This is a genomic window from Priestia sp. MDV22-iso46, from assembly GCF_058629175.1.
Window position 1 is genome coordinate 574,960 of the sequence record NZ_JBZVWT010000001.1, and the last position, 57,671, is coordinate 632,630.

The 57,671-nt window shown below is 38.6% G+C and carries 61 protein-coding genes, 2 pseudogenes and 1 riboswitch (2 of these 64 only partly in view); of the genes and pseudogenes, 9 read left to right on the top strand and 54 right to left on the bottom strand.

Going from position 1 to position 57,671, the window contains the following annotated elements; translation table 11 throughout:
• The 31 genes from AC4NPH_RS03005 to AC4NPH_RS03155 form a co-directional block, all read right to left on the bottom strand.
• On the bottom strand, positions 1–248 hold the 5' end (the start) of the coding sequence (locus AC4NPH_RS03005; protein WP_029321808.1) for an amino acid permease. Its footprint begins 1,234 nt before the window's first position; only the first 248 of its 1,482 coding nucleotides appear in the window; the start codon lies at positions 246–248; its stop codon lies off the left edge, out of view.
• Between the two features lie 101 nt (positions 249–349).
• Entirely contained in the window at positions 350–628 is a 279-nt protein-coding gene (locus AC4NPH_RS03010; protein WP_013057076.1) for a YokU family protein, read from the bottom strand.
• Between the two features lie 2 nt (positions 629–630).
• The gene (kamA, locus tag AC4NPH_RS03015; RefSeq protein WP_013057075.1) at positions 631–2,040 is read right to left on the bottom strand and encodes a lysine 2,3-aminomutase; all 1,410 of its coding nucleotides are present in this window, start codon (positions 2,038–2,040) and stop codon (positions 631–633) included.
• A 42-nt stretch (positions 2,041–2,082) separates the two neighbouring features.
• Positions 2,083–2,562: a GNAT family N-acetyltransferase gene (locus tag AC4NPH_RS03020; protein WP_013057074.1), complete on the bottom strand. Its 480-nt coding sequence runs from the start codon at positions 2,560–2,562 to the stop codon at positions 2,083–2,085.
• Positions 2,550–4,070, bottom strand: coding sequence for a M81 family metallopeptidase (locus AC4NPH_RS03025; protein ID WP_097812476.1), 1,521 nt, complete (start codon positions 4,068–4,070; stop codon positions 2,550–2,552). Before AC4NPH_RS03025 ends, AC4NPH_RS03020 begins: the two co-directional genes overlap by 13 nt.
• Before the next feature lie 29 nt (positions 4,071–4,099).
• Positions 4,100–5,557, bottom strand: coding sequence for an aldehyde dehydrogenase family protein (locus tag AC4NPH_RS03030; RefSeq protein ID WP_098196492.1), 1,458 nt, complete (start codon positions 5,555–5,557; stop codon positions 4,100–4,102).
• A 28-nt stretch (positions 5,558–5,585) separates the two neighbouring features.
• Positions 5,586–6,881 (bottom strand): aminotransferase class III-fold pyridoxal phosphate-dependent enzyme, encoded by a 1,296-nt coding sequence (locus AC4NPH_RS03035; RefSeq protein ID WP_013057071.1) that lies wholly within the window; start codon positions 6,879–6,881, stop codon positions 5,586–5,588.
• Positions 6,865–8,250 carry an aminotransferase family protein gene (locus tag AC4NPH_RS03040; RefSeq protein WP_013057070.1) on the bottom strand — a complete coding sequence of 462 codons (1,386 nt, stop codon included), beginning with the start codon at positions 8,248–8,250 and terminating at the stop codon, positions 6,865–6,867. Before AC4NPH_RS03040 ends, AC4NPH_RS03035 begins: the two co-directional genes overlap by 17 nt.
• Positions 8,238–9,428, bottom strand: a complete 1,191-nt coding sequence (locus tag AC4NPH_RS03045; protein ID WP_057273186.1) for a thiolase family protein — start codon at positions 9,426–9,428, stop codon at positions 8,238–8,240. Before AC4NPH_RS03045 ends, AC4NPH_RS03040 begins: the two co-directional genes overlap by 13 nt.
• Entirely contained in the window at positions 9,428–10,090 is a 663-nt protein-coding gene (locus AC4NPH_RS03050) for a 3-oxoacid CoA-transferase subunit B (RefSeq protein WP_098196489.1), read from the bottom strand. The genes AC4NPH_RS03045 and AC4NPH_RS03050 overlap by 1 nt, the downstream gene beginning before the upstream one ends.
• 1 nt (position 10,091) lies before the next feature.
• A complete protein-coding gene (locus AC4NPH_RS03055) occupies positions 10,092–10,748 on the bottom strand; it encodes a CoA transferase subunit A (protein WP_013057067.1) in 657 nt (218 codons plus the stop codon).
• A 181-nt stretch (positions 10,749–10,929) separates the two neighbouring features.
• Positions 10,930–11,259 carry a DUF3870 domain-containing protein gene (locus AC4NPH_RS03060; protein ID WP_013057066.1) on the bottom strand — a complete coding sequence of 110 codons (330 nt, stop codon included), beginning with the start codon at positions 11,257–11,259 and terminating at the stop codon, positions 10,930–10,932.
• A 214-nt stretch (positions 11,260–11,473) separates the two neighbouring features.
• Positions 11,474–11,722 carry a ferredoxin gene (locus AC4NPH_RS03065; protein WP_013057065.1) on the bottom strand — a complete coding sequence of 83 codons (249 nt, stop codon included), beginning with the start codon at positions 11,720–11,722 and terminating at the stop codon, positions 11,474–11,476.
• A 37-nt stretch (positions 11,723–11,759) separates the two neighbouring features.
• Positions 11,760–12,644 (bottom strand): pyridoxal 5'-phosphate synthase lyase subunit PdxS, encoded by an 885-nt coding sequence (pdxS, locus tag AC4NPH_RS03070; protein WP_029321789.1) that lies wholly within the window; start codon positions 12,642–12,644, stop codon positions 11,760–11,762.
• A gap of 193 nt (positions 12,645–12,837) precedes the next feature.
• Positions 12,838–13,821, bottom strand: a complete 984-nt coding sequence (locus AC4NPH_RS03075; RefSeq protein ID WP_029321787.1) for a quinone oxidoreductase family protein — start codon at positions 13,819–13,821, stop codon at positions 12,838–12,840.
• 14 nt (positions 13,822–13,835) lie between these two features.
• Complete coding sequence (locus AC4NPH_RS03080; protein ID WP_302180618.1) at positions 13,836–14,609, bottom strand: enoyl-CoA hydratase/isomerase family protein; 774 nt, start codon at positions 14,607–14,609, stop codon at positions 13,836–13,838.
• 29 nt (positions 14,610–14,638) lie between these two features.
• The gene (locus AC4NPH_RS03085; protein ID WP_029321783.1) at positions 14,639–15,400 is read right to left on the bottom strand and encodes an SDR family NAD(P)-dependent oxidoreductase; all 762 of its coding nucleotides are present in this window, start codon (positions 15,398–15,400) and stop codon (positions 14,639–14,641) included.
• 11 nt (positions 15,401–15,411) lie between these two features.
• On the bottom strand, positions 15,412–17,190 hold the full coding sequence (locus AC4NPH_RS03090; RefSeq protein ID WP_097812473.1) for an acyl-CoA dehydrogenase FadE: 1,779 nt from the start codon (positions 17,188–17,190) through the stop codon (positions 15,412–15,414).
• Positions 17,178–17,921, bottom strand: a complete 744-nt coding sequence (locus AC4NPH_RS03095; protein ID WP_098196485.1) for a 2-phosphosulfolactate phosphatase — start codon at positions 17,919–17,921, stop codon at positions 17,178–17,180. The genes AC4NPH_RS03090 and AC4NPH_RS03095 overlap by 13 nt, the downstream gene beginning before the upstream one ends.
• On the bottom strand, positions 17,918–18,976 hold the full coding sequence (locus AC4NPH_RS03100; RefSeq protein WP_057273183.1) for a phosphotransferase family protein: 1,059 nt from the start codon (positions 18,974–18,976) through the stop codon (positions 17,918–17,920). Before AC4NPH_RS03100 ends, AC4NPH_RS03095 begins: the two co-directional genes overlap by 4 nt.
• Positions 18,977–19,001: 25 nt before the next feature.
• Entirely contained in the window at positions 19,002–19,403 is a 402-nt protein-coding gene (locus AC4NPH_RS03105) for an acyl-CoA thioesterase (protein ID WP_013057057.1), read from the bottom strand.
• 14 nt (positions 19,404–19,417) lie between these two features.
• Positions 19,418–20,200 carry an enoyl-CoA hydratase gene (locus tag AC4NPH_RS03110; RefSeq protein ID WP_098196484.1) on the bottom strand — a complete coding sequence of 261 codons (783 nt, stop codon included), beginning with the start codon at positions 20,198–20,200 and terminating at the stop codon, positions 19,418–19,420.
• On the bottom strand, positions 20,200–21,081 hold the full coding sequence (locus AC4NPH_RS03115) for a 3-hydroxyacyl-CoA dehydrogenase family protein (protein WP_335481976.1): 882 nt from the start codon (positions 21,079–21,081) through the stop codon (positions 20,200–20,202). Before AC4NPH_RS03115 ends, AC4NPH_RS03110 begins: the two co-directional genes overlap by 1 nt.
• Positions 21,082–21,161: 80 nt before the next feature.
• The gene (locus tag AC4NPH_RS03120) at positions 21,162–21,728 is read right to left on the bottom strand and encodes a TetR/AcrR family transcriptional regulator (RefSeq protein ID WP_013057054.1); all 567 of its coding nucleotides are present in this window, start codon (positions 21,726–21,728) and stop codon (positions 21,162–21,164) included.
• 90 nt (positions 21,729–21,818) lie between these two features.
• Positions 21,819–23,435 carry a long-chain-fatty-acid--CoA ligase gene (locus AC4NPH_RS03125; RefSeq protein WP_098196482.1) on the bottom strand — a complete coding sequence of 539 codons (1,617 nt, stop codon included), beginning with the start codon at positions 23,433–23,435 and terminating at the stop codon, positions 21,819–21,821.
• A gap of 19 nt (positions 23,436–23,454) precedes the next feature.
• Positions 23,455–24,228: an SDR family oxidoreductase gene (locus AC4NPH_RS03130; RefSeq protein ID WP_098196481.1), complete on the bottom strand. Its 774-nt coding sequence runs from the start codon at positions 24,226–24,228 to the stop codon at positions 23,455–23,457.
• The gene (locus tag AC4NPH_RS03135) at positions 24,206–25,450 is read right to left on the bottom strand and encodes an acyl-CoA dehydrogenase (protein WP_491938559.1); all 1,245 of its coding nucleotides are present in this window, start codon (positions 25,448–25,450) and stop codon (positions 24,206–24,208) included. The genes AC4NPH_RS03130 and AC4NPH_RS03135 overlap by 23 nt, the downstream gene beginning before the upstream one ends.
• 151 nt (positions 25,451–25,601) lie before the next feature.
• Complete coding sequence (locus tag AC4NPH_RS03140; RefSeq protein WP_013057050.1) at positions 25,602–25,865, bottom strand: DUF1292 domain-containing protein; 264 nt, start codon at positions 25,863–25,865, stop codon at positions 25,602–25,604.
• An 86-nt stretch (positions 25,866–25,951) separates the two neighbouring features.
• Positions 25,952–27,676, bottom strand: a complete 1,725-nt coding sequence (locus tag AC4NPH_RS03145; RefSeq protein WP_098196479.1) for a PAS domain-containing sensor histidine kinase — start codon at positions 27,674–27,676, stop codon at positions 25,952–25,954.
• A gap of 160 nt (positions 27,677–27,836) precedes the next feature.
• Positions 27,837–28,151: a YckD family protein gene (locus AC4NPH_RS03150; protein ID WP_098196478.1), complete on the bottom strand. Its 315-nt coding sequence runs from the start codon at positions 28,149–28,151 to the stop codon at positions 27,837–27,839.
• A gap of 73 nt (positions 28,152–28,224) precedes the next feature.
• Entirely contained in the window at positions 28,225–29,343 is a 1,119-nt protein-coding gene (locus tag AC4NPH_RS03155; RefSeq protein ID WP_491938560.1) for an NAD(P)/FAD-dependent oxidoreductase, read from the bottom strand.
• Between the two features lie 336 nt (positions 29,344–29,679).
• On the opposite strand from AC4NPH_RS03155, the gene AC4NPH_RS03160 reads away from it, so the two are divergent.
• The 5 genes from AC4NPH_RS03160 to AC4NPH_RS03180 all read left to right on the top strand — a co-directional run bounded on the left by AC4NPH_RS03160 (position 29,680) and on the right by AC4NPH_RS03180 (position 34,872).
• Positions 29,680–30,192, top strand: a complete 513-nt coding sequence (locus AC4NPH_RS03160) for a CBO0543 family protein (protein ID WP_029321764.1) — start codon at positions 29,680–29,682, stop codon at positions 30,190–30,192.
• Positions 30,193–30,258: 66 nt separating this feature from the next.
• Positions 30,259–30,441: riboswitch (Lysine riboswitch) on the top strand.
• Positions 30,442–30,579: 138 nt separating this feature from the next.
• Positions 30,580–31,908, top strand: coding sequence for a diaminopimelate decarboxylase (gene lysA, locus AC4NPH_RS03165; RefSeq protein ID WP_491938561.1), 1,329 nt, complete (start codon positions 30,580–30,582; stop codon positions 31,906–31,908).
• A gap of 52 nt (positions 31,909–31,960) precedes the next feature.
• Entirely contained in the window at positions 31,961–33,223 is a 1,263-nt protein-coding gene (locus AC4NPH_RS03170) for a dicarboxylate/amino acid:cation symporter (RefSeq protein ID WP_013057044.1), read from the top strand.
• Between the two features lie 138 nt (positions 33,224–33,361).
• The gene (locus AC4NPH_RS03175) at positions 33,362–33,496 is read left to right on the top strand and encodes a hypothetical protein (protein ID WP_013057043.1); all 135 of its coding nucleotides are present in this window, start codon (positions 33,362–33,364) and stop codon (positions 33,494–33,496) included.
• Positions 33,497–33,960: 464 nt separating this feature from the next.
• The gene (locus AC4NPH_RS03180) at positions 33,961–34,872 is read left to right on the top strand and encodes a LysR family transcriptional regulator (protein WP_041816562.1); all 912 of its coding nucleotides are present in this window, start codon (positions 33,961–33,963) and stop codon (positions 34,870–34,872) included.
• 186 nt (positions 34,873–35,058) lie between these two features.
• Here the strand turns inward: AC4NPH_RS03180 and AC4NPH_RS03185 are convergent, their stop codons facing one another.
• The 8 genes from AC4NPH_RS03185 to AC4NPH_RS03220 form a co-directional block, all read right to left on the bottom strand.
• On the bottom strand, positions 35,059–35,745 hold the full coding sequence (locus AC4NPH_RS03185; RefSeq protein ID WP_035438961.1) for an O-methyltransferase: 687 nt from the start codon (positions 35,743–35,745) through the stop codon (positions 35,059–35,061).
• A gap of 179 nt (positions 35,746–35,924) precedes the next feature.
• On the bottom strand, positions 35,925–36,644 hold the full coding sequence (locus tag AC4NPH_RS03190) for a pentapeptide repeat-containing protein (protein ID WP_491938562.1): 720 nt from the start codon (positions 36,642–36,644) through the stop codon (positions 35,925–35,927).
• 18 nt (positions 36,645–36,662) lie between these two features.
• The gene (locus AC4NPH_RS03195) at positions 36,663–36,992 is read right to left on the bottom strand and encodes a PadR family transcriptional regulator (RefSeq protein ID WP_013057038.1); all 330 of its coding nucleotides are present in this window, start codon (positions 36,990–36,992) and stop codon (positions 36,663–36,665) included.
• Positions 36,993–37,149: 157 nt separating this feature from the next.
• Positions 37,150–37,728, bottom strand: a complete 579-nt coding sequence (locus tag AC4NPH_RS03200; protein ID WP_491938563.1) for a GNAT family N-acetyltransferase — start codon at positions 37,726–37,728, stop codon at positions 37,150–37,152.
• A 189-nt stretch (positions 37,729–37,917) separates the two neighbouring features.
• The gene (locus tag AC4NPH_RS03205; RefSeq protein ID WP_013057036.1) at positions 37,918–38,391 is read right to left on the bottom strand and encodes a hypothetical protein; all 474 of its coding nucleotides are present in this window, start codon (positions 38,389–38,391) and stop codon (positions 37,918–37,920) included.
• A 244-nt stretch (positions 38,392–38,635) separates the two neighbouring features.
• Positions 38,636–40,096, bottom strand: a complete 1,461-nt coding sequence (locus tag AC4NPH_RS03210; protein WP_013057035.1) for an aminoacyl-histidine dipeptidase — start codon at positions 40,094–40,096, stop codon at positions 38,636–38,638.
• Positions 40,097–40,290: 194 nt separating this feature from the next.
• Positions 40,291–41,067: a 3-hydroxybutyrate dehydrogenase gene (locus AC4NPH_RS03215; protein WP_013057034.1), complete on the bottom strand. Its 777-nt coding sequence runs from the start codon at positions 41,065–41,067 to the stop codon at positions 40,291–40,293.
• A gap of 19 nt (positions 41,068–41,086) precedes the next feature.
• A complete protein-coding gene (locus AC4NPH_RS03220; RefSeq protein WP_013057033.1) occupies positions 41,087–42,367 on the bottom strand; it encodes a GntP family permease in 1,281 nt (426 codons plus the stop codon).
• Between the two features lie 338 nt (positions 42,368–42,705).
• Here AC4NPH_RS03220 and AC4NPH_RS03225 point away from each other — a divergent pair, with 338 nt between their 5' ends.
• Positions 42,706–43,305 (top strand): DedA family protein, encoded by a 600-nt coding sequence (locus AC4NPH_RS03225; protein WP_013057032.1) that lies wholly within the window; start codon positions 42,706–42,708, stop codon positions 43,303–43,305.
• 35 nt (positions 43,306–43,340) lie between these two features.
• Here the strand turns inward: AC4NPH_RS03225 and AC4NPH_RS03230 are convergent.
• Positions 43,341–43,442: pseudogene (locus tag AC4NPH_RS03230) on the bottom strand (hypothetical protein); the annotation flags it as partial.
• Positions 43,443–43,566: 124 nt separating this feature from the next.
• Here AC4NPH_RS03230 and AC4NPH_RS03235 point away from each other — a divergent pair.
• The 3 genes from AC4NPH_RS03235 to AC4NPH_RS03245 all read left to right on the top strand — a co-directional run bounded on the left by AC4NPH_RS03235 (position 43,567) and on the right by AC4NPH_RS03245 (position 45,579).
• Positions 43,567–44,337, top strand: a complete 771-nt coding sequence (locus tag AC4NPH_RS03235) for an SDR family NAD(P)-dependent oxidoreductase (RefSeq protein ID WP_013057031.1) — start codon at positions 43,567–43,569, stop codon at positions 44,335–44,337.
• Between the two features lie 172 nt (positions 44,338–44,509).
• Positions 44,510–44,650, top strand: coding sequence for a small, acid-soluble spore protein L (sspL, locus tag AC4NPH_RS03240; RefSeq protein ID WP_013057030.1), 141 nt, complete (start codon positions 44,510–44,512; stop codon positions 44,648–44,650).
• Between the two features lie 257 nt (positions 44,651–44,907).
• Positions 44,908–45,579: an NAD(P)H-dependent oxidoreductase gene (locus tag AC4NPH_RS03245; RefSeq protein ID WP_013057029.1), complete on the top strand. Its 672-nt coding sequence runs from the start codon at positions 44,908–44,910 to the stop codon at positions 45,577–45,579.
• A 31-nt stretch (positions 45,580–45,610) separates the two neighbouring features.
• Here AC4NPH_RS03245 and AC4NPH_RS03250 read toward each other — a convergent pair whose 3' ends face one another.
• From AC4NPH_RS03250 to AC4NPH_RS03315, 14 genes and pseudogenes are all read right to left on the bottom strand, one after another.
• Entirely contained in the window at positions 45,611–45,898 is a 288-nt protein-coding gene (locus AC4NPH_RS03250) for a hypothetical protein (RefSeq protein WP_029321736.1), read from the bottom strand.
• Between the two features lie 128 nt (positions 45,899–46,026).
• A complete protein-coding gene (locus AC4NPH_RS03255) occupies positions 46,027–46,236 on the bottom strand; it encodes a spore germination protein (RefSeq protein WP_013057027.1) in 210 nt (69 codons plus the stop codon).
• 164 nt (positions 46,237–46,400) lie between these two features.
• Positions 46,401–47,069, bottom strand: a complete 669-nt coding sequence (fsa, locus tag AC4NPH_RS03260) for a fructose-6-phosphate aldolase (protein WP_013057026.1) — start codon at positions 47,067–47,069, stop codon at positions 46,401–46,403.
• A gap of 276 nt (positions 47,070–47,345) precedes the next feature.
• Entirely contained in the window at positions 47,346–48,086 is a 741-nt protein-coding gene (locus tag AC4NPH_RS03265) for a metallophosphoesterase family protein (protein ID WP_013057025.1), read from the bottom strand.
• Positions 48,087–48,393: 307 nt separating this feature from the next.
• A pseudogene (locus AC4NPH_RS03270) lies at positions 48,394–49,992 on the bottom strand (M4 family metallopeptidase); the annotation flags it as partial.
• Positions 49,993–50,591: 599 nt separating this feature from the next.
• Positions 50,592–50,732 (bottom strand): YjcZ family sporulation protein, encoded by a 141-nt coding sequence (locus AC4NPH_RS03275; protein ID WP_013057023.1) that lies wholly within the window; start codon positions 50,730–50,732, stop codon positions 50,592–50,594.
• A 273-nt stretch (positions 50,733–51,005) separates the two neighbouring features.
• Positions 51,006–51,218, bottom strand: a complete 213-nt coding sequence (locus tag AC4NPH_RS03280; protein ID WP_013057022.1) for a hypothetical protein — start codon at positions 51,216–51,218, stop codon at positions 51,006–51,008.
• Positions 51,219–51,307: 89 nt separating this feature from the next.
• Positions 51,308–51,976 carry an ATP-binding protein gene (locus tag AC4NPH_RS03285; RefSeq protein WP_475843505.1) on the bottom strand — a complete coding sequence of 223 codons (669 nt, stop codon included), beginning with the start codon at positions 51,974–51,976 and terminating at the stop codon, positions 51,308–51,310.
• Positions 51,960–53,393, bottom strand: coding sequence for a PAS domain S-box protein (locus tag AC4NPH_RS03290; RefSeq protein ID WP_257141711.1), 1,434 nt, complete (start codon positions 53,391–53,393; stop codon positions 51,960–51,962). The genes AC4NPH_RS03285 and AC4NPH_RS03290 overlap by 17 nt, the downstream gene beginning before the upstream one ends.
• Before the next feature lie 134 nt (positions 53,394–53,527).
• The gene (locus tag AC4NPH_RS03295; protein ID WP_013057021.1) at positions 53,528–53,794 is read right to left on the bottom strand and encodes a YbyB family protein; all 267 of its coding nucleotides are present in this window, start codon (positions 53,792–53,794) and stop codon (positions 53,528–53,530) included.
• A 61-nt stretch (positions 53,795–53,855) separates the two neighbouring features.
• The gene (locus AC4NPH_RS03300; RefSeq protein ID WP_013057020.1) at positions 53,856–54,752 is read right to left on the bottom strand and encodes a GH25 family lysozyme; all 897 of its coding nucleotides are present in this window, start codon (positions 54,750–54,752) and stop codon (positions 53,856–53,858) included.
• 26 nt (positions 54,753–54,778) lie between these two features.
• A complete protein-coding gene (locus AC4NPH_RS03305; protein ID WP_013057019.1) occupies positions 54,779–55,018 on the bottom strand; it encodes a hypothetical protein in 240 nt (79 codons plus the stop codon).
• Positions 55,019–55,191: 173 nt separating this feature from the next.
• Complete coding sequence (gene fumC, locus AC4NPH_RS03310) at positions 55,192–56,571, bottom strand: class II fumarate hydratase (RefSeq protein WP_029321725.1); 1,380 nt, start codon at positions 56,569–56,571, stop codon at positions 55,192–55,194.
• 223 nt (positions 56,572–56,794) lie between these two features.
• Positions 56,795–57,671, bottom strand: partial view of an immune inhibitor A domain-containing protein gene (locus AC4NPH_RS03315; protein WP_279824606.1) — the end only. Its footprint extends 1,475 nt past the window's final position; the window shows 877 of its 2,352 coding nt (coding positions 1,476–2,352); the start codon falls outside the window, past its right edge; it ends in the stop codon at positions 56,795–56,797.

The following is a 57,671-nucleotide window of genomic DNA, read 5'->3' on the forward strand; positions in this document are numbered from 1 at the left end:
ATAAACGTGGCCATTTCTCCAAGACTAGTCATGAGAAAGTAAACCATAATTCCAATGGCCCCGTAAGCAATCAGCGCTCCTCCAGGTCCAGCAGTTTGGATGGATGATCCGGTAGCTAGAAATAAGCCAGTTCCTATTGACCCTCCAATGGCAATCATGGTCATATGGCGTGCTTTTAAATGGCGTTTTATATGCTTATCGTCCTGCTTTTTTTCTTCTTCATTACGATTTATATCGACCGCTTCCATACTTATCCCACCTTTATAAATGAACTATGCGCACATGTTTAACGTAAAGCGTATAAGAATATCCATCTCCTATAAAAAGTAGGAGATGGACTCTTCATTGCTTACTTTGAAAAATCAAAGTAGTTTCGTTTTAATAGACGAGGCAGGCTCATAAGCTGTTCGTACGTTACACTTTTTTCTAAGGCAGAGGTGTTGATTAAAAACAGTTGATCTTCAATGTGTCCTACCGTTTCATCTGTTTGATACGTAATTCCGCATTCTGAACATGTAATGGAAGGCGTCTCTTTAATTTCTATGGCTTTTGTGCCGTCAGGAAGCTCCCAATAAACCGTTGCATCCGTCTCTTTCGCTTCATAGGATTCGCACCATTGACATTTCAATATTATTCCTCCTTCGCTCCCGCCGTTTCGTATTTTTTCATTTGCGTTTCAAATTTTTTCTCTTTTAATTGATCGCGCTTTTCACGCTTGTCTTTCAAAGAGCTATGCTCTGGATTTTGGTCATACGTTTTCCGGCGGTCAAGACGGTTTAGACCTTCCGGCGTTAAGTTGAACTTTGTATCATCAATAATCGAAAGAACACCGTTGCTTTCAAATTTTTCAAACACTTCAGGATATACTTTTTTATAAAATTCTTCTGCGCTACCACTTTGGTAATTTTGCGGCTCCGGATAAGATGTAATAACACCTTCAAAGTTTCGAAGCACTACTTTATTGGAGCTTTGAGAAATAATGTAGTTTGGCTGCAGCGGAATTTTACCGCCTCCTCCAGGAGCATCCACGATAAACGTAGGAACCGCATAGCCGGACGTATGGCCGCGAAGTCCTTCCATAATTTCTAGCCCTTTACTGATCGGCGCACGGAAATGGCCGATTCCTTCTGATAAATCACATTGATAAATGTAATAAGGACGCACGCGAATTTTTACTAAATCATGCATAAGCTGCTTCATGATTGGCACGCTGTCGTTAATTCCGGCTAAAATAACCGCTTGGTTTCCAACTGGAACCCCTGCGTTCGCAAGCATTTCACAAGCACGCTTTGATTCTTCTGTAATTTCAATTGATGTGTTAAAGTGCGTATTTAGCCAAACCGGATGATATTTTTTTAAGATATTGCACAGGTTTTCTGTAATGCGCTGCGGGAACACCACCGGTGCTCTTGTACCGATACGAATAATTTCTACGTGCGGAATATCGCGCAAATTTTTCAAAATATATTCTAAAATATTGTCATTGATTAATAGGCCGTCTCCTCCGGAAATTAACACATCACGGATTTGAGGGTTGGCTGCAATGTAATTAATAGCTGTATCCAGCTGTTTTTTTGGAACCCCCATGCCAATTTGCCCTGAAAAACGTCTTCTTGTACAGTAGCGGCAGTACATAGAGCATTGATTTGTAACTAAAAACAGCACGCGGTCGGGATAACGGTGTGTTAACCCAGGAACCGGTGAATCTTCATCTTCATGAAGCGGATCTTCTAAATCATACCTTGTTTTATGCAGTTCTTCTGAAATAGGAACGGACTGCATTCTGATTGGACATTTCGGATCATTCTCATCCATTAACCATGCGTAGTAAGGAGTGATATTTAACGGAATCGTTTTGGTTGCAATTTTAACACCTTCTTCTTCTTGAGGTGTTAAATTTATCACTTTCTTTAAATCTTCCAATGTTTTAATCGTGTTTGTCAGCTGCCATACCCAGTCGTTCCACTGCTCGTCCGTTACATCTTTCCAAAGCTCGATTTCTTTCCAGTGTCTGCTTGCTTTATATAACGTATTGTTCATTTTATATTCCCTCCAAAGTTTATTTTTTGAATAGATGTTCTACTAAGAAATTGACCGCACCATATAATAGCGATCTTCTCCTTCGCCAAACTCTCCTGCTCGCGTTTCTTTAATGGTAAAGTCCATTTTTTTATACAGCTTCACAGCCCCTTCATTTTTTACATTCACAGTCAAACAAACGCTTTCGAAATTATCTTTTTTTAGAATCGAAAATATTTCTTCTAAAAACAGCTGTCCAATTCCGCTTCCTTGTTTATCAGATCGGACGTAGAAACCAAAGATATAAGCTTTTGTGATATCTTTGTAATCTCGAAGCAGCTCACAAATGGCAATCGGCCTTGCGTCATTTTCCTGGAAATATTGAATAAGCTTGCCGTAGCGGGCTAAAGGTACAAGCGTCTGTTCATCAACGGCTCCCATGCCCGGAAACGCATCTTTTTCAAGTTCAATCATCATCTTTTGCTGCTCCGGATTTAACGATTCCGGCACTTCGATATAGTACTGCTCTTTTAATGCATCCATTTTTCTTTCCTCCTTTTTTCACTTTCATATTTGACATCTTGCAGCGGCCAGATTGGATTTGGAATGTGCTGATAATTAAAGGTCGTTAAGCGATTTGATGCTACGCCTGGTGCATCCACATAGATGATAGCTCCTACAAGCGGCTCAAAAGCGGCTCTGAAATGATTTTTAGCTTTTAAACCGATGATTTTTTTCGTCGCTGGCTCAATGCCGATATGGCGAAAAAGTTCAGGATCGTTTGCTGATACCGGCCTTCCAATCAGCAAAATATCCAATTCTCCTACTCGAATATGAGCTGCACCTTTTACATTTACTTTCAAATGCTGATTAAACGGTCCCGAATTGTAAAACTCACCTTCTGATAAACCAATGACCTTTGCTTCAACTTCAACGGGCTTTCCAAACTCAGGAGAAACTTTTCCTCCTAAGGAAAGAGAGACGTAATTCCCAACTCCTGCTTGCACGCATTGTTCAATAGGTTCAGGGTCATAAAGACCTCCAAACAGTGTCCCCGGCATATTTAGCTTCAGCATGTATTCCAAAAGTTCTGTTGTATCGCCGCTTCCGCAGCTTAAAGGATTGTCCGCTATATCAGCGAGCACAATTGGCTGTTCGCTTGATAGTTTTAACGCTGTTTGCAGACCTTCTTCAACGGTAGGCAAATCCACGATAAACTCTTCTTTTATACTCCAAAACTGAGAAGCTAGTTTCTTTGCTACTTTTTCTGCTGTTTCAGGATTCAAAGCTGTTACGAGCACGCTTGCTCCGGCAATTGGAATATCAGAATACGGAAAGCCCCCAAAAATGGAAACATTGTATACGTCTGCTTCTTGCTCGGCTTGCTTAGCAAGATCAATCATTTTTTTCATCGGCCCTTCTGCGGTTCGCATATTAATCGACGGCAAAAGCATAGGCAATTTTTTTAAAGATGCATAATAGATAGCGCTTTCTTTTACTTGTGTTAAAAGCGCTCGCGCAGCGTTCACTCCTTGTTCGTACATATCAACATGAGGATATGTTTTAAAACCAAAATGAAGCGGCGTGTACGTAAGCATATCTTCACTGATATTTGCGTGCATATCGAGCGTAGTAGCAATGGGAACGTTGCTTCCTATACAGCTTCTTATCTGACTTAACAAATGAGCTTCAGGATCGAAAAGATGCTCTACTACCATTGCGCCGTGCAAAGCGATTAACAAACCATCTAGCGGCCCCGCATGAGTAAGTGAGTGCAACATTTGCTTTTCAATTATGTGATAAGCTTCAGAAGATACGATCCCAGACGGAACTGCAGCTGCACAAACAAGGGGAACGATTTCTACCTGCTTCTCTTGCTTTAATACATCTAAAAATCCCCCTACTTCTGTTTTGGTTCCTGAGTATGCTTTATATATTTCCGTTCCAACAAAATAGCCTTCTTGTACAAACTGTTCTATTTCTGTTTTTAATGGACTAAAGCTGTGAGATTCATGATAAAAAAAGGCAATTCCAATGCGATGTGAAGACATGTGCTCCTCCTTTTCGCTAAGGTGCGAGATTAATAGTTGGTGTAGACAGACTTCCATTCTGTCATCACATCAAACGCATGATGAGAAACTTCTCTGTGGCCGTTGCCAGACATTTTCATTCCTCCGAATGCTACCCCCATTTCAGCATTAGATGTTCCGTTATTGATATAGACTAATCCGCTAACAGCGTCTTTTGCCGCTCGGCTGGCATAGTGCAAGCTGCTTGTATAAATAGAAGTGGAGAGCCCATACATCGTTCCATTATTGACGCTCATTGCTTCTTCATAGCCATTTACTTCAATAAAAGCAAGCACGGGGCCAAAAATCTCTTCTTGAGCAATTGTGTGGTTAGAATGAACGTTATCAATGATAGTAGGCATATAATAACAAGTTCCTAACTCTGATAAAGCACGACCTCCAAACGCAATATTCCCGCCTTCTTCTACCGCTTTTTGTACGTAATCTTCTACTAAACGGCATTGCTGTTCATTAACAAGCGGTCCTATCACAACTCCTTGTTCAAGGCCATTCCCAACCTTCATTTCTTTTGTAAGAGCTATTACTTTTTTCAAAAGCTCTTCTTTTACTGAACGCTCCACGATGACTCTGCTAGCTGCTGTACAGCGCTGCCCCGTTGTCGTAAACGCTGATTTAATAATTCCTTCTGCTGCTTTATCCAAATCGGCATCCTTTAATACAATAACAGCGTTTTTTCCTCCTAGCTCTAAAGAAATTCGTTTTAAGGTTTTGCTGCTCATTTCTGCTAACTGCTGACCAACTTCCGTAGAACCTGTAAATGAGATAATTTTCACTTCAGAGTGCGTAGCAAGCTTTTGTCCAACGATTCTGCCCGATCCTGTAAGCAAGTTAATTGTTCCCTTTGGAAGCCCCGCAGCGTGCAATACTTCCATAAAAACCTTCGCTGAGAGCGCCACTTCTGAAGCCGGCTTCCAGACAACGGTATTGCCAGCGATTAAAGCGGCAAACATTTTATAAGAAGCGAGAGAAACAGGAAAGTTCCACGGTGTAATACATGCCACAACTCCAAGCGGTTCGCGAACCATTTTTATATCTCGGTCAGGAAAGCCAGCGGGCACTATTTCGCCAAACAAACGTCTTCCTTCTCCCGCCATATATTGAGCTGTTGCAATGACGACACCAACTTCGCCTATGGATTCTGTCAGCGGTTTTCCCATCTCTTTTGTCATCACTTGAGCTAGCTCTTCTTTTCTGTCTTCAAAAAGCTCAGCTGCTTTTGTTAAAAATGCTGCACGTTCAGGAATAGATGTATTTTTCCAGTGGCTGTAGGCTGTACTAGCCGCTTTTACCGCATCATCGACTTGACTAGCCGTAGCGGCTGCGCACGTTCCGACGAGCTCTTGTGTTGCAGGGTTTATACTTTCAAAATAGGTTTGCTCCTCTTCACTTATCCACTCGCCGTTAATATATAAATTTCCTTGTAACAGTTCGGTTTTAGTCTGACTCATATTGTTACCCTCCTTTTCATTTAAAAAGCTAGTTAATTGAAACTGCTTCTGTGATGACTTCTTCTAGTAAAGACAGCCCTTGATCCAGCACGTCTTTATCAATATTTAGCGGCAGCATTAAACGAATGGTTTGCCCTTTAACTCCGCAGTTCATAATAAGCAGTCTTTTTTCCAGCGCTTTTGATTTAATAACAGGGACATAAGCAGCTGCTGTTTCAACATGAAATTCAATACCAATCATCATACCAATTCCTCTAACCTCTTTAATAGCCGGTAAATGTCCGATAGAATGCTGAAGGCGTTTAACAATATCAGCGCCTACTTTTTCACTGCGTTCTACAAGCTTTTCTTCTTCAATGATTGAAATATTAGCTAAAGCAGCTGCACACGATACTGGATTTCCTCCAAAAGTAGAACCATGTCCAGCTGTTGGCCATTTCTCATGCAGTTCTCGGCTTGCTACAATGGCTCCTAGTGGCATGCCACCCGAAAGAGCTTTTGCTAAAACTAAAATATCTGGTGTGACTCCAGCATGTTCTGCCGCAAACATTTTCCCAGTGCGCCCAAATCCCGTTTGCACTTCATCAAAAACAAGCAGAATGCCATAATCATTGGCTATGTCTCTCAGTGCGCGTAAAAAGCTAGAAGGAGCAGGGTAATAGCCTCCTTCGCCCATGACTGGCTCAATCACAATCGCTGCTACGCGTGAAGGATCCACTCGCAGTTCAAACAGCTTTTGCAGTTGATTTAAGCAATATGCTTCCGCATCTTCCTCGTCAATATTAGGAAGCTGACTTGGATAGGGATAAGGAGCATGATACACTTCTCCTAAAATCGGTTCATAGTAGCTGCGGTATTTTGAGCTTGAAGCCGTAATAGCTGTAGCTCCTAGTGTACGGCCGTGAAAAGAACCTTCAAAAGCAATGATCGCTGGTCTGCCAGTGGCCGCTTTTGCTAATTTGAGCGCACCATCAATGGCTTCTGCGCCTGAGTTTGAAAAAAAAACCGTGTCTAAGTTTCCAGGCGTAATTTGCGCAAGTTTTTCTGCCAAATTCACTGCTGTTTCGTAATAGCCGTAGTTTAAGCCTAGGTGAAGCAGCTGATCTGCTTGTTTTTTAATCGCTTCTACCATCTTTTCATGCGTATGACCCACTGCATTGACAGCTACTCCTGATACAAAATCAATATATTCCTTACCATCAGCTGTCCAAAATTTCGCACCGTGCGCTTTTTCAATAACAAGCTCTGTTACTCTTGTCATCACCGGTGATAAATGTTTTTTTCCTTTGATTTGAAGCTCTTCTGTTTTATTTTGCACTTTCATATGACTCATCCTTTCTTATGTGCTGATGAAAAATAGAAAACGCATGATCTAGCAATCTCACTATTTCATCAACTTCTGATTTCGCTATATTTAAAGGAGGACTGATAATGATATGCTCTCCTTTATGTCCATCTATAGATCCGGATCCTGGATAAAAGACGCCTCCAAGCTCCATACAAATTTCATTGAGCTTTTCGCTGGCTGCTTCACGTGGCTCGAAAAATATCTGTTGATTGGCGTCTTTCATTAGTTCTAATCCAATTAAAAGTCCGCGGCCGCGAATATCTGAAATATAAGGATGCTTGCGCTGCAGCGCTACTAAACATTCCATTAAATACGCGCCTTGAGTTTCAACGTTTTGAAGGATATTCATTTCTTCATACATATCCAAAGCAGCAAGACCTGCCGCTATTGAAACAGGATGTCCACTGTACGTATAGCCATGAAGAAATTTCCCGCTGCTATTTTCTAACAGGCCTTGAATCAGACGGTCATGGACAATCATTCCTCCTAAAGGAGCGTACCCAGCTGAAACTCCTTTACCAAATGTTAGGATATCTGGTTCGATTCCGAATTGTTCCACTGCAAAATTAGTTCCGGTTCTCCCAAAGCCTGTCATCACTTCATCAACAATCAAAAGAATGTCATAGCGGCTGCAGAGTTCACGCACTTTTTTAAAATAGTCAAGCGGAGGTACAACAGCTCCTTGCTGACTTCCTACGATGGGCTCTGCGATTAAAGCTGAAATATTTTCTGGACCAAGCTCTAAAATAGTGCGTTCAATATCGGTGATGCAGCTCCAGTTTTGATTTGCCACGCAGTCTTCTTGATTTCGATTATACGGACAGCGATGACAATACGGAGAATAGACGTGCGCAAAATGTAAAAGATTAGGTGTATAAGGATATCGTCTTTTTACATCTCCTCCAGCTGATAGTGCACCTATCGTATTTCCGTGATAGGACTGCCACCTTCCGATTACGATGTGTTTTTGCATCTTTCCGGCATCTCTGTGATATTGCCTTGCTAATTTTAATGCACTTTCATTTGCTTCTGATCCTCCTGATGTAAAATAGACTTTATTTAAATGAAGTGGTGCCATGTTACCAATTTTTTCTGCAAGTTTATGCAAAACATTCGTTTCAAAACGTAATGTATGAACAAAAGCCGCTTTTTTTGCCTGCTCAGCCATCGCCTCGGCTATTTGTGTAATGCCGTGCCCTAAATTTGCCGCCACGGCCCCAGAGCATCCGTCTAAATACTTTTTTCCTTGTTCATCTATTAAGTAGCTTCCTTCACCGTGTGTAATCATTGGATACTTTTTTGTTAAATCTCTATGAAACACATAGTCTCTTTTTATTTCGTCCATCTTTCCACCACCATCGCCATTCCTAATCCTCCTGCAACGCAAATAGTTGCGAGACCGTATCGTCTTTTTTGCTTTTGGAGTTCATGGCACAGAGTTGTTATGATTCTTGCCCCGGAGCAGCCTAAAGGATGGCCAAGCGCAATTGCTCCTCCGTTTACATTCACTTGTTCTGATGTGATATTCCATTCTCTTAAGCAAGCAATACTTTGGGCGGCAAATGCTTCGTTTAATTCAATCAAGTCCATATCACCTAAGCGTAAACCGACTTTATTTAAAGCAATTTGCGAAGCAGAAACGGGGCCAATTCCCATTTCCTTTGGAGAAACGCCCGCTGCGGCAAACGACACAATCTTAGCCATAGGTGTTAATCCGAGGTGCTCAGCTTTTTCTTCCGACATCATCAGCAGCATCGAAGCGCCATCGTTTCTACCGGATGAATTGCCAGCTGTCACCGTTCCATTCCTTTGAAAAACGGGCTTAAGCGTACCAAGCTTTTCTTTGCTAGTAAGACGAGGAAATTCATCTGTTGCAAAATGCCCCATTCCTTTTTTTCCTTCTTTTACAGGCACGGGGATAATTTCTTCTTCGAACAAATCAAGTTCTATAGCCCGCCTAGCTTTTTCCTGACTATAAAGAGCAAACTCATCTTGTTCCGCGCGACTAATACTATACTTTTCAGCGAGCCACTCGGCCGTCTGTCCCATCGTAAAAGTTCCGTATAACGTTTCAGGCTGTGATTTTGGCTGACTTTCTGTATTAGAGTCATAGAGTGTTAAATCACCAACGTGAAAACCGAAACGAGTGCCTACCGTATAGTGCGGTGCTTGAGACATGCTTTCCACTCCTCCGGCTAATACCACTTCGGCTTGACCTGATAAAATGGACATAGCTCCATTCATTACAGCCTGCATGCCTGAGCCGCACTGGCGGTGCACCGTATAAGCTGGAATACGTTCAGAGAATTGAGCTTTCAGCCCGGCTACTCTTGCTATATTAGGAGCATGAGCGCTTTGTTTCGTTTGTCCGACAATAATTTCATCAACAATCTCTGACGTATATCCGGCTGAAGACAAATTGTTTTTCATCACGAGAGAGACTAGTTCTTCCGGAAGCGTATCTGCAAGCGAACCGCCAAACTTTCCAATAGGCGTTCGAAATGCATTTACAATCACTGCCATTATGCCGTCACCTCATTGTTTTTATTAAATAATTTAGAAACGCGAAAAGGAGCCTGTGTTTTTTGTTGTACTGTCTCTAAAGAAACACCGGGAGCTGTTTCAAGAAGTTCAAGACCAAGGTCCGTTACGGAAAAGACAGCTAATTCCGTAATAATCATATCGACTCGTCGCTCTGAAGTAAGTGGATAAGTTAACTCCTCAACTAGCTTTGACTCTCCTTGGCTATTCGTATGAAGAGTCGTCACGATCACTTTTTTTGAGCCTTCTAATAAATCCATTGCTCCTCCTACGCCAAGAACACTTTTCCCAGGAACAGCCCAGTTCGCAATTCGGCCTGCTTCATCTACTTGAAGCACTCCAAGAATGGATACATTCACATGGCCTCCGCGTATCATAGCAAAAGAATCAGCGCTGTTAAAAAATGAGGCACCTCCCAAAACTGTGACGGGCAGCTTTCCAGCATTCACAAGTTCTGGATCTACATAGGCTTCTTCAGGAGTAGGTCCAACGCCGAGAATCCCGTTTTCTGAATGTAAAAACACGTGAACATCGGGTGAGATATAATTAGCAACTAAAGTAGGAATGCCGATTCCTAAGTTCACTACATCTCCGTGACAAAGCTCTTTTGCAGCACGCGCAGCAATATATTGTTTGACGTTCATCTTAATTTTCTCCTTTCACTACGATATAAGTAACGTATAAATGAGGCGTTACAATTTCTTCAGGAGAAATCTGTCCAACTTCAACAACTTCTTCTACTTCTGCAATCACGATATCAGCGGCTGTTGCCATCATTGGATTAAAGTTTCTTGCTGATTTGCTGTAAATAAGATTTCCCAGTCGATCTGCTTTTTTAGCTTTTATAAGAGCTACATCTGCGTGCAGCGATTCTTGCAAAACATATTTCTTTCCTTTTAATACTCGTTCTTCTTTTCCTTCCGCCAGCTGGGTCCCTACGCTCACAGGCGTATAAAATCCTCCGATGCCTGCTCCTCCTGCTCTAATTGCCTCGGACATTGTTCCTTGCGGGATGAGCTCCACTTGAAGTTCTTGTTGTTGATAAGCGTGTACAACTTCAGGGTTGGAAGTAAAATAAGACCCTATGGCTTTTTTTACTTGTTTTTTTTGAACCAATACACCTAATCCTTTTCCAGGTTCACCGAGGTTATTACTAATAATCTCTAAATCTTTAAGGTTTGATTTGGCAATCGCTTCAATCAGACTAAGCGGGCTTCCAACAAGACCAAATCCACCTACCATAATGCGTGCGCCATCTGTTATTTTTTCTATTGCTTCTTCGCGCGTGATGATTTTGTTCATTTTGTTTCCTCCTTTTCTTTTTATATTTCACAGCGCTTTACACGAAAAAAACCAAGCAGGACACAATGACTCCCCAAAGAAAAAGGGATGTCCCCCACTCTTTGTAAAGTGTGTGTGTGTCTGCTTGGTTTTAATAAGACCATGAAAAGAGGTTGTCTTCTCACTTTATTCTAACCAAACGCTATGTAATTTTTTGATTCACATTATCCCAGTAACGTTGGATTGCAGCCTGAAGCGCTACGATAATCGCCTGTTGAGATGGAGCAAAATAATAATTTTGAATACGTTCAATAAGAGGTTCAATTCCATCTGCAAGGCAGTAACCAATAAGCAGCTTCCGGAAAAAATTTTGCGTCAGCTCCGTAATAAACGTAAACTCAGCATTTACAATTTTATGCTCTGTCAGATCCACTTCTAGTACAATTCCCGCATGCTTATACATTTCATACATGGAAGTTCCCTGTGGAGCTTTTGCATATCCTGTCACAATGACTGTATTCAGTATTTGCATGCCCCTTAATCTCCTTTTAAAAACTATTTGATTACTCTGCACTTTTACAATAATAATTCTGAAAGGTCAAATGAGACTAACTCATATGCTTTTAGTTATGTAAGTGCTTTCATTTTTAAAAAGATATGTTCTTACACAACTAACATTTCGCCTTTTCTAGACAAAATCCTTCTTTTCTTTTAAAAAAACTTTCTATTTTTTTATTTATTTCGGTTTATTGAAATTTATTCGAGTCTCCATCAAACTTTTCATCCGCTATACGGATGGACTCTGTTGGACATCCTTCAAACGCATCTATTAAATCGTCTTCCAGCTCTTGGGGCACTTCAACCGTGCCTTGATTATCATCAAGTATAACGAACGCAATTCCTTCATCATCATAATCATAAATATCAGGTGCCGCAGCTCCGCATGCACCGCACGCAATACACGTTTCTTTATCGACTATCGTATATTTCCCCATGGTCATTCTCCTAACTAAGTTTAAAAGTTATTACTCATTACCAGCCGCGTTCTTGCATACGATTTTCTGGTAATAATGATGAAATTTCAATTCCTTTCATTGCACTTCCTAATCCTTTTGACAAGTTTGCAATAAGTTCATAGTCTTGATAATGCGTTGTTGCTTCCACGATTGCTCGCGCAAATTTTTCAGGGTTGTCTGATTTGAAGATTCCTGATCCAACGAACACACCGTCTGCTCCTAGCTGCATCATTAACGCTGCGTCTGCGGGTGTTGCTACGCCGCCTGCTGCAAAGTTTACAACTGGTAAACGGCCTTCACGTTTAATTTGCAGTAATAGCTCATAAGGCGCACCTAATAGTTTAGCTTCTGTCATTAACTCGTCTTCATCCATGCCTACAACTTTACGTACTTGAGCGTTTACTTGGCGCATATGACGCACTGCTTCGACGATGTTTCCTGTTCCTGGTTCGCCTTTTGTACGCAGCATCGAAGCACCTTCACCAATTCGTCTTGCTGCTTCCCCTAAATCACGGCATCCGCATACAAATGGAACCGTAAATGTACTTTTGTTAAGGTGATATTCCTCATCAGCTGGAGTGAGTACTTCACTTTCGTCAATGTAGTCTACACCCATTGCTTCTAGCACGCGTGCTTCAACAATATGGCCAATACGAGCTTTCGCCATAACTGGAATGGATACAGCGTTCATCACTTCTTCCACAATTGTTGGATCTGCCATACGAGATACGCCGCCTGCTGCACGAATATCGGCTGGAACGCGCTCTAACGCCATAACGGCAACAGCGCCTGCTGCCTCTGCAATTTTTGCCTGTTCTGCATTAATGACGTCCATGATAACGCCGCCTTTTTGCATTTCTGCCATTCCCCGCTTTACGCGGTCCGTTCCATTTCTCACCATATTCAATTCCTCCTTTATATGTTCAAACACTTATTATGCAACTTCCATGCCAGTGTTAAAATATAGAAGAAATTAGTAAAAAACATTGATTTTTATGCCAAATTATTAAGCGGTTTTTAAAAAATTGGCAGGTGAAAGCCAATTTTTTAAACCAAAACAGCTCCCATCCCTATTAGAGACAGAAGCTGTTTTGTTAAGGAACTAACACTAATTTTCCGGTCGTTTTTCTTCCTTGAAGCAGACGATGTACATCTGCCGCTTCATCAAGTGAAAATGTGCCGCCCAGCATTAATTTTAGCTGACCGGAATTTACGTAGTTTAATAGCTCATGCAGGCTTTGCTGATAAAGCGCTGGTTTTGCCATCATTTGAGGTAAGAAAAAGCCTAGAACCGATTGATTTTTTTCCATCAGGCGGGCAGGGTTAAATTTTACAGGTTTTCCGCTAGCCATTCCGTAAAAAACGAGGCGCCCAAATGGTGCAAGACATTGAAGAGATTCATAGAATATATGCCCTCCTACCATTTCTAAAATAATATCGGCTCCTTTTCCTTCCGTTACTTCTAAAATTTGTTTTTCCCAGCCTGTTTCTGTATAGTTAATCGTTTCGTCAGCTCCGAGATTTTTTGCAAGCTCAAGCTTTTCTTTGGAGCTCGCTGTAGCAATAACTTTTCCAGCTCCAAACATTTTGGCAAGCTGAACAGCTAAGGTTCCAACACCGCCTGCTGCCGCATGAACAATGACGGTTTCTCCTTTTTCAAGGCGACCCATTGTTTTTAAAATATGATAAGCCGTGAGTCCTTGAAGAGGCAAAGCAACCGCTTGTGTTAAATCCACATTCTCCGGCAACGGAATAAGGCCTCTTGAATCTGCCAGCGTGTACTCAGCGTATCCTGTTGCTCGATTAGATCCTAGCAACGTCACGACTTTTGTACCTACTTGTATCCCTTTTACATCCTCGCCTACTTCAACCACTTCGCCCGCTACTTCAGAACCTGGGATAAAAGGCAGCGGTGTTTCGACTACGTATGCTCCTTCACGCCGCGCAGCGTCGGCGTAATTAACGCCGATTGCCGCAACTTTAATGAGCACATCTTTCTTTTTTGGTACAGGGCGTGCAATATCGATAACTTGAAGAACATCAGGTCCCCCGTACTGCGTAAATTGAATGGCTTTCATCTTATATCCCCCTCTTATTTCCCTTGAAATAGTGGCTTTCTTTTTTCTTTAAACGCAGATATTCCTTCTTGATGATCTCTTGTTTCTACCATAAGAACTTGCGTTAGCCTTTCTTGTTCAAGGACTTGTTCTAACGTTAAATGAAAGGAATCGTTGACAATTTTTTTCATTTTCCCATACGCTTTCGTTGGTCCTTGTGATAAGCGACTTGCAAAGGATGTGACCTCATCTTTCAGCTGATTTAACGATACTACACGGTTTAAAAAACCAGCTTTGTAAGCCGTGTCGGCATCCATAGGCTCTCCTAAAAATAATAGTTCCTTCGCTCTATGGGGACCAACGACCTTTGTAAGAAAGTAAAGGCCTCCTCCGTCTGAAATCAATCCAACTTGAGAAAAGCTTAATACGAACCGACTTTCTTCTGACGCAATGATAAAGTCAGAAGAAAGAGCTAAATTAAAAGCCGCTCCTGCTGCAAATCCATGAACTGCTGAAATAATTGGCTTCTCTAGATTTTGCATCGCTAAAATACATTCATTTAAACGGCCGATATGTTCATAAACATCAGATCCGGATGCTTGACCCATCGTTTTTACATCGCCTCCGGCAGAAAACGAGCGCCCTGCTCCATTTAATATAACTACTTTAATAGACTCATCGCTTTGTGCCTGTTTTATTTCAGCTGTTAACTTTTCAATCATTTCTTCACTGAATGCATTTAAACGCTCCGGCCGATTTAACGTTAAAGATAAAATAGTCCCCTGCTTTTCTACTACTAAATCACTCATAATTTCAATTCCCTCCTCTTTAATTTGCATTAAACGATAAGCCACCCGCCATCTACTAATAAATCACTTCCCGTCATATAAGATGCCTCTTCAGACGCTGCAAAAGCAATAACATTTGCAATTTCATCTGGTTTACCTACACGTTTTAAAGCCGTATTTTTTTCGATTGCCTTAGTGAAGCGCTCATTTTCAAGTCCTGGCTGCGTTAAAGGTGTTTCTACGAATCCAGGAGACACAGAGTTTACTCTGACTCCGTGGGGTGCTAACTCAAACGCCATTGCTTTTGTAAAGTTAATTAGACCAGCTTTAGCAGCGCTGTAGTGAGGAATTTGTGCCCCAGCTTTATGTCCTGAAAGAGAAGCAATGTTAACAATAGATCGATTTCCTCCTATTTCTTCAGTTAAAAAAGGAATCAAATGTTTTGTGACAAGAAATACGCTTGTTAAATTGACGTCCTGCACGTGTTTCCACTGTTCAAGCGTTGTTTCTTTGATTGTTGAATTAACTGATCCGCCTGCGTTATTAATTAATAAATGAATTTGTCCGTACTTTTCTTTTATAAACTCAGCCAGCTCTTTGACGTCTTCTTCTTTCGTTACATCAGCTGAGAAAATATCCGTGCATTTTCGTTCACACCGTGTGTCAATAGCCGATGCAGCCTGTACTAGTTTTTCTTTAGTTCGCCCGACAAGAATGACGCGAGCTCCTTCTTTCGCCATTCTCTGAGCGGTCGCTTCTCCAATGCCGCTTCCAGCTCCTGTAATAACAGCTATTTGCCCTTCAAAACGCATAATATCCCTCCTTATACAACATATCGCCCGCTTTCGATAAATTCACGGGCGATGTCTCGATTGCGCATGAACTCTCCTTCACTTTGCAAATCATTCATCCATTTTCCAAGAATTGTGCGGTACTGTCGGTGTTTTTCACCCGTTAACATTCCGTTTATTAATTGTCGAGCCTGCTTTTCAATTTCAAAGAGTGTTTCACTAACAACCGTTGCTGTCAGCTTGCTTTTTAACTTTTCTTTTTCTTCTCCATTTTTGTTCACGGCTTTTTCCGCGCGCAGCACAGATGACTCTATGGCAAATAGTCCAACAGCAATTTCTGCGAGCTTCATCAGCGTTTCTTGTTCTTGTGCTAGATTGGCGTTAAACGTTTGGAATGCTGTTCCTAACAAAGCAAGAAATAAATGTCTTGTGGTAATAACCGCCTGCTTTTCTCTTGCTAGAAGTTCATTTGAAGATATTTCCCACTGACCGCTCATCAATTCACTAACAGCATGTTCTACTTGTTTGCTCAGCTCTATTTCTCCTTTGTCTGCTTTTTTCAGAAGCTGAGTTGGAAGCAAAAGGCGATTGATTTCATTTGTACCTTCAAAAATACGATTGATGCGTGAGTCACGATATACTTGTTCTATTTTATATTCTTGAATAAACCCTGCGCCGCCATGAAGCTGCAGCGCTTCATCGGCAATTAAATCAAGCGTTTCCGATCCGTACACTTTACAAACTGAACATTCCATTGCAAATTCAGCCAGCTGTTTAGCTACTAACTTATGATTTTCACTTTCATATAAGCCACCAAGTGCCTCTTCTAGTAAACCAGCTGTACGGTACTGAATAGATTCAGATGCAAAAATACGAGCCGCCATTTTTGCTATTTTTTCTTTTGAAGCATTAAATTCCGCAATAGCTGTTTTAAACTGCTTGCGTTCTTTTGTATAAGCTAAAGCAAGTTCAAACGCATATTTCGCTGCACCCATACATGCAGAACCTAAGTTAAAACGTCCGAGGTTTAAGACGTTCAACGCAATCAAGTGACCTTTTCCTACTTGTCCAAGTACGTTCTCTACGGGTACTAAGCAATCTTCATAAATAACTGGACGAGTAGACGACCCTTTAATTCCCATTTTCTTTTCTTCTGGCCCGAGAGAGAGTCCTTCAAAACCTTTTTCTACAATAAAAGCGGTAAAATGTTCACCGTCTACTTTTGCATACGTGATGAACGTATCTGAAAAGGCAGCATTGGTAATGTACTGCTTCGTTCCATTTAATACATAATGTGTTTTTTCAGGATTTAATACGGCTTTTGTTTGGGCTGCAAGAGCATCAGAACCTGCTTCTGGCTCTGTCAAACAGTAGGCGCCAATATATTCCCCGCTTGCCAATTTAGGCAAGTATTTTTCTTTTTGCTCCTTGGTGCCAAAATACGTAATAGGAAGTGTCGCAATGCATGTATGATTAGAATGAGCGACTCCATATCCGCTTGTCCGGCCAATGATTTCACCGACGAGTCCTTTGCTTACTTTATCAAGACCTAGTCCTCCATATGTTTCTGGAATACTGTGAGCAAGAAGTCCAAGCTCGCCTGCTTTATGCATCAATTCTACTACTTTATTAAAATCCTGCTGCTCAATGTCATTATGGTAAGGGTCTACTTCTTTTTCAATAAACTGCTTTGCTGTCTGAGCAATCATACGGTGCTCATCCGTTAAGTCTTCGGGTGTATAAACGTGATGCGTAGATGTTTTTTTCAGTAAAAATGATCCGCCTTTTGCTTCGGTTTTCATTTCAGACATATCGTTTCCTCCCCGTTTACTAGCTTTTTTTTCACTACCTTAGGAACTACGGAATAGACGTTTTTCCGGCTTACAAAGCCAATTTCGTCTAGAAAGCCATACTGAGTGAGCATTTCCCCTACGGCTGAGCGCTTTAATATTTCAACAGGTGAATGCTCATAAGCCTCATATAAAAGCAGTGCGGCTTTTGCAGCATCCGTTAAATGAAATGTTTTTAGTTGCAGCAAACAGCTTATGAAGTACCCCGCTCCATATAAATCTTCTAGACAGAAGCGAGCGGATGAACCTGAACAAACCAATAAAACAGTTTCATCTTGACTTGGTTGACAAACAGCATTCGCAACCGCTTCTCCGTTTAACAGTGAAGCTGCATATACATGTTTCGCTTTCTCGGCGTTATGGATGGCTACCGTTCCATTAGTGGTAGACAAAATAACTGCTTTATTTTGAACATGCTCCTTTAACGTGCTGGGGTTTGGATCAAAAAAGCCTTCAATCGTTTTCCCTCTATATTCGCCTACAAGCGCAATTTCATCAGGCTTATACGTTTCTGCTTTTTTACGCGCTTCTTCTTCATTTTTTACTGGAATAACTTCTATTGCTCCTTGCTGTAAAGCAGCCGCAATTGTTGATGTAGCTAATAAGACATCAAATATAACAACCGTTTTTCCTTCTAGCTTTTTGGCAAGAAGCTCTTCTTTTTTGAGTATTACGTGAACTTTTCCTTTCATATATGTCCTCGTTCTGTGTGCAGAGCATGAATAATTAGTGTTTTTACATAATCTCCAAATTGTGAAAACCGTTTATCATTTGTTTGGCCTTTTTTATAACGGTAATAAATTTGCTGACAAATGACAGCAAGTTTGAAGTACGCAAATTTTAGGTAAAAGTCAATATGTGAAACATCCCGTCCGCTTTTTTTAGCGTATGCTTCTACAAAATCTCGACGGGAATAAAAGCTTTTTTGCACAGTAACAGGTGGATTTCCAAGTCCTCTTTTCAAAAGTTCAGGATCGCTGTCTTCCATCCAGTAGCTCAGCGCCACTCCCAAATCAGCAAGCGGGTCTCCAACGGTTGTCATTTCCCAGTCAAATAATCCTACAATTTTATTTCCATCCGGTGAAAATAACGTATTGTTAAGCTTATAATCATAGTGAATAATGGTCGAATGCTGTGTAGTGGGGATGTGTGTGGTCAACCATTTTTTTAGGGCTTCTACTTCCGGTATGTCACTTGTTTTTGATTTTTCATAACGATGAATCCAGCCGTGTACCTGACGTTCTAAAAATCCTTCGGGCTTGCTGATTTTTTCAAGAAGCGTGCCTTTGTAAGGAACATCATGAAGTTGAGCAAGGACATCCACCATTTGTTCTGAGATACAACGGCAAAGTTCGTTAGTTCCTTTCACGTCTTCTGGAAACGCTGTGTCGATGAGAACACCGTGCTTTCTCTCCATTAAAAAAAAGGATTTCCCGACCACCGTCTCATCTTCACAAAACACATACGGCCTAGGAGCGAGAGGGAAAGACTTCGATAAAACAGATAAAATCTTGTATTCTCTTTGCATGTCATGCGCTTTTGGCGCAACTGGCCCAAAGGGAGGGCGTCTCAACACCGCCTCCCACTCTCCGACTGAAAGAGCGTAGGTTAAATTGGACGCACCTGATCCAAATTGCTTGATTAAAAGAGGCTCTGTAGGTAAATCAGGAACCGAAACACGGAGAAACTGATGCAGTTTTTCCGTGTTTAATTCCTCTCCTTTGCGTACAGGAATGATTTGTGACATTCTTTTACCACCTGCTTTTTTATAGTTAAACAGCTACTTTATAATTCATCAAAAACTGCTTAATGTCCGCTGGAATAGAAACGCTTTTTTGTGCATCAAAATCAAAGTACACGATGACAGCTTCTCCTTTAGCAATCAGCGATCCCGTCTTGCTGTCGGTAATTTCATGTCCAATTGTAAAGCTTTTATTGCCGACATTAGATACAAAGGTTTTAATCATTAGCACTTGATTAAAATAACCTTGCGCAACAAAATCACATTTAGTAGACGCTAAAATATACTCCCACTTTTCTGTATGCATGGATGCTCCCATTTCTTCAAAAAAAGCAATCCGGGCCTCTTCTAAATAAATGAAATAGCTCGTATTGTTAATGTGACCGAGTGCGTCTGTTTCGCAAAAGCGCACTTTGACCTGTGTTTCATACATGATCTTCTCCTCCTTTACTTATGTGAAAAAACAGCGGGACGCTTTTCAATAAATGCTGATACTCCTTCTTTAATATCTTCTGTTTGAAAGACTTCTTCAAACAGCTCTGCCTCAAGTTCAAGACCTTCAGATAATCTACGATTTATTCCTTCGTTTACCGCTGTCTTAATTCGAGAAAGTGATGGAAGAGAGTGACGGTTAAATTTCTTAGCCAGCTCTTTTGCTTTTTCGAGCCCTTTTCCTTTAGGCGTGACATGATTGACAAAGCCTGCATGAAGCGCTTCTTCTGCAGAAACAGGACTGCCGGCAAACATCCACTCTTTAGCTTTAGAAACGCCGATTACGCGTGGAAGACGCTGAGTTCCGCCGCCTCCAGGAAACAATCCGAGCTTCACTTCCGGGAGACCGATTTGAGCATGTTCTTCGGCAATGCGTATATCAGCGGTTAGTGAAAGTTCGCATCCTCCTCCAAACGTTAAACCGTTTAACACGACAATTGTTGGTTTTTCAATGTTTTCAAGTTTTTGCAAAACACGATGGGTTTTCATAAACTCTTCTTTAATGCCGCTTTGCCCCATTAACTGAGGAAACTCTTTAATATCAGCTCCAGCCATAAACGCTCGCTCGCCCGCTCCTGTTAAAATGATTGTAATTACATCCGAATCTTTACTAAGCTCTTCATACGTTTCTTCAAGCTGCTGCACAACAGTCTGGCTCATTACATTTAAAGGCGGGTTATCAATGGTTACAATTGCCGTTTTCTTCTCTTTTTCAACACGTACAAATTTTTTCATCATTACTTCACTCCTTGTGTGTGGTATGTGTAAAAACCTTTTCCTGTTTTGCGTCCAAGCTCGCCTTTTTGAACTTTTTCTTCAATGCACGCAGCTGGCTTGTCCTCTGGATCCCCCGTTTCGCTATAGCGCTGCTGCATCACAAAATATCCGACGTCAATTCCCGAGAGATCCATCAATTCAAAAGGACCGATCGGGTGATTGAGCGCTTTTTTGCAAATTGTATCAATGTCTTCAAAATTTGCGTATCCATTTCCGTAAAGGAAAACGGCTTCTTTTTGCAACGCCCCTAAAATTCGATTGGCAATAAAACCTGAGATTTCTTTTTTCAGAAGGACTGCTGTACGATTAATTTGCTTGCAAACTTGCATTGTCGTTTGAGCTGTTTTTTCACTTGTCTTTTCACTCATCACAACTTCTACGCAGTCCATTACAAGGGGAGGAAAAAAGAAATGCATGTTAACGATTTGCGCTGGACGGTTTGTTGCACTTGCAATAAGCGAGTTAACAATTGTTGAACTATTCGATGCTAAAATGGCGTGACTTGGTGCGTACTCATCTATTTCTTTAAAGACACTTTGTTTTACATCTAACTTTTCTACCACAGCTTCAATTACAAAATCAGCATTTGAAACCGCTTCCTTTAATGTGTTTGTAAAAGACAATCTTCGAAATGCGGCTTCTTTAGCCTCAGAAGAGATTTTTCCTTTATGAACCCACTTGCCTATAATCGCTTCCAGCTTATTTTTTGCATCAATGAGTGATTGTTCATTCATATCTTGAATAATTGTTTCATATCCTCCAAGTGCACAAAGCATACCGATTTGATGTCCCATTTGTCCTGCTCCAATAACAGCAATACGCTGTATGTCTTTACTATTCATGTTATAGCCTCCTTTTAATATAAAAGGAGAGAAAGAGCTTATACTTTCCCGCCTTTTACGAGCACTGTCTAGCCTATCAGCTACTGTGACTGAATACCTTTCACCAGCATCTTATAAAAAATAGCCGCAACTTCTCGATCTGATTTTTCTCCATCCGGCTGAAACCAAAAATAGCTCCAATTTGTCATTCCTAATATGCCTAGCGTCACGATATCTGAAGGCAAATCTGAACGGAACTGCCCTGCTTCTATTCCTTTTTCAATAATTTCTTGTACGTTTTCTTTAAAACGATCGCGCTTTGGAATGATTTGTTCTAAGTGTTCTTCACTCAAATGACGCATCTCTCTAAAAAACACTTTAGCTCGAAGACCTTCTTTCTCAATATCATGAACAAGTTTAAAAATAATGCTGTGAAGCTTTTCTGGATAAGATGTTGTCTTATCTGCAAGAATCGTCTCTTGGTTTTCTATTAATCTTTCAATATATTGAAGGTGAATATCCATTAAAAGCTCTTGTTTGCTTTTAAAATAATAATAAAACGTTCCTTTTGTGACGTTTAATTCATTTACAATATCTTGAATAGACGTTTCTTTGAAACCTTTTTGAGCAAAAAGCTGAATGCTTCGTTCCATCATCAAATCTTTCATCGTCAAACCCTCTCTGTCTTTTCTCATTTTCACAAATTATACCATGGCTTAGAGGGAGCTTTTGAAAAAGTTTGTTTATGTTCAGCTTATTTACATCGTTTCTTTCACCACTTCTTCTCGTAGTGCCCGTCGTAAAATTTTCCCTACATTGGTCTTAGGAAGCTCAGCGCGAAACTCAAAGATTCGCGGAATTTTGTAAGCGGCAAGGTGATGTCGACAATAAGAAGTAAGCTCTTCTTCGGAAAGAGATTTCCCTTCTTTCACTACCAAAATCGCTTTAATTGTTTCTCCTCTGTAAGGGTGCGGCACACCAATTACAACGGCTTCTTTAATGTGGCTGTGTTCATATAAAACTTCTTCAATATCTCGAGGATACACATTAAAACCACTCGCAATAATCATATCTTTTTTGCGATCAACAATGGATAAATACCCGTCTTCATCTATCTGTCCAATGTCTCCTGTGTACAGCCAGCCGTTTCTAAGCGCGTGAGCTGTCTCTTCAGGTTGATTCCAATAGCCCTTCATAACTTGAGGGCCTTTAATCACTATTTCTCCAAGCTCTTCTCTTGGCAGTTCTTTTGTTCCGGTAGCCACGTCTACAATTTTATAAGCAGTTTGCGGAACGCCAAGTCCCACTGTACCTGGCTTTCTCTCACAAAACGGCAGGTTACAATGCGTGACAGGGGATGCTTCTGATAAGCCGTACCCTTCTAACACTTTAGCACCCGTTTTTCGTTCGAACTCTTTCATCAGCTCAATAGGCATGGGCGCACTGCCGCTGTTGCAGATGCGAATACTTTCGATGTTGTATTCTTCTGCCCGCGGATGATTTGTAATAGCAACATACATAGTTGGCACGCCAGGAAAAATACTAGGCTGCTCTTTTTTTATTGTATTTAGTACTTCTTCCAAATCAAAACGCGGCAATAGCAATATTTCATTTCCGCAAAGAATCGATAAATGCATACAGGAAGTCATGCCAAATACGTGAAACAATGGAATAACGGTTAAGCATTTTTCTTTTCCTAATTCAATATCATGCTTAAATATTTCGTATGATTGAACTGCGTTTGTGTAAATGTTTGTATGTGTAAGCATCGCACCTTTAGATGGCCCAGTCGTTCCTCCCGTATACTGAAGAACAGCGATATCGTGTCCTGGATGGATGACCGGCTGATTAAATTCATGCTTGATGGTTAAAAAATCTAGGAAGGAAAGGTCTGGTGATGTAGGAACAAAAGGTTTTTGCAAGCTGACAGTTATCGCTTCTTCTATATCAACGCGGTTTCTTATCTCTTGAAGTCTCGTATAAAAATCATCAAGCAGAATTATTTTTTTTGCCCCGGAATCGTTTAAAATATGCTCTAGCTCTTGTTCGACAAGCATAGGGTTGACCTGAGTCACAATGCCGCCCGCTGCTACAATGCCGAAATAGCTTATTATATATTGCGGACAGTTTGGCAGCATAATTGCTACACGATCTCCTTTTTTAATCCCTTTTTTCTGTAGTGCTCCTGCAAATACGCAAACTGAGTGATACAGCTCCTGGTACGTTAACGCATGCTGATACATGCGCGTTGCCGTGTGAGCAGGATAACGTTCGGCTGTTTCTTTCAGCATATCAAATAGTGAAATATCTTCGATGTGAATGTCATGAGTGTAGGCTTCTGGATAAGGTGTAAACCATTTTTTAACGTCTTCCATCAAGTTACTCCTTTCTTATTCACATAGCATGAACTCCACCGTCTACTGTCAGAATATCTCCCGTAATATAATTAGACGCCGCAGAAGCAAGAAAAACAGCCGCTCCTTTTAAATCAGCTTCGGAGCCAAAGCGTTTTAAAGGGGTTTGACTCAGAAAATAATCTTTGCCTTGTTCCATAATCGCACCTGACATTTTAGTAGGGAAAAATCCCGGCGCAATCGCATTAACTTGAATATTATGCTGTCCCCATTTGACAGCTAAATCTTTCGTAAACGTAATGACCGCTCCTTTACTCGTGTTGTACCCGATTGTATCCATGTACTGAGGATCTGTTCCTCCAAGACCGGCAATTGAAGCAATGTTAATAATCTTGCCAGCTTTTTGTTTAATCATTTCTTTTCCAGCTTCTTGGGACATTAAAAACGTTCCTGTAACATTAATATTCATCACTTTTTGCCATGCTTCAAGAGGCATTTCTTCAACTGGAGCACCCCACGTAGCTCCGCTGTTATTAATTAAAATATCAATACGTCCAAATTTTTCAATCGTTTGATGCACGACATTTTTAATATCTTCAGGCTGACCGATGTCGCATGCTAAAGCGAGGGTTTTTACGCCTGTAGTGGCCAATCGATCGGCCACTTGCTGACATGCTTCTTTTTTTCTCGAACATAGAACAATATTTGCCCCTGCCTCTGCAAGCCCTTCTGCCATTTGTTCTCCTAATCCTCTGCCTCCGCCGGTAATAATAGCTGTTTTCCCAGTTAAATCAAACAAATCCTTTATGTGCATATGTTGCCTCCTTTTCTTGATAGGATTTTAATTCAAGTCTTGCAAGCTGAGCTTTGTGCACTTCGTCTGGACCATCAGCGAGGCGAAGAGTGCGGGCATTTGCCCAAAGTGCCGCAAGCGGCGTGTCTTCTGAAACACCTGCTGCTCCAAATGCTTGAATAGCACGATCAATGACTTTTAAAGCCATAGCAGGAGCCATTACTTTAATCATAGCAATTTCTTTCCGCGCTTTTTTATTTCCAACTGTGTCCATCATATAAGCAGCTTTTAATGTTAATAAGCGAGCTTGCTCAATTTCAATACGCGATTCTGCCACCCATTCTTGAATAACCCCTTGCTGGGAAAGCAACTTATTAAAAGTAGAACGATTTTGAATACGCTTACATAATTCTTCAAGCGCTCTTTCCGCTGCTCCTATTAGCCGCATGCAGTGATGAATACGTCCAGGCCCCAATCTGCCTTGAGCGATAGCAAATCCTTTGCCTTCGCCTAAAAGCATATTAGACGCTGGCACACGCACATTGTCATAATGAATTTCAGCATGTCCATGAGGAGCGTGATCGTATCCAAAGACTGGCAGCATTCGTTCAATTTTAACTCCTGGAGTATTTAATGGAACTAGAATCATAGACTGCTGTTCATATTTAGATGCGGTAAAATCGCTTTTTCCCATGACAATAGCAATTTTGCAGCGAGGATCTCCCGCACCTGAAGACCACCACTTTCTTCCACTTATTACATATTCATCGCCTTCTCTTACAATACTGCACTGAATGTTTGTGGCATCAGAAGAACCTACATCTGGTTCTGTCATAGAAAAGCAGGAGCGAATGTCTCCATTTAACAGCGGCTTTAGCCATTTTTCTTTCTGTTCGGACGTTCCGTATCGAACCAGTACTTCCATATTGCCGGTGTCAGGAGCTCCGCAATTAAAAGCTTCTGGTCCAATAATAGAACGGCCCATAATTTCGCAAAGGGGGGCATATTCGACATTTGTTAGACCCGCTCCGTATTCGCTTTCTGGCAAAAATAAGTTCCATAATCCAGCTTGCTTTGCTTTTTCTTTTAACTCTTCCATGATCGGAGGAACAGCTGACCATCTAGATCGCTGTTCATTCAGCTGTTGTTCGTATAGCCGTTCATTTGGGTAAATATGCTCTTCCATAAAAGAGGTCAATTCTTTTTGCAGCTTCACTACTTTGTCAGAGTAAGAAAAATACACGGTAGTCCCTCGCTTTCATTTACTTACTAACCGGTTGGTATGTTACATATTCATCATAAATGAAGGGAAATAATTCAGCAAGACATTTTTAGAAAAATTCTAAATATTATATTATTTAAAAATAAAAAAAGAGAGGTTTTAACCTCTCTTTTTACGCGGATGTCATTTCCTCAAATACGGCTGATACCTTTTCAAACTCATCGTCATCTTCAATTGAAGACCATTCACCATCATCTTCAATTTTCAAAAAGAAAACATCAATTTCTTCTTCTGTTTCAATTAAAACTTCTTCCACAAACGCAACAGCAATATAATCGTGCCCTTCAATCGTCATTTTTCCAAGCACTTCAATATCTTGCTCTTGATCATTTTCATCTAAAATTGTAAAAATCTCTCCCGTTTCAATGCGTTCCATCTTATTCCCTCCTATTTTAATCTCATTATTCGTTCACTAACATGTATTCCCCTTTAGAAAAGGTTTCATGCTTATAAAAGTAGAATCTACTTTTTAAAAGGCAAAAGAATGTCTACGGTAGTTCCTTTTCCAAGTTCACTTACAAAGTTAATTTCTCCTCTATGTTCTCGAATGATCTTATAACACACCATCAGTCCAAGCCCCGTTCCTTTCTCTTTGGTACTATAAAAAGGTTTTCCTAAATGCTGCATTCTTTCCTGCGTGATGCCTGGCCCCTCGTCGCTAAACCGGACAACAAGGTTCTCCTGATTAAATCTTTTTAGTTGAATCGTTACGGTTCCTCCACTTGGCATAGATTCGACTGCATTTTTAAATATATTGCTAAACACCTGTTTCAACTGATTTTCTTCGCATAATACGAGAGGAAGATGAAGATCAATTTCTTTTTTTACGTGAATTTTCTCCGCAATCCCCTGCACCTCAGCTAGCTTTAAAGTATTCTCTAAAATATCTTGGACATGTTTGTCCCTGTAGGTTTTCGCCTGAGGCTTTGCAAGACTCAAGAACTCATCAGTAATCAATTCAATTCTATCTAACTCATGATTTATCATTTCTACATAGTAAGGCTGACCGCTCGTTTCTTTTAATAACTGCATAAATCCTTTTACCGCCGTCAGAGGGTTTCGAATTTCGTGAGCTATACCAGCCGCTAACTGTCCGACTAAGGAAAGCTGAGTGGATTCACGCAGCAATTTTTCAGTTTTTTTACGTTCTGTAATATCACGAAACAAAACTTGAATGGCCTGCTTTTCCATATAGGGAATAGGAAAAGCAATGGTTTCGGCATCAATCGTATGACCGTCTTTATGAATAAACTTCTCTTCCTGTAGGTCTACAGATTTATTTTCTGTTTTCATTCGATAAATTCGCTGTTTTACCACATCATAGTAATCAGGGTGAACAAACTGATAAACACAAGCTCCTAATACGTCTTGAGGACTTTTGTATCCTAGCGCTTTGGCTCCTGCAGGGTTGATGTAATCAATTTTCCCTTCACTATGAACGATAATCGCTTCCGGCGATAACTCAATCAAGCTTCGGTAGCGTTCTTCGCTTTCTTTTAAAGCCGTTTCAGCCTGCTTTCGTGATGTTATATCTCGATAGACAAAAGCAATGCATAGCGGCCAATCATTCATATTTTCAACGCGGAATAGTGTGACGCTTACATTAATTAAATGACCGTCTTTATGCTGTCTGACCGTCTCAAATTCCGTTTTCGATTCCCCTGATTGAATGGTCTTATGAAGTTCGCACACTGGCTCCTTTAAAAACGAAGGTATAATTGGAAGAGGCTTTTGATAAATTTCTTCAAACGTCCAGCCAAATGTATTCTCAAACGCAGGGTTCACTTGAAGCGTTTTACCTTCTAAGTCAACGACAGCAACAGCATCTGCGTTATGATAAATAAAAGGCTGAATCTGTTCTTTCTTCTCCTGATAACTAGTTATATTCACGCAATGCCCCATAATTTCAGGCTTTTCTGTGTAAGATAAAGGGGTTAAGTTTACTACATAGCGTTTATCATTTATTTGAAGCTCGTACATAAGCTTTTTCTTTTTGTTTAGTGCTTCGAAAAAATGCTCATACGAGACCCATTCTTCTAGAGGTATTTTTTGCTCATGAACGCTTTCACCTTGATACATACTGTAAACAAGATGGTCATCTTTTTGTTTGTAAGCAAATATGATTCCTAGCGCCTCAGCTGAATGATTTTCTGCATGTAATCGGACTATTTTTTTATTTTCGTTCATCGTTCGTATTTACCTACCCCTCACTAGCATCTTTCCTACTCGTTCTCATTCTCTTAATTTTACATGAGGATTTTAGAATTTACTAGATAAAGAAGCGGATATTTTCCATTCATTCACATAAAAAAACGCCTGTAAAGGCGCTTTTTTATGTGAATATGAATTACTCTGAATGATGCATTTTATGACAGTGTCGCTTCGGCACAAAACCATTTTTCTCCATATGCTGATAGCGATTTTCCATATGTGAAGAAATGTTTTGACTCTCCGTTTTGCTTAGCACACCGTACTCCACATATTTTGAAAGTATTTCTTTCTTTTTTGCTAGCATTTCTTTGTACAGCACGGACAATTCCTGCTTTTGCTGAGACGTCAGCTGCACGTCTTTTGTTTCTGGCTGAGGATTGTTTTCTGCTAATACAGGCGTCGCGCTCATAAATAAAAAAGCTGCTGCTGCACTTATCATAATCTTTCGCAAACAATCTACTCCCTTTCATCATATAGTAGTTATAGTTTGCGAACTTCTATTTGTTTTCATTCATTCTGTTTGCTTAAGACTCGATAGCTCCTCCTACATCATAGTCGCTAAGATCAATTTCCATTTCCATTTCAAGTGCTAATTTAGCAAGCTCTGAACCAAGATAAGGACCCGACGTTAAGCCTGAAGCTCCGAGACCATTCGCTACTAGTATTCCTTCGTAAGCCGGAAGAGTTCCAATGACTGGCAAGAAGCCTGGAGTAAATGGTCGAAACCCTACCCTTGTTTCTAAGACTGTGCTTTCTGTTAAGCCGGGAGCAATTGATAAGGCCTTTGAAAAAATCTCATGAAGCCCCCCAGCAGTTACTCTCAAGTCATAACCCGTGTCGTTTTCATGTGTTGCTCCAATGACAATTTGACCTTGTTCAAATGAAAGAATATATTGGTCGCTTGGAGGCATCATAACGGGCCAGTCTTTTGTATCTACATCAGGGAGATGCAAGTGGACAATTTGCGCTTTTTGAAAACTTGCTAAAAATTTCACTCCAAGAGGCTCTAGTAATTGATTTGCCCACGCTCCTGCTGTTACGATTGTTGTACTTGCTAGAAGGGTTTGTCCATTTACGGAAACGCCCGTTACTTGATTATTTTCATAAAGTAGTTCTGCGTTTCCTTCTATTATTTTTGCACCGTTTTTCTTCGCTGCATTCACAAGTGCGTTTCGAAGAGCTCTTCCGTTAACGCGAGCGGCTCCACTAATATGAACTGAACTGTATTCTTCCGAAAGAACCGGAAACAAAGCCTGTGTTTCTTTAGCGGATAAACGTGTAATCTCGCCTATTTCGGGAGCTTTTTCCCGACGCTTATATGCTCTTTCTTCCATTTTTTTAAGCTTTTGCTCATCAGTATGTAAGCTAATTGCTCCTACTCGCTTATATCCCGTATCCGTTTCTCCATCTTCTTCTAATTGCTGAATTAATGTTTGATAGTACTTGGCGCCGCTTTTTGCTAAGCGGTACCATGCTTTATTTCGACGCTGCGAAAGCCATGGACAAACAATTCCTGCTGCTGCATCAGTAGCTTGACCCGCATCCTTGCGATCTATCAATGTCACATCTGCTCCTGCTTTTGCTAAATGATATGCTGTAGAAGCTCCAAGTATCCCAGCTCCAACTACGATGTATGTTTTCATACCAAAACACCCTTTTCTTTCTTCTAGTATTCTTATGCCATTATGTACGCAATTTTAGCATAGCAAAAAAAGAAGTCACATACTAGGTGAAGCTATTTTGAGCTTATTTTTGAGTCTTGCTGAATTTGACGTATAGCTCCTTTCATTGTAAACAAAAGCGCAATAAGTTCTTTTACGGAGATTATGGTGAGATGAAGCAAACCACAAGTAGTGATCGCGCATATTTAACACTGCGTTTACCGCTTTTTTATTATAGTTTCTGAATAAAAAAATGAAAGAATAAAACCACTATAATATGTAAATAAAAAGAAATAACCATTATTTTAAGGAGAGCGTATGCAATCTTCATTTGTATTATTTTTCATCATTCTTGGTTTACTATTTGGCAAGTGGCGGAGATATCAAGAATACTATCCTACTTTGTTGTTTTGGATCACGGGGAATTTGCTTTATGAAGTGCTGCTGTTTCATCACCGCGTATGGGTATTTCACCCTGTTGGTATTGATCACCTTTTTCTACCCGATCACCTAATGGTTTCCCTTGGAATAACCTTAATTATTTATCCGTTTGTTATACCGGTTTTTTTAGGAAGGCTGCCGTTGCATGTAAGCGGCCGGCTGTGGTGGATTCTTTTGTGGGCGCTTTTATTTACTGTGATTGAGTTCATTGCTTATGTTAATCACAGTATCACTCATCATTATGGATGGTCGCTGCTGTGTTCTTTTCTCTTCAATGTTGTCACGTTCTCACTTTTAATCATTCATCAGAAGACAGCACTGGCTGCTTGGATTCTATCTGGAAGCTTTATAGCTTTTTTATTTATTTTTTTTGATATTCCTATGCCTTAACTTTTCATTGACTAGACAGAGGAAAAGGAAATATAATAGGAGTTACATTTAAATATAATTTTCCTCTCTGAGAATAGAGGTGCATGAAATCAAGAGTCACTTATTAGAGACTAATGGAGTCTGTGAAGATAAGTAAAAGGGATTTCGTGCCGAAGTATATAGACATCCATTGTGTTCATATACTGGTTCAGTATTGAATAAATGCTGAGCTGTCACAAACCATTTGGTTTGTGGAGAGCTATTGAAGAGATGTTGATGCCTAGAATGTAATAATACTTTATTATTATGAAACCAAGACGCGTGAACATCACTTCACGGGTCTTTTTTGTGTTTTTCTACTGATCATCAAAGTTATAGTTGAATGATTTAAATGGAGGGATATGGATTATGTACTTACATGGAACGAGTAAAATTAACAGCAGCAATCATTTAGAAATTGGACAGTGCGATACGGTCGAACTGAAAAAACAATACGGCACTCCCCTATACATCTACGATCAAGAATTAATTGAGACGAAATGCAAGACCTTCCATTCAGCCTTCCAAAGAAGTGGATTTTCATATCAAATCGCCTATGCAGGGAAAGCCTTTCTTTGTATGGAAATGGCTAATCTTTTAACGAAGCTTGATATGTCATTAGATGTGGTCTCAGGAGGCGAATTATTTACAGCTCTTGAAGCGGGATATCCAGCTGAACGCATTCATTTTCACGGAAATAACAAAACGATTGAAGAAATTGAAATGGCTCTTGATGCGAATATCGGCTGCTTTGTTGTGGATAACTTCACCGAACTTGAAGTTTTGCATGCCTTAGCAGCTGAGCGCAAACAGAAAGCATCTATTCTTCTCCGTGTTACTCCAGGGATTGAAGCCCATACACACGAATATATTATGACCGGACAAGAAGACTCAAAGTTTGGATTTGGTCTTTCCAATGACCAAGCCATGAAAGCGGTAAGTTCTGCATTAGAAAAGCCTTATTATAATCTTTTAGGCATTCATTGTCATATTGGTTCGCAAATTTTTGAAGTAGATGGTTTTTCTCGCGCCATTGATATTTTAACTGATTTCTTATTCAATATTCGTGATAAAATGGACTTTGAAGTAAAAGTTTTAAACGTAGGTGGTGGTTTTGGTATTCGTTATACCGAAAGCGATTCTCCTCTTCCAGTTGAGTATTATGTAGATGCACTGACAGAAAAGCTAAGCCGTACGTTAACGGAACAAAATTATACCCTTCCGGAAGTCTGGATTGAGCCTGGAAGAAGCATCGTAGGAGAAGCGGGTACAACGCTTTATACAATTGGCTCAACGAAAGAGATTCCAGGTGTACGCAAATACGTGGGAATTGACGGGGGTATGACCGATAATATTCGTCCTGCTTTGTATGATGCAAAGCATGAAGCTGTCTTGGCTAATAGAGTGACGGATAAAAAAGATGAAACGGTATCGATTGCGGGGAAATGCTGTGAATCAGGAGATATGCTTATTTGGGATATCGATTTACCGCGCGTTAATCAAGGAGATTTATTAGCAGTTTCCTCTACAGGTGCCTACAACTATTCAATGGCTAGCAATTACAACCGCATTCCGCGCCCTGCTGTTGTATTTGTAAAGAATGGAGAAGCTCGTCTTGCTGTGGAGCGAGAAACATACGAAGATTTGGTGCGAAAAGATGTAAAGCCAGTCGTTACTACGTATGCAATGAGCAAATGATAGCTGTTCTTGCGTAGTAAAGAAGCTATTGTTGTTTGGAGGAAATATAACTATGGTTTTAAGTGTATTTAAAACGTACAGATCATCGCTTATTCTGCTTCTCGCTATTTTAATTGGCGGGATAGCAGGATATGCTATCGGGCCCGATGTAGCAGTCGTAAAGCCCTTTGGTGATTTGTTTCTTAATTTAATGTTCATGATTATCGTTCCCCTTGTCTTTTTTAGTGTGGCTTCGGCAATTGCAAACATGAACGAAATGAAACGTCTCGGTAAAATTATGCTAGGTATCGCCGTTGTGTTTATCGCTACTGCTGCTGTTTCAGCTGTTCTAGGCTTTTTAGGCGCGTCACTTTACAATCCGCTGCACAACGTAGATACTTCTGCGATTAAAGAATTAATGGGTGACAGTGAAAATACAGCTGAAAAAATGACGCTTTTAACTCAGCTTGTTAGTACCTTTACTGTACCTGATTTTGTTCAGTTATTTTCGAAAGAGCATATTTTACAATTAATTGTCTTTGCCGTCATTTTCGGTATTGCTACAACGATGGCCGGTGAAAAAGGACAGCCTATGGCGAAATTCCTGACTTCGGGTCAAGAAGTATCGATGAAGGTTGTTAAAATTGTGATGTACTATGCTCCAATTGGTTTAGGGTGCTATTTTGCTACTGTAGTAGGAGAACTAGGACCAAAGATCTTACAAGGGTACGCTAGAGCATTTATTCTTTATTTATTAATTGCAATCGTTTACTATTTCGGCTTCTTTACGCTATACGCATGGATTGCTGGCGGTAAAGCAGGAATTAAACTGTTCTGGAAAAATGCAGCTGCTCCTTCTATCACCGCTATTGCTACCTGTTCTTCTGCTGCATCTATTCCAGTCAATTTAGATGCAACAAAGAAAATGGGTGTGCCACTTGATATTGCTGAAACGGTGATTCCATTAGGAGCAAACACGCATAAAGATGGTTCTGTTATTGGCGGTATTCTAAAAATTGTTTTCTTATTCAGTTTGTTTGGAAAAGATATGACGTCTGCTACGAGCATTTTGAGTATTTTAGGTGTAGCCTTTTTAGTTGGAGCTGTAATGGGAGCAATCCCTGGAGGCGGTATGATTGGCGAAATGTTAATTATTACGATTTATGGATTTTCGCCAGAAGTTCTGCCCATTATTGCGGTCATTTCCACGATTATTGACGCCCCTGCTACCCTGTTAAATAGTACAGGAAATACAGTAACAGCAATGCTGGTTACAAGGTTTACAGAAGGAAAAGACTGGATTAACAAAATTATCACCACCGATAAAGTCGCCTAGTAAAAAAGCAAAGGGAACAGTCTTAGTGACTCTCCCTTTGCTTTTTTCGTGTGCAGTAATATCGATAGAGGTGTATAAAGTCTGTAAATACGCACATTCTATAGGTATGTTTCATAACCAGACTGGAGGTGTCGTCTAATGAGTAACGCTGCAGGAGGTTCAAAGAAGAATCAACCGAATGATGCAAATCACGTAAGTGCAGAAACAAAAGCTCATCAAAAACGTCTCACTGAACAAAACAAACAAGAGCATCAGGCTGAAGAGCGAAAATAAAATTACGTCAAAGAACGCAGGGCCTGTGCCAAACGTTCTTTGACGTAATTTTATTTTTAGAGAGAGCTTCATACCGTCACTCGTTATAGGTCTATCGTACAACCTCCTTTCGAACTTTTACATATTCTATTAGTAGGTTTGTAAAAGGAGGAATGGTATGATGTTTTCCTGGCTAGAGATTACAGCCGCAGCATGTGGACTTTCAGTTGTTTTAATCAGTTTTGCATTTTTGCCCGAACGCACATGCAAAAATCTTTATATCCCCCATCAGCTAATAGCAAAATCTATGTTTCTCTATAAAAAAATTATTCGTTTTATAAATCAATTTCGACAGAAACTTTAGTTCATTTCCTTTCCCTGTTTTTATTCATTGGATATAATCAGCACATTTACAGTAAATAATTTAATGGTTAAAATAAAGAGTAAAGAAAAAGGATAAGCAGTTTGCAGAAATGGAGTTTCACATGGAAATCAGAGACTTAGAATACTTTATAGAGGTAGCGAATCATAAAAATTTTACAAAGGCAGCGCTGCAAGTTCATTTGTCACAAACGGCTTTAAGTAAAGCCGTCAAAAAAGTAGAAAATGAACTAGGATTTGAGCTTCTTGATCGTTCAACAAGAGAATTAAAGCTAACCGATGCAGGAGAAGTCGTGTATCATCAGGCAACTAAAGCTCTGTCGGTGTTAAAAGACATGCCTCACTTGTTGGGAGATTTAGTGAACTTGCAAACAGGGCAAATCAAGATGGGAGTCCCTCCGCTCATCGGGACCTTGTTTTTCCCGAAGATTGCAAAAGCATTTAATGAACAATACCCTAAAGTATCTCTAGAGCTTATTGAATTTGGAGCAAAAAAAATTGAAGCACTTGTGGAAGAGGCTGGTGTAGATATGGGGATTGTTATGCTTCCTCTCACAAGCGTTCATGATGAACATTTTCACGTATACCCGTTCGTTAAGGAGAGATTCCTTTTATACGCGCATAAAAACCATCCTTTAGCGAAACGTTCTTCCGTCTGGATGAAAGAATTGGAGCATGAAAAATTCATTATGTTCAGTGAAGAATTTACGCTGCACGACCGGTTAATTCAAGATGCTTTAAAATCAGGCTTTGTGCCTTCTATAGCGTATAAAAGTTCTCAATGGGATTTAATTATTGAATTAACAGCGGCAGAACTAGGTATTGCTATTTTACCCGAATCGCTTTATGCCAAAGTGAAAGATCCCAATATTACTACCGTACCTATTGCAGATCCTGAAATGATGTGGGAACTTGGAATTATTCTGTTAAAAGAACGCTACAGTTCATTCGCTGTACGAGAATTGATTAATTTTTTAACCGAAAAACAAATGACAGATAAATTGGGGCCCATTTAAAAAGAGTCTGGAACAAAAGTATGTTAGTTGAAGGACCATCCGAACGAGTTTGGTTGAGAATCCAACTCGTTCGGATTTTTTTAGGGTGATGATGAACGTAGGTTTCATGTATGTATTTGATTCTAGCTGTTGATTGGATGGGTTTAGTTATGTCTCCGTCTCTTTTTAGGTGTAATACAAATTTTATCATTCAACAATCCCTACAATGAATCCATCATAGCCTTTGCTTCCAACGGTTTGTATAGCCGTGGCGCTGATTCGTTTTTCTTGAGCCAGAGCATTCATAAATTGACGAATTCCCTTTACATTTTCATCTTCACTTTCTGAGTTCACCACATGCCCTTGACGAACAACATTATCACAAATAATCAGACTTCCTCTTTTCGATAATTCTAGAGCCCACTTTAAGTAATTTGGGTTATTCGGCTTGTCAGCATCAATAAAGATAAGATCAAACGGATCTGTTCCCCTATCTTTTAATACAGCTAATGTATCAAGCCCGGGGCCGACAATGACTTCTACTAAGTGGCTTACTCCCGCTCTTTTTAAATTAGCTCTTGCTACTTCTGCATGATGAGCGCTTAATTCGAGCGTAATCAGCTGCCCGTCTTTCGGAAGAGCTCTGGCTAGCCAAATCGTGCTGTACCCTCCAAGAGTACCAATTTCCAAAATGCGTTTAGCTCCTTTTAATGAAGCTAACAAATGCAGAAACTTTCCTTGACTAGGCGATACGTCGATGGCAGGTAATTCAGCTTCTTGATTTGCCTTCAATACCTCATCAAGAATAGGGTCAGGTTGTATAAGCTTATCATTCATATAAAGATCCACTTCATTCCAAATTTCATATATAGACATTTCCATACTCCTCCACATAAGTGATAAAAGCTTTATTATTTCAAAGATACGAATATGTTCTTCTCATATTCAGCTTGTTACCGTAATCGTTCGTATTATGAATGTGTTCTAGCTCTCTCATAAACTATCCTGCTCGCTCTTAAAAAGAATTGTTATATGTCCATAAAAAAAGACCTTCAGAGAGGTCTTTTTTATCTTTAAATAATCGTAACTTTACTAAGATCTATCTTGGCACTTTTTAAAAAGTTATATGTCAATTTATCCATTTTTGCACCTTCAAAATCGGATTTCTTTAAATCTGATCCTCGAAACTGTACATTTAGCAAAGTTGCGTTGCGAAATGAGGCTTTTTTTAATGATGTTCCTTCAAAGATTGTTCCGTTAAATGTTTCTTCGTCAAATACAATGTCTGTTAAATTACATTGCTTAAAGTACGTGTTGTCATAGATACAGCCTTTAAAACTAGCCTGTTTAAAATTTGCCCATTTAAATTGTACGCCTGTCAAATTAACCTGATGAAATATTGCTTTCGTTAAATTGCTGCTTTTAAACATGCTGTCTGTAAGATCTGCGTAGCTAAAATCAGATTCATTCAAATTACTTGCATTAAATTTCCCTTTATACACCGATACAGAACGAAAATCAGATTTTGTAAGCTCGGTCTTTGAAAAATCCATAGGGACGGTTTGCTTTAATTCCTTTGTTTCTACATTTATTGATTGAATCAGTTCTGTGATATCACCGATAGAATTGATTGTCATATAATAAGCCTGTTCTTCATTATACCCGTCTTTTTTGTAATCTGTAAATTTTTCCTGCAAGTTCTGTGATAGTTCTTCTTCTAGATCTTGAACATTTTTTACATCCTGATAAGGAGCCAAAATGTTATGCACATGATTTTTTATTTTTTCGTTCATTTATAACATCATCCTTTCTTACAACAATAAATCAATAATTTTTTTCGCTTGCTCCCAGTTTTCTTTGTTTTGTTTATATACGCTTTTTCCTTGTTCTGTAATTTTATAGTATTTTCTGCGACCGCCTTGTACAGCATCTCCCCAGTAAGAAAGAATATGACCGTCTTTTTCCAGGCGCTTCAAGCTTGAATACATTGTGGCTTCTTTTAATTCATACTGCTCTTTAGAGTAGGTATAAATAAGCTTACTAATTTCATAACCATACTTATCTCCGCTGAGAAGTAATTTCAAAATCATTGTATCTGTATGTCCCCGAAGTAAATCTGAAGACATTTTTGCATATACCAAAGTATCACCTCTTTATGTATAATTTAAATCATATTACTATGACAGTCAAGGTATTATATTCAATAAAATACACTAATTTATAATTGAACATATGTAAACAGCTTAACCAGTAGAAAATAGCCGGTAGAAACGTACCGGCTATTTTCTAGGAGAGACCTTATTCTTCGTTATAACTGAGCTTAAATACTATCGGCGTACTTTCTGCTGATATTTTCCAAACCATGTGATGATACCCCTTGCTCCAGTAATCTTTTATTAAATAATCAGGGATTCCAAATATGTTTTTCCATACTTCCTGAGCATTTTTGTATCCGCTGTCCAAACAAATTTTTTTAATTTCTTTGCTTTGAAGCGTAAGCAGCATAGTATGTAAAAGCAGTGTCCCTATACCTTTTCTTTGGTACTTTGGATGAACAAAAACTGTGCCGATTTCAATCCATCCTTGCAGCTCTCCTTTTGTACACGCCGTAATTAATTCACTAGCAGGACCATATTCGATACATCCAATAATCTTATTGGTGCACTTATCTATTCCAAGCCAAAAGAATCGATGTTTTCCACCGCTATCGAGGTCACTTTTTAAATATTGTTCTTTACTTTCAATTTCTATTTGTATATCGTTCACCATGTCAGATAGACCCTCTTTATGAAAGGTATCTGTGATTACTTCATTAAAAAGCTCGTGGAGTTCTGCGCTGTCTTCTATTTTTGGTCTTCTTATTTCAATATGATGCAATGTTCATTCCTCCTTGTTATTTTGTTATTTCACGTCAGAATATGAAGCTTTACCATTATTATTTGTTATTTATCAATCTATGTTGATAATCCTTTTCTCTTTCTACTGTTTTTCCAATAAAAAAGCACGAGAAACTTTGAGTTCTCGTACTTTTTTATAATATGGATTCTACTTTTCTATTGGGAAATGTTAATACTGATTCACAAAGCTCTGGATTTTACATACGAATTCAGAAAGATTCTCCTTTATCTCTTTATCCTCTGTTTTCTCTACTTGCTCCTGTATGGCATCAATCATTAAACGTGCTCTTTTAGGATCTATAGAGGCCGGCTGGCTGCTGTTGTTTGATAGACTTTTCAAAATTTGATTAGTCATTTTGTTTTTATCATGAATATAAAATAATATTTGAGGAACTTGATTAATTAACAAATTTACGTATCTGCGAAACTCCTCTATCTCATATAATTCTCTTGAATTACCTTTAAAGCCATCAACGGAAAGCATAAGACTCTGGTAGCCTTTATCACTGCGTTGATTAAGTGTTTTAATCACTTTCAAAAACCGATCGAACTTTAGATAACGTATTTCGTCTTTCCTTAATTCTAAAAATTCAATTTCTCCTTTTTCCAAAAAGGGATCTTTGATAAGACTATTATCATTCATATACATTCTCTCCCTACTAATTTATTAGTTGCAGAGCTTGTTTTGAATTCATTTGTCTATCGTTTTAGTAATTGTTTACCTCTTTTAGGCCCGTTTTAAAACCTTTATTTGTAAAACGCTTACATAAATGTTCTCATTTGCCTGACGTGTTGACGGAATTCTGATTATTATCCGATAAATGACGAATGAAAAAGAGCTCCTTTACAGAAGCTCTTTTTTTAAAATTATAGGGATGCTGATAACTTTATATCTTATTTGCTTCTTTTAATACTGCTAATAAGTATTCCCATGTCTTAATAGTAGACGGAATGCTCAGGTGTTCATCAGGTGTATGAACGTCGTACATATCGGGACCGAGCGAAATGGCGTCTAATCCAGGGATTTTTTCCAGGAAAATACCGCATTCAATTCCAGCATGGATGGCGATGATCTCCGCCTCTTCCCCATACTTTTCTTTGTAAACCTTTTTACATAATTCACGAATTTTTGAATCCCCATTGTACGCCCATTCAGGGTAATTACCTTTTGTTTCAACTCTTCCTCCGACTACTTGAGCAAGTATGTGCACTTGACTTACTATTTTTTCTTTTAAGCTTTTTACTGAGCTGCGGATTTCATTTTGAAAAACAATCTCTGACTCTGTCGTCGTAATCACACCTAAGTTGGTAGAAGATTCTACTAATTCTTCGATATTCATACTCATGCTTTGAACGCCGTTTGGTGTTAGCATAATGGCTTGTACAATTCGTTCTGTCGTTTCTTTTGTAAAACATTTCTCAACGGAAGAAGATTTGTTTATTTTCACATATACGCTCGGATCAGCCGCTTGTAATTCATTTTTTACTATTTCGTTCCACTCACGAATCTTATTTTCTAGCTTTCCTACCTCAGAAGGCTCAACTGATAGAATTGCTTCTGATTCACGGGGAATCGCATTTGATTTTAATCCTCCACTAATGCTGCTTAAAGAATAGGGAAGTTCTTGTTGTAAATCATATAAAACTCTCCCTAGCAGTTTATTAGCATTTCCTCTTTCTTTATCAATTTCCATTCCAGAATGTCCGCCGCGCAATCCACCGATGCTTAAGCTATATGTTTCTGAGTTATCGGAAGACGATTCCCAGTCTACGGGAATACGAAGCACGCCTTTTACCCCGCCTGCGCTGCTGACAAGCAGCTTTCCATCTTCTTCTGTATCAAGGTTAATAAAGATTTTCCCTTCAAAATGAGCTGGATTTACAGCAATGGCTCCGCCCATAGTTGTTTCTTCCTCAGTAGTAATGACTACTTCAAGAGAAGGGTGAGCTATATCATGAGCATCTAGTAAAGCCAGTGCATATGCAACGGCAATCCCGTTGTCAGCTCCTAGCGTAGTACCATTTGCATAAAGCATATCTTCCACAATTCGCAGTTGAAGCGGATCTTTTTCGAAATCATGCACAGTTCCTTTATTTAACTCGCATACCATGTCCATATGTCCTTGCAAAATGATGGCTGGAGCATGTTCATACCCTTTAGTTGCCGGCTTTTTAATAATTACATTTAAAGCCTCGTCTTGTATAACTTCAAGGCTTCTTTCTTTTGCAAAAGAAACTAAATAGTCACTAATTTTCTTTTCATTTCCAGATTCTCTAGGAATAGCTGAAATTTCGTTAAAAAAATAAAAAACCGGATGTTTAATTAATTCATTTACTGTTTGCACCATATGTATCATCCTTTCTAATCTGTAGGCTTTTTTATCATACTATTTATCTTTACAGGAGAAATAGTATAAGGCTTCTTTTATGTATCGCCTAGTTATATTTTAACGTTGATTAACTCGATAGAATAGATATAACATAAAAAAGCATAAAGGAGCTCATTAGACTCCTTTATGTTTTTAATGACTTATTCTATTTTTTATTGAGCTGTATATCCGCCGTCCATTACTACCGCTTGACCAGTTACACCTTTTGCTTTATCACTCGCTAAGAAAATAGCATAGTCAGCAATTTCGCTCACGTCTAGTAATCTTTTTTGAGGGACTAAAGGATAAATAACTTCTTCAAGCACGCTCTCTAATGGTACATTTCTTGTTTTAGCTAAACCATCTAACTGACCTCTCACTAGTGGTGTATCCACATAGCCAGGACAAAGTGCATTCACCGTAATACCGTGTGCTGCGCCTTCAAGAGCAGCTACTTTTGTTAGCCCAATTACACCGTGTTTAGCACTGTTATAAGCTGCTTTGCCCGCAAAACCGATTAAACCGTTGATAGAAGAAACGTTAATAATACGTCCGAACCCTTGTTTTTTCATAATCGGAAACGCGTGCTTAATCGCCATAAATGGAGCTGTTAGCATAATTTTGATCATTAACTCATATTTTTCAGTTGGAAACTCTTCGATTGGAGAAACATGCTGCAAGCCAGCGTTATTAATGAACGTATGAACCGCTCCAAAATGCGCGTTTGCTGTTTCAATTAAATGTTTGATTTCTTCTTCTTTTGTTACATCGGCTTTGACACCAAGCGCTTCAAATCCAGCTTCACGAAGATTTTGTGCTGCAGCTTCTACAGCAGCTTGATCAATGTCGGATAACACAATTTTTCCACCGTTTTCTGCGAATCGTTTACCTATTTCAAACCCAATTCCTCTTGCTGCTCCTGTGATTACAATTACTTGATTTTCAACCATGTGTATTCTCCTCCTGTTTTTAAATAATACTGGCTGCCGCTAATGCGACTCCTGCAAATAAAGCGATTGTTGGAATGATAAATGCAACAACAAATACGTCTTTATAGGTTTCTTTATGCCGAAGACCAGTTACGGCTAACAGCGTTAACAACGCACCGTTATGCGGTAAGATAGATGCACCTGACGCAACGCTTGCAATACGGTGCAGAGCGTCAGCACTTAAATTCGTCGTTTGAGACAAGTGATACCACGTATCTCCTAATGCTTGAAGCGCAATACCCATACCGCCGGATGCTGAACCCGTGATCATCGCTAGCACTTGAACACTTAACGCTTCTGAAACGAGCGGATTACTCGAAACATTTAGCAACACATGCGTGACATCTTTAAAATCTGGAACTGCTGTAATAACCGAGCCAAAACCTACTGCTGCACTCGTATTAATAACAGCCATCACGGATCCTTTTGCTCCTTCATTTATAGAAGAAATAAACTTCTTATAATGTTTAAAATTAATAAGTAAAATAGAAAAAATACCAATTAATAACGAAACGATAGGCTCCCATTTTAAAACGTTTAATGCCACGACAACGACAATCAGCGGTAAAATAGCTAATATTACATTCATCGAGTCCTGCTCTTCACTCGCTGCGACTGATGATTCATTAGGCTCGGTAAACCCTTGATTTTTAGTTTTTAATTTTTTATCGCGATAAGCTAACCATAAATATCCTCCCACCGCCATAATAAGACCTGAGACCATTCCAATAATCGAACCGGACATTGCATTGGTTTTAAATGTAGCAGTCGGGATCAGATTTTGAATTTGAGGCGTACCTGGAATCGCTGTCATTGTAAACGTAAATGCTCCGAGTGCAATGGTTGCTGGCAGTAAATTTCGCGATACGTTAGCTTCTCGAAATAGCGCGATTGCTAAAGGATAAATCGCAAAGACAACAACGAATAGACTCACTCCGCCGTATGTCAAAATAGCTGAAGCAATCAGCACCCCTAAAATGGCTCTTTTACTTCCAAATAATTTAGCAATACGCTGCGCCAACGATTTAGCTGCGCCTGTATCTTCCATTAGCTTTCCAAAGACGGCTCCTAATAAAAAGATGGGGAACCATTTTGCAGCGAAATCTACAAACCCTTCCATATACACATCTGTATAAGTAGGCAGTACTTTTAAACCGCTAAAATAAGCAACGAACGTAGCTACAACAGGCGCCACCCAGATAATAGACCACCCTAGATAAGCAAAAAACATCAACAATAACAATCCTACAATAATAACCACACGGTAACCTCCTTTCCTTTTTAATACATATACATAATGGATTATTTCACAACACCACAAGTTTACACCCGTTAGTTTTATAAGTAAAATGAATAAAAGGAATCAAAACCATGAATAAAAGTCGTAGTTTATTTAAAAATCCACACTCGATTATTTTCCCCCTATAATTTTACTCTGAGTAGAAGCTATAAAATACATTTCCTTCCTTTTTCCTTGTACAAGCTAAGTTTTTTTCTTTCACATCCCGCTTTCTTCCTGTATTTTCTTTTCTTTTATAAGTTTTTCCGAACATATAGATGGGTATTTGAATGTTATGACACAGAAAAAGAGGCGATCTTATGCTACATTTCATAACAGACTTACTGAAACAATTTGGAATTTGGGGACTTTTAAGCGGACTGGCCATTGAGGCTTCCTCCCTGCCGTTTCCTGGTTCTCTTCTCACCCTTACCTACGGATACTTATTAAACATGCACATAGTGAAATTATTATTAATCGCTTTTGCAGGAAGCGCCGTTTATACAGCTTTTAGCTTTATACCTTATGGGATAGGCTATAAATTAGAGGATAAGGTAAAGAAAAAATTATCAAAGAAGAAAAAAGCATTTGAGAAATCACAAAAATGGTTTAAAAAATGCGGATTATGGAGTATTGCGATTGCTCGTCCTTTAGGGCTCGGCAACTACATTTCCTACCTTTCAGGGCTATCTAAAGTGAAACCTATGCCGTTTGCTCTGCTCACATTTCTTGGTATCTTTCCTTTAAATATTGCCATGCTTTGGTTAGGACAAATTGGAAACTTTAAGTCCATTCAATCTTTTATCTCAGATGCACAAACCTATATTTTAATTGCAGCGGTAGTGGCCGTATGCGGATTTTTAATTTATAAGTTCTATTTTAAAAAAAGCAGCTGCAGCGAACAGTCTAGTTCAATGTAAGAGTATAAAAAAAGACCCCTTGGGGTCTTTTTTTATTAAATAGAAATAACACCTAAAATTAATGCAGCTATTGTCATCACTGCCGTAGTTCCTAGCGCCCACTTAATTAAAAATCGTTGCAAATCACTGAAGTTTAGCACCCAACTTCAAATGTTTATAAACATACTTCTAAAGGGAAAAATAAATCGAATAAACGCTTGACTTAAAGTATACTTTAACAATTATAATCAATTCGAAAACATCGAAAATGGAGGAATCAACATGAAATATACAGTAATCACTGGCGCAAGTTCAGGAATTGGATATGAAACAGCTTTAGCTTTTGCAGCACGTGGAAAAAATCTTATATTGGCTGCACGTAGAGAGGACAAGCTAGAAGAGTTAAAAAGAAAAATTGAAGAACTGAACCAAGATGTAAATGTTATTGTCCAGTCGGTTGATTTATCCGTGGCAGAAAATGCTCATACGTTTTATGAGTCACTCAAAGAGTATGAATTAGAAACTTGGATTAACAATGCTGGATTCGGAAACTTTGCTTCTGTCGGTGAACAAAAATTAACTAAAATTGAAACAATGCTTCATTTAAATATCGAAGCCTTAACCATTCTTTCTTCTCTATTTGTAAGAGATTATGAAAACGTTGCAGGTACCCAGCTTATTAATGTCTCTTCTGGAGGCGGCTACACCATTGTTGCTGATGCAGTCACTTATTGCGCAACAAAATTCTACGTAAGTGCATTTACAGAAGGTCTTTCTCAAGAATTAAAAGGGAGAGGAGCAAAAATGCAGGCTAAGGTTCTAGCTCCGGCGGCTACTGAAACAGAATTTGCACAGCGTTCGATGGATATGAGTGATTTTGAATACGAAGGACGAGTACCTAAGTTTCATACGTCAAAAGAAATGGCTGCTTTTATGCTGGATCTTTATGATAGCAATAAAACGGTAGGACTTGTAGATGGAGTGACTTACAAATTTCAATTAAAAGATCCTATCTATCCATACGCAGACAGAGCGACAAGCTCAGATTCTTAAACAAAAAACACTCTTCCAAGGGTGTTTTTTTATGGCCGTTTAAATGAGTAACTATCTTGTTTATGTAATGAAGATGCTTAAAGATAATCTTTTCCTATTTATCTTTCCACGCTTTACTTCTTGATTTTTGTTTCACTTTTTTGCACATACTAACCGAACGGAGGTGACGAAAATGGGTACAAAAAAATCTGCTAACCGCGGTCAAGTAGCTCCTGGTGTTAACCCTCAAGGACACGGAAAAGATGTTGAATTTTCAACAGAACCGAAAAGTGAACTTGAAAACAAAGCGAAAAAATCAAACACCAAAATTTAATTAAAAAGGAGAAGAGTACTCTTCTCCTTTTTCTCCCTCTTAACTATTTTTTCAAAAACAAACTCCCCAGATCGTTTCCTCCTTTCTGCTTCTTATAAAATTGGATCAACAGTATAAAAAAGTATACTATACAACAAAAATGTGCGTACTTGTTAGAATGATTTATATAATTTATGATAAATCTGCAAACGGATTTTATGACAAATTGTATGTTAACAGTTCATCACTAAATATTTTTACAGAAAGGTTGTTTACACATGAACAATACAGATAAAAAACAAGAAATTTTAGACGCATTTAACTTTCGTCATGCTACAAAAGAGTTTGATCCAACGAAGAAAATTTCCGATGAAGATTTCCAATTCATTTTAGAAACAGGGCGCTTATCTCCAAGCTCAGTAGGTTATGAGCCGTGGAAGTTTTTAGTCGTTGAAAATAAAGATTTAAAAGAAAAATTAAAAGCTGTTTCTTGGGGAGCACAAGGTCAAATTCCTACAGCAAGTCATTTTGTTATTATTCTTTCTCGCACAGACGCAAGATATGACTCTGAATATGTATTGGATCTTCAGAAAAACGTAAAAGAAATGCCCGATGATGTATTAGAGACATTAATGCCTCGTTATAAAGATTTCCAAGAAAATGATTTTCACTTGTTCGAAAGCAAGCGAGCGCTTTTTGATTGGGCTAGCAAACAATCTTATATTGCACTAGCTAATATGATGACATCAGCTGCTCAAATTGGTATTGATTCTTGTCCGATTGAAGGATTTAACTATGACCAAGTACATGAAATTCTAAAAGAAGAAGGATTACTAGAAGACGGTAAGTTTGATATTTCCGTTATGGTTGCGTTCGGCTACCGAATTCATGAACCTAAACGTGGAAAAACGAGAAGAAGTATGGATCAAGTTGTACAGTGGATAAAATAGTAACAAAAAAAAAGAAGGGCTGACAGCAATGTCACCCCTTCTTTTTTATATCTTTATATGCTGCTATAAAGGCAGCAGGATCGGTGTGTATGGTATAAGCGAACATCCCTTGATTTGTATGTAAGTATAAAAAGCCGCTTTCTTTTGAAACGCATTTGTAAGAGATATCAAATATGCTGTTAATGTGAAAGCAATCATTCTCTGTTTGAATATTATCAGTATATAAGCACATGTCTTTTGAATGCTGAATCGTCACCTTTTGTGTTCGTTTTATTTTTCTTTCAACGTATGTATAAGGAATAATAGAAATAATGCTCATAGCACCGCTCAAACCCCTCCCTCATGAATGTTTTTCTTTTAAAAGCCAAAACAACTTGTTAACAAAACTCTATCACTTACCAAAAAACAATTCCAGAAATACTCTTTCTGGAATTGTTTTCAAGATTGTTACTCTTTATTTTCTTCACCTTTACAAAAGTCGATATTACTGTTTGTCATAGAGGCAATAGCAGGAGAGCCGTTTCCAAACGAAAAACAAGCTCCTACCGATTTTGTATTTGCCGTGTGACTATTTTGTACAACACAGCCTACGCTTACATTCGAATTGTCTTTTAACCCGTTAGTCACGATATTCTCAATGTTAATAATACAGCCCAATTTAACACCTCTTTCGTTTCTATTAACGTATGTCATCTCTGCATATATGTATAGGATGTTCGCCTATTAATGATAAGTTGTTTGCTGAAAAATAGAAAAAAAGAATCTTCGTATACCCTTTAAGCAGAGAAGACACTAAAATGATGTCTTCTCCTTAAGTGAATTTAACTTTTTACAGCTTTTTCCCAGTCTGATGCAAATTTTTCAATTCCTTGTTCTGTTAACGGGTGTTTTACTAATTGTTCAATTACGGCATACGGAATTGTAGCAATATGAGCCCCAGCAAGAGCTACTCGCGTGACGTGATCTGGGTGTCTGACTGACGCTGCTATAATTTGTGAGTCAATGTGCTGAATTCGAAATAGCTCTGCAATTCGAGATACCAGATAAACACCGTCTTCTGAAATATCGTCTAAGCGTCCTAAAAATGGCGATACGTATGTGGCACCGGCACGCGCTGCTAGAAGCGCTTGATTCACTGTAAAAATTAACGTTACGTTTGTTTTTACGCCTTTTTTAGCTAGATAACGGGTTGCTTCCAATCCAGCAATGGTCATAGGAAGTTTAATCGTTATATTTTTGTCTCCTCCATTAATTTTTATAAGCTCTTCTGCTTGAGCAATCATGTCATCTGCTGTTACTGTGTCGGGCGTGACTTCTGCTGAAACGGATTCTACTTCCGGGACGGTTTTTAAAATTTCTTCGATGCGATCTTCAAACTTTACGCCTTCTTTAGCTACTAGGGAAGGGTTTGTGGTAACACCTGATAATACCCCAATTTTATAAGCTTTTTTAATATCTTCCAGGTTAGCTGTATCAATAAAAAATTTCATCATGTATTCCTCCACTCGTTATGTTAAAAACAGCTTTTCAGGGGCGTTTTTGCATGATTTTATGTTCAAATGGAATTGCCCTCTTCATATTGTCTTCATAAAATAAAATTTATTTCCTTTCAAATGCTGTATGTTTTTCTCCAAGTTTTCCCTCCCTTAAATTCATCGGAATAACTTTTATTTGCATGTATCATACTAATGATGTTGAAAAACCCCTCATATACCCCACTAAAAAACCTTCAGTATTTATGCTGAAGGTTGAGATACATTCTATTCTTAATTTTTTAGTCCTCTATAGCGAGCTGTTTTTAATTCTTGAACGTAGGGTTCAAAATCCGGCATCTCTACAGATCTCGCCAATTCTATTGCTTTTTCAATATCGTATGGAATACGCACAAATTGAATAGAAAATGCTGAAGGGCTTTCGTCTTGATCGTTTCCTTCTAAGATAAGATAGGAAGCTTGCGGTAAATCAAGCGGGTTTCCTACACTTCCTACATTGCATAGCGTTTTCCCTTTAATATGTTGAATAAATGCATTATGTACATCTCCGTAACAGATAACATCCGGCTCTCTTGATCCTTTTATATTTTCCGTATATTCCGTATTAGCAAATAGACTAAGGCGCTTTTCAAGTGAATCCCAGGGTTGAATTCGATCATAAAGACTTCTAGGTGAAGCGTGAAACATTCTAATTAATTTTCCGCTCATCATAAACTCAACGGAAAAAGGAAGTTCCTTTAAGTATGCCTCTTGGGTTGAACTTAACTTCTTTTGATGCCATTTTAACGCTTCAAATTCCGCAGGCTTTGTAATAAAGTCATCCCAGTTTCCCATTACTGTTACTTCGCACTTTTCTTTTATGATATCAATCGTTTTACTTGAATCCGGTCCTTTTCCTACTAAATCACCTAGACAAATGATGCGATGGATATCTCGTTGTTGTATGTCAGCTAAAACTGCTTCTAATGCAGGAAGATTTCCGTGGATATCTGAAATAACAGCAATTTTGTCCATTGATTCCTCCACTCCTTTTTCATATGTATGTATTCAATTCTTTTCTTTATTATAACATTTTATAATAAGACCGTTTACTAAAACGGGTCCTCTTCATTTAACAAACAATGGTATAATCCGAACGGACATAAAAGGGAGGAATAAGAAGTGGATTTTTATAGATCAAGAAGAAATCTGTCTTCCTTATTTATTAACATAAAATAAAGGAGTACTGTAATATATTTATACGAGTACTCCTTTATTGGTAGTAAGGTAATATAGGAAGTCGTAAGATACCTCATTTATCTTGCGACTTTTGGTTTATAACTTATTGAACACCAACTGCGTCAAATGACTTGCCTACTGAAATTACTTCTTGAGAGCCTGAACCGTATAAATCAGCAGCAGCTTGTACTAAACCTGCACGCGCTTGGCTAAACGTTGTAGACTGAGTGAAGTATAGCGTATTGGCACGGTAATAAATTTTTCCTAGCTTATCGCCGCCGATGCCTGTTACAGTAACCCCGTAATGCGTTCCTCCGTTAGCTAGCAAGTAGGCCGCTTTGTTGATAATACCGCTGTTTGTATGAACTCCGCCGTTGTCACTAGAACCTGTATAGCGCTTTGAATAATGATCCGGGTCTCCATATTTTGCTGGGTTGCTCATTGAACGAAGGGCATCACCGCTTGTTCCAGGCGTATAAATATCTTCTCCAATTTCCCAATCTGGATTGCGGTTGTCATAGTATTCTACCAATGTTCCGAAAATATCGGAAATTGCTTCGTTTAATGCACCTGATTCATATTGATAGATTAAATTAGAACTTCTTTCTGTGACCGCATGCGTCAATTCATGTCCGATAACGTCTAATCCTCCTGATAACGGAACAAAAGTATATCCATCTCCATCTCCATATACCATTTGAGAGCCATTCCAAAACGCATTATTGTAGCCGCTGCTATAATGAACAGTCGATTTTAGCGGAGCTCCTGCATTGTCATAGGAGTTGCGGTTAAATTTGTTTTTATAATAATCATATGTCACACCTGCATAATAGTGAGCATCTACTGCAGCTGCATCGCGGGTTGCATTGTACGTATTATCGGTATCTGCCCATAGAGTACCCGGAAGAGATGTACGATTTTTTGCATCGTACGTATAGATTGTGGCGCCTCTTGTATTATCTTGTAAGTAGTAAGTAGAACTAGATAACGTTGTCTTTAAGGATTTAGTATCTCCAAGCACTCCTTTACCTGAGCCAATAGCATTTGTGCCTGTTACAGGTTTCGCTGCCGGCTTTGCCGCTTGCTTCACGTCGGCTTTTGGACCAGCTACGGAATCAATCGTATTGTACTTATCTAGCACTTTACCGTTAATAGCATCAACAAAGTAATAATAGTTGCCTGGTTCAGGGCTTAAGAAATTTAAATTTACTACATAAGCATACGTTGTGTCTGAACCATTTTGATAAACATACAGTTCAGATGAAGGGGATTTTTCATACGTCGGTTTAAAGCCTAAATCTTTTTCAGCTGCTTGAATCGCCTTTTTGCTGTCAACTTGCTTCTGTCCTTTTAGCTTTTCCTTTTTATCTAAATCAGGAGCTACTGTACCTGATACAACTTTTAAGGTTCCATCTTTCGCTACGTGTGCTAATTGAGTAGATCCCCATACAGGAATATTATTGTATACCTGCTGCAAGCGTACAACGGTTGCTTGTTCAACGGGATCTTTCACTACTTCTGTTACTTTAAACGAGTTTTGGGCATTTTCGTTTCCTAATTTATATTTGTCTTTATTTTTATTCATATAGTGAAATACGACGTCTTGAGCTTTCTGTGATGATGGACCTGAGAGCTTCCCAGAAATAAACTCAGGAGATTTAATTTCTTTGTTGTACTTTTCAGTTGAAAGTACATTATTTGGCGCGGCACTGCTCGTATGTGCAAAAGCAAATGATGAAGAAAGAATACCAACTGATAATAATACCTTTAAAGCCTGTTTTTTCTTTTTCATAGTTTTTTTCTCCCTATCCCTAGTAAATTTAATTACCGCAATTTTTCTGTTAATTGTGATAATTAGCAACATTATAGCAACTAAAAATTACTACGTCTATATATTATTTCAATATTCCTATTATTATGAAAATTAAAAATAAATCTTTACAATAAGTCTTTTTTACCTATTTAAACTATATGAAAATCATTTATGTTGATTTTCATACAAGTGAAATAATTCTTCTGGGCAGGTGATAAAAACTAGTAGCCTAGTTAGTGCTATTGGCTCTTACTATCAACTCTCTGAAGCATTTTACAAAAATTACTTATAAGGAAAATTATAAATTCTAGCCCATTTTTAAGACTTAAATCTACTGTTCCTATTCATTTTTTATTTTTTTAATCTATTAATTAAATTTTTTATATGTTTTTTATGTATGTTCACGACATTATTTCATTATAGTACTAAGGTTTTACCCATATAAAAAAGCACGAATCTACTAAATTCTTTGCAGATTCGTGCTTTTTTTATTTGAAACATGTACAACCAACGATAACTAATAAAACAAATAGTACAACGATTAATGCAAAACCGCCACCGTAATTACCGTAGCCGCCGTAACCGCCGTAGCCATAACCACCGCCGTAACCCCAGTTACAAAATCCCATTTGACTTCACCTCCGTAGCCTGTTTACTCTATAGCATATGTACAGGCTAGGAAAAATGCTAGCCCATTTATCGCCCTTTTATTACGATAAATTATTACGATAAAAAAGAGATTGAGACATAACGAAATTACTCCAATCAACCGCTAGAAACAACCAGCTGAATTAAACCCATGTTCACCATAAAAATAAAAAAATCCGAACGATGAATCGTTCGGATCTTCCTTCAACTAAAATACTTTTGTCCCAGCCTCTTTTAAGATAACAAATATTAACTTATTTACTTTTAGAAGCTTGTTCTTTAAAGCGAAGTATGTAATACGGAACAATACAGATAACCGCCAAAATGAGAGCCGTTAAACTGACTATGCGGGGATTATTAAGCCCAAAAGAATAGTCTCCAAAAGATGCTCCAATCGCAATAATAGCAAAAATAATATACAGAATACGAAATATGTTAATCCACTTTTTCTGTTTAATCGTAACCACTCCTTTGCTTATTTTACTTCAACATAGAATATTATAACTTTACTAAACAACTTGTTGCAAAATTTCTTCTTCCTTTAACTGATTACCTTTTAATCTAACGGTAAACAAATTTCCACACTCGTCCCTTTGTTTACTTCACTTTCAATACTAAGAGTTCCTTTATGCTGTTGGATAATATTAAAGCAGATCATTAATCCTAACCCGATTCCGTCTTCTTTAATACTGTAAAATGGTTCACCTAAATGTTTGATGCGTTCTTTTGAAATTCCTACACCTTCATCAATAATTTGAATATGAATATGATTGTTGTCCTTTTTTCTCAGCTCAACTTTAATTTCTCCTCCGGAAGGCATTGCTTCAATCGCATTCTTAAGAATGTTTATAAACACCTGTTTCATTTGATTGCTTTCACAATATACAAAAGGCATTTCTCCATATGAGTTAAGTTCAATAAAGATGTTTTTCATGGTTGCTTGAGGCTGCAGCAATAAAATCACTTGTTGAATTAACAGCTGCAAATCAATCGACTGAAATGTTACGGCCTGTGGTTTTGCCACAGACATGAATTCATCTGTAATCATTTCAATACGCTCAATTTCAGAGGATATAATGTTCATATAGGTTAACTCTTCTTTACTCGCTTTTTCAGTTAATAACTGCATAAACCCTTTGATGGCCGTTAAAGGATTTCTAATTTCATGAGCAATAGCTGTAGCAAGCTGCCCGACCGCTGCTAATTTCTCAGATTTCTGCAGCAACTCTTCTGTTTTTAAGTACTCTGTCCTGTCTCTTGAAACAATAAGAAGCACTTTTTTTTTCTATATTGAACAACTTCCCACTATATTCTAGTTTTTTTATTTCGCCAGACTTAAATGTAAACTGTGATTGCAGCGTAAAAGAAAGATTTCCGTTACGAATTTGTTCGACTGTTTTTTGAACAATGTCAGAATCTCTAGGTATAATACCGTGACAAGGCATGGATAAAAGCTCTTCTCTCGTATATCCAAAGCGTTTACATCCAGCTTCGTTTACTTCAACAAAACGGGCAGGGAAATGATCCGAACCTATTTCAAGTAAATAAATCGCGTCGTTTGCATATTCAAATAACGTGCGGTACTTTAACTCACTTTCCTTAAGCTTACGATGCAGCAAATCAAGCTCTTGTTTAGCTTTTTTAGCTTCAGATATATCCACACATACTCCAGACAAACCTACCAACTCATCTTTCCCATTAAAAATTGGAGAAATGGTGATGCGAAGGTCTACCAAACTTCCATCTTTACGAGCTCTGACAACTTCTACTCGATTGATTGCCTCTTTTTCAGCAACAGTCTTTTTTATATTCTCATGTACATCCTTACTAAAAGCTCCTGCTATATCGTAATATTTTTTCCCAATGACTTCATGGGATTTCCATCCATATACTTTTTCATAGGCCTCATTAACTCGCAAGATTTGCCCTTCTAAATCAGTTATAATAACCGCATCCATGTGATGATTAATAAAAGACTCCAACTGTTCTTTCGTATATTCTAGTTCTTTTTTCATTATTCTGACAAAAAAAGAATCTTCTTCATCCTTACATGAATCTGATCCAGCATAAGCAGCTTCTTCTGCTACAGCGTAAAATTTACGATAAAATTCTATCGTCGCTACGGCTACTCCCAGTCCGAGAATTCCGAACACTAAATATTCTATTTCGCTATAAAACGGCGACTGAATAGGTGTATTCCAGAAGTAATTTGTCAGTAAGACATGAACGATAAAATGAAGAAAGAAACAAAGAAGAGATTGTTTTAATAAAGAAAACTGCTTTTTATATCGAATAAGAGGAAGGGAAAACAAAAAGGTAAAAATTAAAATTAAGATAGTCAGTAACCAATGACTTTCTAAATAGATACTGCACACAGCCATAGTGATACCTGCAACTGCACCGGCTCTATAACCAAAGTATAGAACGGTCAAAATAAGAGGAAGAAAACGTAAATCATATGTAATCTGTTGATACGTAACGCTATACACCATAAGAATAGCAGAAACAATACTTGCATAAATACCACTCATCCATTTGTATTTATGGGCTAGACGCTGTAACAAAAATATTCGTATCGCAATCATAATACTGACAAAAAACGAAAAAATACATAAGTTAACAAACAATCCGCTACTAACCACTCCTTCTATTCCTCCTTTACTTGTAAATATGCGTAAAATAATTCCCTTATATAGAGAGTGTAACATGAATAAGCGCTGCTATTTATAAAATTAATAAAAAAACTAGTCTCGCCCGAGGCAAGACTAGTTTTTTATTATCTATGTTGGTCTTGATACATAGGTCCTTCTGAAATCATATTGCTTTCAGAAACGTACGTAGGATCTGAATGAGCATCTTTATTCAAGGTAGCATTTACCTGCTGTTTTTTAGATAAACTTGAAAGTTTTACTTTGGCACTTCGAACAAGTCCTTTTACTTTTCGTCTTTTCGCAGCATCGCTTAATATATAAGACGTAATGCCGACTCCTACCGTTGATAATGTAATACCTGATATCAATGCTTTTTGTTTTCGTTTTCTCATAATAGCTCCTTCCTTGTACCTTTTTGAATCTTACAGTGACTTTTCCCTATTAGGTAATCTCTCAAACCAGATTATTCAGATTATTCACTTCTTTAACAAGACGCGGCAGTGTGTCCGCTCCTGCTATCCCATCTGAAAAAAGGCCATACCGATTCTGGAATTTTTTCACTGCAGCGATTAATTCATCTCCATAGAAACCGTCTGCTCCAAACTTCGGAAGAGAAAAACCTAGCGCAAGTAAGTTTTGCTGAATTTGTTTGACTCCTAACCCTCTATCACCTTTGGAATACACAAAGGGTCCTTTTGTATTATTCGTCATAGAGAGATTTGTTGTGACTTCTTTAAAAAATGAGTAGTCCATTTCATTTATATCCACATTTGTAGAAATTCCTTTTACTCTGCCAGAATCCGTATACTGAAACATTGCCCATCGCTGCCACTGACTTAGCTTACCAGGGTGTTGCATACCGCCTTGTCTGTTGGCTGCACTATATCTTGCTACCCACAAAGGATACTTACTTATTTCGTTTGTAAAAAAAGTTTTAGCAAAATGATAGTTCGTATATACGATAGGCTTAATCCCTGTTGTTTTGTGAACATGCTCGAGCCAGCTTACGGCAAAGCGAGAAACAAATTCTTTGGATTTTTTCTTATCTTCTTCTAGATCCAAACATGGCGGAAGGTCTAGTTTCATTTGTCCAAGCTGAGCAATAAAAAAAGCAGCTTCTTTCTCCGGGCTATTTGTACAGTGAGCATAATGATAAAACCCTACTCTCAAGCCCGCATTTTTAGCACCTATATAATTTTCATAGGATCTAGGGTCTACAAAAGTTCCACCTTCTGTTAACTTTATATACACCCCTTTTACTGAGGTGTTTTTTATTTCTTTCCAATTAATGATTCCTTGATGATGAGAAACGTCGAGAATAATAGGGTTATTTGAATGTCGCCTTTGCATAGTTTTCACCTCTTTTGCTAGCTTCCTTATGTATACGACGAATCTCTCAAAACCCCTGTTTTTTCCGGATCCTGATATTCTTTTATAACGATGTGTAAAACGTTGCTCATTTGAATCGCTAAATAAGCTTCGTGCTTTTTGTCATAATAACGATACCATCCTTGTGTATGAATAATAGATTCCTCAAGCTCTTTTACATTTTCTGATTCAACCAATGTACTGATTGATTTTTCATTTCCAAAATAAAACTTCACTTCGTACGTCACTTGAATCCCTCCTTTATAAAAATGTAAATACCCTAATCGTATGTATTTGAATCTAGTACAAGGTAGTGTAAAATTTCTTTTAATCCGCAGTTTCTTTTTATGTGTTTATTTAGAACAATGTTTATTTTATTAAAACAAGAAACCAAGCATTCTGAGCTGCTTGGTTTCTTGTTTTATTTTGATGGATGAATCATATTAGCAGGATTTACCCATTGCTCAAATTGTTCTTCAGTCAGAAGGCCTGTTTTGACCGCTGCTTCTTTTAATGTCGTTCCTTCTTTATGAGCCAGCTTGGCGATTTTAGCCGCATTTTCATAACCTATGTGCGGATTTAACGCTGTTACAAGCATAAGAGAATTTTCTAGATTATGCTGAATCTTTTCTTTGTTGGGTTCAATTCCTACTGCGCATTTATCGTTAAAAGCCTGCATGGAATCTGTCAGCAATCTGACTGATTGTAAAAAATTATAAATAATAACTGGCTTAAATACATTTAATTCAAAGTTTCCTTGACTAGCCGCAATGCCAATCGTCACGTCATTCCCAAGCACTTGTGCAGAAACCATTGTTAGAGCTTCACTTTGAGTTGGATTTACTTTTCCAGGCATAATAGAACTTCCTGGTTCGTTAGCAGGAATCGTAATTTCGCCTAGTCCGCTCCGAGGACCGCTTGCCAGCCAGCGTACGTCATTGGCGATTTTCATTAAATCAGCTGCTAAGGCTTTGAGTGCACCGTGGGCATAAACCACTTGATCGTGACTTGTTAATGCATGAAATTTATTAGGTGCTGAGATAAATGTTTTTCCAAGCGTGCTGCTGATTTCTTTCGCTACTTCATCGCCGAAGTCGGGATGTGCATTTATCCCCGTCCCAACAGCTGTACCGCCAATAGCTAGCTCCTTCATATACTCTACGCTTTGTTTAATCATTTCTTCATTCTTTTCGAGCATATGATGCCATCCGCTAATTTCTTGTCCTAGTGTTAGCGGTGTAGCATCTTGTAAATGGGTTCTGCCTATTTTAATAATATCTTTAAACTGCTCTTGCTTCGCAGCGAACGTTTCTTTTAATGTTTTTAGAGCAGGCAATAATTGATCTTCGACTTCTAGTACAGCTGCAATATGAAGAGCTGTAGGAAAAGTATCGTTAGAGCTTTGTGACATATTGACATCATCATTTGGATGAAGCGTTTCGTCGCCATTTATTAGCTGGTTTCCCCGGTGGGAAATCACTTCATTTACATTCATGTTTGATTGCGTTCCGCTTCCTGTCTGCCATACCACTAAAGGAAAATGTTCATTCCATTTCCCTTCAATAATTTCGTTAGCAGCTTGTACGATGGCTTCCGATTTCCCTGCTGATAGTTTGCCTAGTTTATGATTACTAATAGCTGCACTTTTCTTCAAAACCGCAAAAGCACGTATTACTTCAATCGGCATTTTTTCAATCCCTATTGGAAAATTTTCTTTACTTCTTTGCGTTTGCGCTCCCCATAGTTTATCTTCTGCCACTTTGATTTCTCCAATTGAATCTCTTTCGATACGATAGCTCATAGTTAGAACTCCTTTTCAATATTTTCTTTACCTATTAGTATTGATTATATGGATGAATTTCATGACATAATAACAATTATTCACTGTTGAAAATTCCCTTTATTTTATTTTTTAAACGGTATTAAATACTTTGATTATTTAGCTCATAGTTTATTTTGATTTCCTAACATAAAAAAAGATCCGAAGAATACGCTCTTCAGATCTTTTTTGAATACGTCTAATTTTACTTATGAATCCATACAGCACCGGCTGAATTGTCTTTTGCTTCACCAATTACGTCTAATTTTAATCCGTTTTGAGGAAGCAAGCGGCCTGCATCTTTAATTCTTTCATCTAAATACGATTTTTTGTCGTTGAAGCTTGTAACTCCATTTGATCCTTTAGATGAAATAGTTCCCCACGTTTTATGGGAATATGACCAAGCAGGTGATTTATCAAATGAGAACGCCGCGTCTGCAATTTGATATCGGCTTGAATTTGCTGTCGTGCTAATCCCATTCACATTAAAGTAAAGAACTTTATGAGCATGGGAATCAACCACGCCAAGGAATCCTTCACCTGGATGTTGTCCTACCCAGTTATCAAGGTAGCTTTCATCTGCGTACCAAAGCAGCATGCCTGTATTATATTTTGCACCTCGCGCGAATTGAAGTGCTTTATCGCTGCCTGCATAGTTTCTCCACTCAAGGTAATAATAGTTGTCTTTATAGCTGATGCCGTTTGTCTTTTCAAATCCATCTAACGTTACTTTTGGCGCTCCTTCAGCATCGTCCGTAAATACCGTTTTTCCATCTACTACTAAACTGGCATTATCAAGTGCAAATCCTTGAAGAGCAAGTCCTCCGTCTGTTACGTATTCAAATTGAAGCTTGATTTTTTTACCTTTAAACTGCGTCAAGTCATAGCTTTTATCTTCCCATTTTCCGCCGGAAGTTTCTGCGGAACCGTCTGCGTTATTCGCTTTATCACCAATTGTATCTAACAGAACTTTTGAACCGTCAGGAAGAATCGCATTTACATATAAATAATCGTATTCTGCCTCTACTTCATAGAACGCTTTATAATTGAACGTCGCTGTTTTGGCTGTTGTTAAATCAAAC

Bases quoted from the DNA above. Each gene is read 5' to 3' on its own strand.
- kamA (WP_013057075.1), bottom strand. From the start codon at position 2,040: ATGAACAATACGTTATATAAAGCAAGCAGACACTGGAAAGAAATCGAG.
- AC4NPH_RS03020 (WP_013057074.1), bottom strand. From the start codon at position 2,562: ATGGATGCATTAAAAGAGCAGTACTATATCGAAGTGCCGGAATCGTTA.
- AC4NPH_RS03025 (WP_097812476.1), bottom strand. From the start codon at position 4,070: ATGTCTTCACATCGCATTGGAATTGCCTTTTTTTATCATGAATCTCAC.
- AC4NPH_RS03030 (WP_098196492.1), bottom strand. From the start codon at position 5,557: ATGAGTCAGACTAAAACCGAACTGTTACAAGGAAATTTATATATTAAC.
- AC4NPH_RS03035 (WP_013057071.1), bottom strand. From the start codon at position 6,881: ATGAAAGTGCAAAATAAAACAGAAGAGCTTCAAATCAAAGGAAAAAAA.
- AC4NPH_RS03040 (WP_013057070.1), bottom strand. From the start codon at position 8,250: ATGGACGAAATAAAAAGAGACTATGTGTTTCATAGAGATTTAACAAAA.
- AC4NPH_RS03045 (WP_057273186.1), bottom strand. From the start codon at position 9,428: ATGGCAGTGATTGTAAATGCATTTCGAACGCCTATTGGAAAGTTTGGC.
- AC4NPH_RS03050 (WP_098196489.1), bottom strand. From the start codon at position 10,090: ATGAACGTCAAACAATATATTGCTGCGCGTGCTGCAAAAGAGCTTTGT.
- AC4NPH_RS03055 (WP_013057067.1), bottom strand. From the start codon at position 10,748: ATGAACAAAATCATCACGCGCGAAGAAGCAATAGAAAAAATAACAGAT.
- AC4NPH_RS03060 (WP_013057066.1), bottom strand. From the start codon at position 11,259: ATGCAAATACTGAATACAGTCATTGTGACAGGATATGCAAAAGCTCCA.
- AC4NPH_RS03065 (WP_013057065.1), bottom strand. From the start codon at position 11,722: ATGGGGAAATATACGATAGTCGATAAAGAAACGTGTATTGCGTGCGGT.
- pdxS (WP_029321789.1), bottom strand. From the start codon at position 12,644: ATGGTGAGAAATGGAACGGACCGCGTAAAGCGGGGAATGGCAGAAATG.
- AC4NPH_RS03075 (WP_029321787.1), bottom strand. From the start codon at position 13,821: ATGAAAGCCATTCAATTTACGCAGTACGGGGGACCTGATGTTCTTCAA.
- AC4NPH_RS03080 (WP_302180618.1), bottom strand. From the start codon at position 14,609: ATGAGTGATTTAGTAGTAGAAAAGCAGGGGACTATTTTATCTTTAACG.
- AC4NPH_RS03085 (WP_029321783.1), bottom strand. From the start codon at position 15,400: ATGCGTTTTGAAGGGCAAATAGCTGTTATTACAGGAGCTGGAAGCGGC.
- AC4NPH_RS03090 (WP_097812473.1), bottom strand. From the start codon at position 17,190: ATGTCTGAAATGAAAACCGAAGCAAAAGGCGGATCATTTTTACTGAAA.
- AC4NPH_RS03095 (WP_098196485.1), bottom strand. From the start codon at position 17,921: ATGAAAGGAAAAGTTCACGTAATACTCAAAAAAGAAGAGCTTCTTGCC.
- AC4NPH_RS03100 (WP_057273183.1), bottom strand. From the start codon at position 18,976: ATGTCACAAATCATTCCTGTACGCAAAGGAGAGGAATTAAACACGGAA.
- AC4NPH_RS03105 (WP_013057057.1), bottom strand. From the start codon at position 19,403: ATGTATGAAACACAGGTCAAAGTGCGCTTTTGCGAAACAGACGCACTC.
- AC4NPH_RS03110 (WP_098196484.1), bottom strand. From the start codon at position 20,200: ATGATGAAAAAATTTGTACGTGTTGAAAAAGAGAAGAAAACGGCAATT.
- AC4NPH_RS03115 (WP_335481976.1), bottom strand. From the start codon at position 21,081: ATGAATAGTAAAGACATACAGCGTATTGCTGTTATTGGAGCAGGACAA.
- AC4NPH_RS03120 (WP_013057054.1), bottom strand. From the start codon at position 21,728: ATGAAAGATTTGATGATGGAACGAAGCATTCAGCTTTTTGCTCAAAAA.
- AC4NPH_RS03125 (WP_098196482.1), bottom strand. From the start codon at position 23,435: ATGGAAGACGTTAAAAAATGGTTTACACCTTATCCAGAAGCCTACACT.
- AC4NPH_RS03130 (WP_098196481.1), bottom strand. From the start codon at position 24,228: ATGCACATAAAGGATTTGTTTGATTTAACTGGGAAAACAGCTATTATT.
- AC4NPH_RS03140 (WP_013057050.1), bottom strand. From the start codon at position 25,865: ATGGAACGCATTGAAACGGGAGAGATTTTTACAATTTTAGATGAAAAT.
- AC4NPH_RS03145 (WP_098196479.1), bottom strand. From the start codon at position 27,676: ATGAACGAAAATAAAAAAATAGTCCGATTACATGCAGAAAATCATTCA.
- AC4NPH_RS03155 (WP_491938560.1), bottom strand. From the start codon at position 29,343: ATGAAAACATACATCGTAGTTGGAGCTGGGATACTTGGAGCTTCTACA.
- AC4NPH_RS03160 (WP_029321764.1), top strand. From the start codon at position 29,680: ATGCAATCTTCATTTGTATTATTTTTCATCATTCTTGGTTTACTATTT.
- lysA (WP_491938561.1), top strand. From the start codon at position 30,580: ATGTACTTACATGGAACGAGTAAAATTAACAGCAGCAATCATTTAGAA.
- AC4NPH_RS03170 (WP_013057044.1), top strand. From the start codon at position 31,961: ATGGTTTTAAGTGTATTTAAAACGTACAGATCATCGCTTATTCTGCTT.
- AC4NPH_RS03175 (WP_013057043.1), top strand. From the start codon at position 33,362: ATGAGTAACGCTGCAGGAGGTTCAAAGAAGAATCAACCGAATGATGCA.
- AC4NPH_RS03180 (WP_041816562.1), top strand. From the start codon at position 33,961: ATGGAAATCAGAGACTTAGAATACTTTATAGAGGTAGCGAATCATAAA.
- AC4NPH_RS03185 (WP_035438961.1), bottom strand. From the start codon at position 35,745: ATGTGGAGGAGTATGGAAATGTCTATATATGAAATTTGGAATGAAGTG.
- AC4NPH_RS03190 (WP_491938562.1), bottom strand. From the start codon at position 36,644: ATGAACGAAAAAATAAAAAATCATGTGCATAACATTTTGGCTCCTTAT.
- AC4NPH_RS03205 (WP_013057036.1), bottom strand. From the start codon at position 38,391: ATGAATGATAATAGTCTTATCAAAGATCCCTTTTTGGAAAAAGGAGAA.
- AC4NPH_RS03210 (WP_013057035.1), bottom strand. From the start codon at position 40,096: ATGGTGCAAACAGTAAATGAATTAATTAAACATCCGGTTTTTTATTTT.
- AC4NPH_RS03215 (WP_013057034.1), bottom strand. From the start codon at position 41,067: ATGGTTGAAAATCAAGTAATTGTAATCACAGGAGCAGCAAGAGGAATT.
- AC4NPH_RS03225 (WP_013057032.1), top strand. From the start codon at position 42,706: ATGCTACATTTCATAACAGACTTACTGAAACAATTTGGAATTTGGGGA.
- AC4NPH_RS03235 (WP_013057031.1), top strand. From the start codon at position 43,567: ATGAAATATACAGTAATCACTGGCGCAAGTTCAGGAATTGGATATGAA.
- sspL (WP_013057030.1), top strand. From the start codon at position 44,510: ATGGGTACAAAAAAATCTGCTAACCGCGGTCAAGTAGCTCCTGGTGTT.
- AC4NPH_RS03245 (WP_013057029.1), top strand. From the start codon at position 44,908: ATGAACAATACAGATAAAAAACAAGAAATTTTAGACGCATTTAACTTT.
- AC4NPH_RS03250 (WP_029321736.1), bottom strand. From the start codon at position 45,898: ATGAGCATTATTTCTATTATTCCTTATACATACGTTGAAAGAAAAATA.
- fsa (WP_013057026.1), bottom strand. From the start codon at position 47,069: ATGAAATTTTTTATTGATACAGCTAACCTGGAAGATATTAAAAAAGCT.
- AC4NPH_RS03265 (WP_013057025.1), bottom strand. From the start codon at position 48,086: ATGGACAAAATTGCTGTTATTTCAGATATCCACGGAAATCTTCCTGCA.
- AC4NPH_RS03275 (WP_013057023.1), bottom strand. From the start codon at position 50,732: ATGGGATTTTGTAACTGGGGTTACGGCGGTGGTTATGGCTACGGCGGT.
- AC4NPH_RS03295 (WP_013057021.1), bottom strand. From the start codon at position 53,794: ATGAGAAAACGAAAACAAAAAGCATTGATATCAGGTATTACATTATCA.
- AC4NPH_RS03300 (WP_013057020.1), bottom strand. From the start codon at position 54,752: ATGCAAAGGCGACATTCAAATAACCCTATTATTCTCGACGTTTCTCAT.
- fumC (WP_029321725.1), bottom strand. From the start codon at position 56,571: ATGAGCTATCGTATCGAAAGAGATTCAATTGGAGAAATCAAAGTGGCA.